This window comes from Roseibium sp. TrichSKD4, assembly GCF_000148725.1.
GTDB lineage: Bacteria > Pseudomonadota > Alphaproteobacteria > Rhizobiales > Stappiaceae > Roseibium.
The window spans coordinates 808,332-858,680 of record NZ_GL476319.1; the positions used below are offsets into that span (position 1 = coordinate 808,332).

Annotated in this window: 61 protein-coding genes and 1 other RNA gene (1 of these 62 cut by a window edge); 18 read left to right on the forward strand and 44 right to left on the reverse strand. The window is 53.4% G+C overall.

Annotated elements, in window-relative coordinates:
* The 19 genes from TRICHSKD4_RS20160 to TRICHSKD4_RS20250 form a co-directional block, all read right to left on the reverse strand.
* On the reverse strand, positions 1-1,092 hold the 5' portion of the coding sequence (locus tag TRICHSKD4_RS20160) for an N-acetylmuramidase domain-containing protein (protein WP_009468792.1). The gene continues 132 nt to the left of window position 1, outside the view; 1,092 of the gene's 1,224 nt are visible here — the first part of the coding sequence; its start codon is at positions 1,090-1,092; the stop codon falls past the left edge of the window.
* A gap of 132 nt (positions 1,093-1,224) precedes the next feature.
* Positions 1,225-1,650 carry a helix-turn-helix domain-containing protein gene (locus TRICHSKD4_RS20165; RefSeq protein ID WP_009468793.1) on the reverse strand — a complete coding sequence of 142 codons (426 nt, stop codon included), beginning with the start codon at positions 1,648-1,650 and terminating at the stop codon, positions 1,225-1,227.
* Positions 1,643-1,837, reverse strand: coding sequence for a hypothetical protein (locus TRICHSKD4_RS30905; protein WP_009468794.1), 195 nt, complete (start codon positions 1,835-1,837; stop codon positions 1,643-1,645). The genes TRICHSKD4_RS20165 and TRICHSKD4_RS30905 overlap by 8 nt, the downstream gene beginning before the upstream one ends.
* A complete protein-coding gene (locus tag TRICHSKD4_RS28460; protein ID WP_009468795.1) occupies positions 1,834-2,475 on the reverse strand; it encodes a regulatory protein GemA in 642 nt (213 codons plus the stop codon). The genes TRICHSKD4_RS30905 and TRICHSKD4_RS28460 overlap by 4 nt, the downstream gene beginning before the upstream one ends.
* Positions 2,472-2,732, reverse strand: coding sequence for a hypothetical protein (locus TRICHSKD4_RS20180; RefSeq protein ID WP_139052209.1), 261 nt, complete (start codon positions 2,730-2,732; stop codon positions 2,472-2,474). Before TRICHSKD4_RS20180 ends, TRICHSKD4_RS28460 begins: the two co-directional genes overlap by 4 nt.
* Positions 2,733-2,736: 4 nt before the next feature.
* Positions 2,737-2,991: a hypothetical protein gene (locus TRICHSKD4_RS20185; protein WP_009468797.1), complete on the reverse strand. Its 255-nt coding sequence runs from the start codon at positions 2,989-2,991 to the stop codon at positions 2,737-2,739.
* Between the two features lies 1 nt (position 2,992).
* A complete protein-coding gene (locus TRICHSKD4_RS20190) occupies positions 2,993-3,676 on the reverse strand; it encodes a DUF2786 domain-containing protein (RefSeq protein WP_009468798.1) in 684 nt (227 codons plus the stop codon).
* Positions 3,657-3,908: a hypothetical protein gene (locus TRICHSKD4_RS20195; protein WP_009468799.1), complete on the reverse strand. Its 252-nt coding sequence runs from the start codon at positions 3,906-3,908 to the stop codon at positions 3,657-3,659. Before TRICHSKD4_RS20195 ends, TRICHSKD4_RS20190 begins: the two co-directional genes overlap by 20 nt.
* A 3-nt stretch (positions 3,909-3,911) precedes the next feature.
* On the reverse strand, positions 3,912-4,658 hold the full coding sequence (locus tag TRICHSKD4_RS20200; protein ID WP_009468800.1) for a DUF3164 family protein: 747 nt from the start codon (positions 4,656-4,658) through the stop codon (positions 3,912-3,914).
* A complete protein-coding gene (locus TRICHSKD4_RS20205) occupies positions 4,655-5,053 on the reverse strand; it encodes a hypothetical protein (RefSeq protein ID WP_009468801.1) in 399 nt (132 codons plus the stop codon). The genes TRICHSKD4_RS20200 and TRICHSKD4_RS20205 overlap by 4 nt, the downstream gene beginning before the upstream one ends.
* Entirely contained in the window at positions 5,050-5,337 is a 288-nt protein-coding gene (locus TRICHSKD4_RS20210) for a hypothetical protein (RefSeq protein ID WP_009468802.1), read from the reverse strand. Before TRICHSKD4_RS20210 ends, TRICHSKD4_RS20205 begins: the two co-directional genes overlap by 4 nt.
* Positions 5,327-5,713 (reverse strand): hypothetical protein, encoded by a 387-nt coding sequence (locus TRICHSKD4_RS20215; RefSeq protein WP_009468803.1) that lies wholly within the window; start codon positions 5,711-5,713, stop codon positions 5,327-5,329. Before TRICHSKD4_RS20215 ends, TRICHSKD4_RS20210 begins: the two co-directional genes overlap by 11 nt.
* Complete coding sequence (locus tag TRICHSKD4_RS20220; protein ID WP_009468804.1) at positions 5,710-6,312, reverse strand: hypothetical protein; 603 nt, start codon at positions 6,310-6,312, stop codon at positions 5,710-5,712. The genes TRICHSKD4_RS20215 and TRICHSKD4_RS20220 overlap by 4 nt, the downstream gene beginning before the upstream one ends.
* The gene (locus tag TRICHSKD4_RS20225; protein WP_009468805.1) at positions 6,309-7,058 is read right to left on the reverse strand and encodes an AAA family ATPase; all 750 of its coding nucleotides are present in this window, start codon (positions 7,056-7,058) and stop codon (positions 6,309-6,311) included. The genes TRICHSKD4_RS20220 and TRICHSKD4_RS20225 overlap by 4 nt, the downstream gene beginning before the upstream one ends.
* 68 nt (positions 7,059-7,126) lie before the next feature.
* Positions 7,127-9,397, reverse strand: coding sequence for a DDE-type integrase/transposase/recombinase (locus tag TRICHSKD4_RS20230; protein ID WP_009468806.1), 2,271 nt, complete (start codon positions 9,395-9,397; stop codon positions 7,127-7,129).
* Positions 9,394-9,864: a hypothetical protein gene (locus TRICHSKD4_RS20235; RefSeq protein ID WP_009468807.1), complete on the reverse strand. Its 471-nt coding sequence runs from the start codon at positions 9,862-9,864 to the stop codon at positions 9,394-9,396. Before TRICHSKD4_RS20235 ends, TRICHSKD4_RS20230 begins: the two co-directional genes overlap by 4 nt.
* Complete coding sequence (locus tag TRICHSKD4_RS20240) at positions 9,854-10,693, reverse strand: ParB N-terminal domain-containing protein (protein WP_009468808.1); 840 nt, start codon at positions 10,691-10,693, stop codon at positions 9,854-9,856. Before TRICHSKD4_RS20240 ends, TRICHSKD4_RS20235 begins: the two co-directional genes overlap by 11 nt.
* A 174-nt stretch (positions 10,694-10,867) precedes the next feature.
* Entirely contained in the window at positions 10,868-11,161 is a 294-nt protein-coding gene (locus TRICHSKD4_RS20245) for a hypothetical protein (RefSeq protein WP_009468809.1), read from the reverse strand.
* The gene (locus TRICHSKD4_RS20250) at positions 11,161-11,472 is read right to left on the reverse strand and encodes a helix-turn-helix domain-containing protein (protein ID WP_040617133.1); all 312 of its coding nucleotides are present in this window, start codon (positions 11,470-11,472) and stop codon (positions 11,161-11,163) included. The genes TRICHSKD4_RS20245 and TRICHSKD4_RS20250 overlap by 1 nt, the downstream gene beginning before the upstream one ends.
* Positions 11,473-11,627: 155 nt before the next feature.
* On the opposite strand from TRICHSKD4_RS20250, the gene TRICHSKD4_RS32405 reads away from it, so the two are divergent.
* The gene (locus TRICHSKD4_RS32405; protein ID WP_050763482.1) at positions 11,628-12,110 is read left to right on the forward strand and encodes a helix-turn-helix transcriptional regulator; all 483 of its coding nucleotides are present in this window, start codon (positions 11,628-11,630) and stop codon (positions 12,108-12,110) included.
* Here TRICHSKD4_RS32405 and TRICHSKD4_RS29590 read toward each other — a convergent pair.
* The 3 genes from TRICHSKD4_RS29590 to TRICHSKD4_RS32045 form a co-directional block, all read right to left on the reverse strand.
* Entirely contained in the window at positions 12,016-12,627 is a 612-nt protein-coding gene (locus TRICHSKD4_RS29590; protein ID WP_083782845.1) for a GNAT family N-acetyltransferase, read from the reverse strand. The two genes, TRICHSKD4_RS32405 and TRICHSKD4_RS29590, sit on opposite strands and share 95 nt — an antisense overlap.
* 344 nt (positions 12,628-12,971) lie before the next feature.
* Positions 12,972-13,745, reverse strand: a complete 774-nt coding sequence (locus TRICHSKD4_RS20260; protein WP_040617134.1) for a hypothetical protein — start codon at positions 13,743-13,745, stop codon at positions 12,972-12,974.
* 199 nt (positions 13,746-13,944) lie between these two features.
* A complete protein-coding gene (locus TRICHSKD4_RS32045) occupies positions 13,945-14,070 on the reverse strand; it encodes a hypothetical protein (protein WP_009468813.1) in 126 nt (41 codons plus the stop codon).
* 629 nt (positions 14,071-14,699) lie between these two features.
* On the opposite strand from TRICHSKD4_RS32045, the gene TRICHSKD4_RS20265 reads away from it, so the two are divergent.
* Positions 14,700-15,344, forward strand: coding sequence for a hypothetical protein (locus tag TRICHSKD4_RS20265; protein WP_009468814.1), 645 nt, complete (start codon positions 14,700-14,702; stop codon positions 15,342-15,344).
* Between the two features lie 92 nt (positions 15,345-15,436).
* Here the strand turns inward: TRICHSKD4_RS20265 and TRICHSKD4_RS20270 are convergent, their stop codons facing one another.
* From TRICHSKD4_RS20270 to TRICHSKD4_RS20280, 3 genes are all read right to left on the reverse strand, one after another.
* On the reverse strand, positions 15,437-16,591 hold the full coding sequence (locus TRICHSKD4_RS20270) for a methyl-accepting chemotaxis protein (RefSeq protein WP_208993140.1): 1,155 nt from the start codon (positions 16,589-16,591) through the stop codon (positions 15,437-15,439).
* Positions 16,592-16,632: 41 nt separating this feature from the next.
* The gene (locus TRICHSKD4_RS20275) at positions 16,633-17,169 is read right to left on the reverse strand and encodes a PAS domain-containing protein (protein WP_009468816.1); all 537 of its coding nucleotides are present in this window, start codon (positions 17,167-17,169) and stop codon (positions 16,633-16,635) included.
* 326 nt (positions 17,170-17,495) lie between these two features.
* Complete coding sequence (locus TRICHSKD4_RS20280; protein ID WP_040617135.1) at positions 17,496-17,846, reverse strand: hypothetical protein; 351 nt, start codon at positions 17,844-17,846, stop codon at positions 17,496-17,498.
* 268 nt (positions 17,847-18,114) lie between these two features.
* Here TRICHSKD4_RS20280 and TRICHSKD4_RS20285 point away from each other — a divergent pair, with 268 nt between their 5' ends.
* Both TRICHSKD4_RS20285 and TRICHSKD4_RS20290 read left to right on the forward strand, forming a co-directional pair.
* A complete protein-coding gene (locus TRICHSKD4_RS20285; protein WP_009468819.1) occupies positions 18,115-18,864 on the forward strand; it encodes a pyridoxine 5'-phosphate synthase in 750 nt (249 codons plus the stop codon).
* Positions 18,865-18,883: 19 nt separating this feature from the next.
* Positions 18,884-19,462 (forward strand): HD family hydrolase, encoded by a 579-nt coding sequence (locus tag TRICHSKD4_RS20290; protein ID WP_009468820.1) that lies wholly within the window; start codon positions 18,884-18,886, stop codon positions 19,460-19,462.
* Between the two features lie 3 nt (positions 19,463-19,465).
* Here the strand turns inward: TRICHSKD4_RS20290 and TRICHSKD4_RS20295 are convergent, their stop codons facing one another.
* Positions 19,466-19,816 carry a ribbon-helix-helix domain-containing protein gene (locus TRICHSKD4_RS20295; RefSeq protein WP_009468821.1) on the reverse strand — a complete coding sequence of 117 codons (351 nt, stop codon included), beginning with the start codon at positions 19,814-19,816 and terminating at the stop codon, positions 19,466-19,468.
* Between the two features lie 104 nt (positions 19,817-19,920).
* A complete protein-coding gene (locus TRICHSKD4_RS20300) occupies positions 19,921-20,514 on the reverse strand; it encodes a DJ-1/PfpI family protein (protein WP_009468822.1) in 594 nt (197 codons plus the stop codon).
* A 231-nt stretch (positions 20,515-20,745) separates the two neighbouring features.
* On the opposite strand from TRICHSKD4_RS20300, the gene TRICHSKD4_RS20305 reads away from it, so the two are divergent.
* The gene (locus TRICHSKD4_RS20305) at positions 20,746-22,743 is read left to right on the forward strand and encodes a tyramine oxidase (protein WP_009468823.1); all 1,998 of its coding nucleotides are present in this window, start codon (positions 20,746-20,748) and stop codon (positions 22,741-22,743) included.
* A gap of 67 nt (positions 22,744-22,810) precedes the next feature.
* Here the strand turns inward: TRICHSKD4_RS20305 and serB are convergent, their stop codons facing one another.
* On the reverse strand, positions 22,811-23,701 hold the full coding sequence (serB, locus tag TRICHSKD4_RS20310) for a phosphoserine phosphatase SerB (protein WP_009468824.1): 891 nt from the start codon (positions 23,699-23,701) through the stop codon (positions 22,811-22,813).
* Between serB and miaA the strand changes: the two genes are divergently transcribed.
* The 5 genes from miaA to TRICHSKD4_RS20335 all read left to right on the forward strand — a co-directional run bounded on the left by miaA (position 23,700) and on the right by TRICHSKD4_RS20335 (position 27,291).
* Positions 23,700-24,668 (forward strand): tRNA (adenosine(37)-N6)-dimethylallyltransferase MiaA, encoded by a 969-nt coding sequence (gene miaA, locus TRICHSKD4_RS20315; RefSeq protein ID WP_009468825.1) that lies wholly within the window; start codon positions 23,700-23,702, stop codon positions 24,666-24,668. The two genes, serB and miaA, sit on opposite strands and share 2 nt — an antisense overlap.
* Positions 24,669-24,837: 169 nt before the next feature.
* On the forward strand, positions 24,838-25,380 hold the full coding sequence (locus TRICHSKD4_RS20320; protein WP_009468826.1) for a GNAT family N-acetyltransferase: 543 nt from the start codon (positions 24,838-24,840) through the stop codon (positions 25,378-25,380).
* A gap of 401 nt (positions 25,381-25,781) precedes the next feature.
* Positions 25,782-26,021: a glutathione S-transferase N-terminal domain-containing protein gene (locus TRICHSKD4_RS20325; RefSeq protein WP_009468827.1), complete on the forward strand. Its 240-nt coding sequence runs from the start codon at positions 25,782-25,784 to the stop codon at positions 26,019-26,021.
* 42 nt (positions 26,022-26,063) lie between these two features.
* Positions 26,064-26,639 (forward strand): thioredoxin domain-containing protein, encoded by a 576-nt coding sequence (locus tag TRICHSKD4_RS20330; RefSeq protein ID WP_009468828.1) that lies wholly within the window; start codon positions 26,064-26,066, stop codon positions 26,637-26,639.
* 76 nt (positions 26,640-26,715) lie between these two features.
* Positions 26,716-27,291: a GNAT family N-acetyltransferase gene (locus TRICHSKD4_RS20335; protein ID WP_009468829.1), complete on the forward strand. Its 576-nt coding sequence runs from the start codon at positions 26,716-26,718 to the stop codon at positions 27,289-27,291.
* Here TRICHSKD4_RS20335 and TRICHSKD4_RS20340 read toward each other — a convergent pair whose 3' ends face one another.
* The 3 genes from TRICHSKD4_RS20340 to TRICHSKD4_RS20350 form a co-directional block, all read right to left on the reverse strand.
* The gene (locus TRICHSKD4_RS20340; RefSeq protein ID WP_009468830.1) at positions 27,292-28,842 is read right to left on the reverse strand and encodes a 2-isopropylmalate synthase; all 1,551 of its coding nucleotides are present in this window, start codon (positions 28,840-28,842) and stop codon (positions 27,292-27,294) included.
* A gap of 406 nt (positions 28,843-29,248) precedes the next feature.
* Positions 29,249-30,160 carry a PhzF family phenazine biosynthesis protein gene (locus TRICHSKD4_RS20345; protein ID WP_009468832.1) on the reverse strand — a complete coding sequence of 304 codons (912 nt, stop codon included), beginning with the start codon at positions 30,158-30,160 and terminating at the stop codon, positions 29,249-29,251.
* A gap of 114 nt (positions 30,161-30,274) precedes the next feature.
* Positions 30,275-31,441, reverse strand: a complete 1,167-nt coding sequence (locus TRICHSKD4_RS20350; RefSeq protein ID WP_139052212.1) for a GNAT family N-acetyltransferase — start codon at positions 31,439-31,441, stop codon at positions 30,275-30,277.
* A gap of 233 nt (positions 31,442-31,674) precedes the next feature.
* Between TRICHSKD4_RS20350 and TRICHSKD4_RS20355 the strand changes: the two genes are divergently transcribed.
* On the forward strand, positions 31,675-32,712 hold the full coding sequence (locus TRICHSKD4_RS20355) for a DUF2336 domain-containing protein (protein WP_208993141.1): 1,038 nt from the start codon (positions 31,675-31,677) through the stop codon (positions 32,710-32,712).
* A 49-nt stretch (positions 32,713-32,761) separates the two neighbouring features.
* On the opposite strand, the gene TRICHSKD4_RS20360 is transcribed toward TRICHSKD4_RS20355, so the two are convergent.
* On the reverse strand, positions 32,762-33,664 hold the full coding sequence (locus TRICHSKD4_RS20360) for a pirin family protein (protein WP_009468835.1): 903 nt from the start codon (positions 33,662-33,664) through the stop codon (positions 32,762-32,764).
* A 248-nt stretch (positions 33,665-33,912) separates the two neighbouring features.
* Between TRICHSKD4_RS20360 and TRICHSKD4_RS20365 the strand changes: the two genes are divergently transcribed.
* The 3 genes from TRICHSKD4_RS20365 to TRICHSKD4_RS20375 are packed head-to-tail and all read left to right on the forward strand — an operon-like array spanning position 33,913 to position 36,532.
* Positions 33,913-34,833 (forward strand): ABC transporter ATP-binding protein, encoded by a 921-nt coding sequence (locus tag TRICHSKD4_RS20365; protein WP_009468837.1) that lies wholly within the window; start codon positions 33,913-33,915, stop codon positions 34,831-34,833.
* A 3-nt stretch (positions 34,834-34,836) separates the two neighbouring features.
* On the forward strand, positions 34,837-35,598 hold the full coding sequence (locus tag TRICHSKD4_RS20370) for an ABC transporter permease (protein ID WP_009468838.1): 762 nt from the start codon (positions 34,837-34,839) through the stop codon (positions 35,596-35,598).
* Between the two features lie 37 nt (positions 35,599-35,635).
* Entirely contained in the window at positions 35,636-36,532 is an 897-nt protein-coding gene (locus TRICHSKD4_RS20375; protein ID WP_139052213.1) for a D-alanyl-D-alanine carboxypeptidase family protein, read from the forward strand.
* 333 nt (positions 36,533-36,865) lie between these two features.
* Here TRICHSKD4_RS20375 and TRICHSKD4_RS20380 read toward each other — a convergent pair whose 3' ends face one another.
* The 3 genes from TRICHSKD4_RS20380 to TRICHSKD4_RS20390 all read right to left on the reverse strand — a co-directional run bounded on the left by TRICHSKD4_RS20380 (position 36,866) and on the right by TRICHSKD4_RS20390 (position 39,192).
* On the reverse strand, positions 36,866-38,392 hold the full coding sequence (locus tag TRICHSKD4_RS20380) for an IS66 family transposase (protein WP_009465942.1): 1,527 nt from the start codon (positions 38,390-38,392) through the stop codon (positions 36,866-36,868).
* Between the two features lie 69 nt (positions 38,393-38,461).
* The gene (tnpB, locus tag TRICHSKD4_RS20385) at positions 38,462-38,809 is read right to left on the reverse strand and encodes an IS66 family insertion sequence element accessory protein TnpB (protein ID WP_009465831.1); all 348 of its coding nucleotides are present in this window, start codon (positions 38,807-38,809) and stop codon (positions 38,462-38,464) included.
* Entirely contained in the window at positions 38,806-39,192 is a 387-nt protein-coding gene (locus TRICHSKD4_RS20390) for a transposase (protein ID WP_009465943.1), read from the reverse strand. The genes tnpB and TRICHSKD4_RS20390 overlap by 4 nt, the downstream gene beginning before the upstream one ends.
* Positions 39,193-39,205: 13 nt before the next feature.
* On the opposite strand from TRICHSKD4_RS20390, the gene TRICHSKD4_RS20395 reads away from it, so the two are divergent.
* Both TRICHSKD4_RS20395 and TRICHSKD4_RS28470 read left to right on the forward strand, forming a co-directional pair.
* A complete protein-coding gene (locus tag TRICHSKD4_RS20395; protein ID WP_168157053.1) occupies positions 39,206-40,351 on the forward strand; it encodes a pilus assembly protein in 1,146 nt (381 codons plus the stop codon).
* 173 nt (positions 40,352-40,524) lie between these two features.
* Positions 40,525-41,256 carry a hypothetical protein gene (locus tag TRICHSKD4_RS28470; protein ID WP_009468841.1) on the forward strand — a complete coding sequence of 244 codons (732 nt, stop codon included), beginning with the start codon at positions 40,525-40,527 and terminating at the stop codon, positions 41,254-41,256.
* Between the two features lie 66 nt (positions 41,257-41,322).
* Here the strand turns inward: TRICHSKD4_RS28470 and ilvC are convergent, their stop codons facing one another.
* The 9 genes from ilvC to TRICHSKD4_RS20445 all read right to left on the reverse strand — a co-directional run bounded on the left by ilvC (position 41,323) and on the right by TRICHSKD4_RS20445 (position 49,176).
* Positions 41,323-42,342, reverse strand: coding sequence for a ketol-acid reductoisomerase (gene ilvC / locus TRICHSKD4_RS20405; protein WP_009468842.1), 1,020 nt, complete (start codon positions 42,340-42,342; stop codon positions 41,323-41,325).
* Positions 42,343-42,416: 74 nt separating this feature from the next.
* Positions 42,417-43,070: a TetR/AcrR family transcriptional regulator gene (locus TRICHSKD4_RS20410; RefSeq protein ID WP_009468843.1), complete on the reverse strand. Its 654-nt coding sequence runs from the start codon at positions 43,068-43,070 to the stop codon at positions 42,417-42,419.
* 149 nt (positions 43,071-43,219) lie between these two features.
* Complete coding sequence (locus TRICHSKD4_RS20415; RefSeq protein ID WP_009468844.1) at positions 43,220-44,710, reverse strand: Do family serine endopeptidase; 1,491 nt, start codon at positions 44,708-44,710, stop codon at positions 43,220-43,222.
* Between the two features lie 118 nt (positions 44,711-44,828).
* Complete coding sequence (locus tag TRICHSKD4_RS20420) at positions 44,829-45,014, reverse strand: DUF2065 domain-containing protein (RefSeq protein ID WP_009468845.1); 186 nt, start codon at positions 45,012-45,014, stop codon at positions 44,829-44,831.
* A complete protein-coding gene (gene hflC / locus TRICHSKD4_RS20425) occupies positions 45,011-45,898 on the reverse strand; it encodes a protease modulator HflC (RefSeq protein WP_009468846.1) in 888 nt (295 codons plus the stop codon). The genes TRICHSKD4_RS20420 and hflC overlap by 4 nt, the downstream gene beginning before the upstream one ends.
* Positions 45,898-47,082, reverse strand: a complete 1,185-nt coding sequence (gene hflK / locus TRICHSKD4_RS20430; RefSeq protein WP_009468847.1) for an FtsH protease activity modulator HflK — start codon at positions 47,080-47,082, stop codon at positions 45,898-45,900. The genes hflC and hflK overlap by 1 nt, the downstream gene beginning before the upstream one ends.
* Before the next feature lie 288 nt (positions 47,083-47,370).
* Entirely contained in the window at positions 47,371-47,844 is a 474-nt protein-coding gene (locus TRICHSKD4_RS20435) for a GNAT family N-acetyltransferase (protein WP_009468848.1), read from the reverse strand.
* Complete coding sequence (locus TRICHSKD4_RS20440) at positions 47,841-48,356, reverse strand: dihydrofolate reductase (RefSeq protein WP_009468849.1); 516 nt, start codon at positions 48,354-48,356, stop codon at positions 47,841-47,843. Before TRICHSKD4_RS20440 ends, TRICHSKD4_RS20435 begins: the two co-directional genes overlap by 4 nt.
* A gap of 25 nt (positions 48,357-48,381) precedes the next feature.
* Positions 48,382-49,176 carry a thymidylate synthase gene (locus TRICHSKD4_RS20445; protein ID WP_009468850.1) on the reverse strand — a complete coding sequence of 265 codons (795 nt, stop codon included), beginning with the start codon at positions 49,174-49,176 and terminating at the stop codon, positions 48,382-48,384.
* A 199-nt stretch (positions 49,177-49,375) separates the two neighbouring features.
* Between TRICHSKD4_RS20445 and ssrA the strand changes: the two genes are divergently transcribed.
* Positions 49,376-49,744, forward strand: a transfer-messenger RNA (tmRNA) gene (gene ssrA, locus TRICHSKD4_RS29595).
* A gap of 155 nt (positions 49,745-49,899) precedes the next feature.
* A partial coding sequence (locus TRICHSKD4_RS20450; protein WP_050763484.1) for an SspB family protein occupies positions 49,900-50,349 on the forward strand: 450 nt, incomplete at its 3' end.

Consider the following 50,349-nt stretch of genomic DNA (forward strand, 5'->3'; position numbering starts at 1 on the left):
CATGGGCTCGATCGCAGCTATCGCATCCTGGAACGTTGCCGAGACCTCAGACAGGAGAACAAGCCCGCCAAGGCCGATGCCAGCTGCCCCGGTGCCGGTTCCTTTCACCGATGCATCGGCAATGCGTGAACCTTCTTTTTGCAAGGAAACAAGCGTCTCGGTGGTCCGCTTGGCCGGAACCGCCACAAGATCACCTTCCGGAGTATGTTCAACGGTTACATCGTCTTGAATGGGAACGGCGCTTATAAGCGCGTCCTGTGTCTGCTGCCCAACAATGCCGTCCGGCTTCAAGCCGTGATCAGCCTGGAAGGCAACCACCGCCCGTTTGGTCGCTGGCCCGAAGTCCCCATCGACACGAAGAACATAATTAAGGTTGGTCAGCCTTAACTGGAGCCGCTCAACTTTTTCACCTTCAGAGCCAAGGCGCAAACTGGCCGCTCGTGCCTTGTTGCGGACCGTCAGGGATTGCCGCGTCAAGCGGCTGTATTCCCTTTTGATAAGGCGGGTGTAATGGTCAATCTGACCAGGGCCATTGTAGCGGCGAACAATCGCCCGAACGTCTCTGTCCCGAAGCTCATCAAAGAGACCGGAGTTTTCCAGGAACGCAATGAAGGCCGTGTCATGGGCAGCCTCACTTACTCCCAATGCGCGAACAAAGCCCTGGACTGTCGCAAAACCGCATTTGCCGTGGTTGAAGCCCATGATCTGGGCCTTGCCATAAGAAGCCGACTTGAGGCCCGCGTCCTCATCAAGGTCCACCATCTTGCCAAGGCGATCCCAACGGGAATCGGATCCCGATTTCCCAAGGCCGGAATAGTTCTTGCGAGACCATTTGGGGGTGGAAAGCTTCAGTCGCCGCGCCCGAGCGCGCAAGGGTTTCGGCAATAGCCGGTCAAAGATGTGCTTTTCCGGCAGGATGATCAGCCGGTCTTTATCATCAAAAGCCCGGCCACCACTTTCAACGGCAAGGATCGCCCGAAGGAAATCAGCGTCACAGCCAATACGATTGGCAGCTTGCCCGATCGCCCTTTTATCGGCATTCCTTTGGCCGGGGCCATAAGCCAGATATTCGAAAGTGCTTGAATGGGTCACATCACTTGCCTCCTAAAACCGAAGAAGCCCCGGTCGGGGTGTGGTTCTTGAAAGCAAGGTTAGGTTGAGACGTGGGGAAGGTCTTTGGTGACAGATGTCACCATGGGGAGCAAATAACTGGTCAGTTATGGGCTAGAAAAGGCGGGCCTGACGATCGTCAATCAGATCATCCGAATTATCAGCCTTGTGCCGGAACACGGTGCGGCGGCTGATCTTGAGGGCCTTTGCAATCCTATCAGCGCTTTCGCCCTTTGCAAGCCGCTCCTCGATCGCCCGGTGAAGCTCAAATTGACGGGCATTAAACCCAAGAGGCAAATCAATGATTTGCTTGGCAAACGTGTCGCAGATCAGACGCGCGGTTTCAACGTCAAGGATCTGCGCAAGCCAGTGTCGTTCCGTGATCGCCTTTGGATCGGGAAAATAGACACGTGATCCACCGCGCGCCGTTGTCAGCTTGTGGGCAGCTTCCAGCCCGGCACATTCGACCAGGGCACGCATGACGGGCGAGAGTGCCCCCAGCGCCCGCAAAGTCTCCTGTGACGGGGTGGCATCAGTCACGGCGATCTCCCCATTTGGCAAGCTCGCCGTCAATGTGATCTGCAAGGTCTCCCGCGATCTTGCCGAGCTGGAACCGCATGCGGCCATCCATATCGGCGACAAGGCGTTTTTCTTCGATCTGCCGCCTGGTCGCAATCAGGATTCGCAATGTGTGCGGATGGGTGGTGCCCTGATTAAAGCCGCTCATTGCTTCACCTGCCGGACCAGCTTGCCCAGCCCGTTCATGACGGCAAACCAGTCATTGCGGGAGAACTCGGAGAACTCCCGATTGCCGACGGTGCCATTCACAAATTCTGCGAGGGTACCGTTCATTGCGACCGGATGATCACAGGCCAGCAGGATTGCCCACTGGCAGGCCACAATCTGGAACCGTTGGTCATTGAGCAGCTGCGGGCGGTTCTTGTCGAAGGTGAAAAGATCGATAGCACTATGGCCCAAACCCTTCGCCGTCATCTCCCGCAGGATCCAACCCTTCAATGCCTCGATGACCTTTCTGGCGTCGTCCCCATGATGCAGGAACCGGGAGTGATCAATTCCCGTCTGGCGCTTGAGGAAGGACATCATGGCCTTGTCCGTCTTTTGCCGAAACACACCAAGGTTCCAACCGGCTATCCAGAGCGCCTGAAGTTTGGGGGCATATTTGCCGGTGGCCCGATCCGAGCGAGGCTCCGCCTTGCCCATCTTGGTCAGGATTCGGCTATAGGTTTGCGGCGAATGTCCCTTGAGACTGGGAGATCCCGTTACCCCTTCCGCAACAACGCGGAGCTGGTCCTCGTTCATGCTGAGTTCGCGGGCGCGGCCAAATAGAGCGCGGATGCTGGTCATGACACATTGCCCTCCAGCAGCTGGCGTCGCTCTTCGACAATCTGGTTCACTTCCAAAATGGCAGCATCCGCAAGCCGCAAATACCCCTCCCGGTTGAACTCCCAATCAAGTGCCAGATTGCATTCCATCGTCACGCCATCGCCCATTGGCCGCTTGACGATCGGCAGGTTGTCGAGGCTCATTTCCTCACAAATATGCTGCGGGTAGTCATGCCGAAACATGGAAAAGGCAATTCGTTCCCTGTCTGTATGTGCCATTGTCTCAATCCTTGTAAGGAAGCCTTGGGCTGTTCTGCGCACCAACCGGTCCCGCATCACCGAGCGGTTCCGGCTGTGCTCTGGCTTCCAGTTCCAGTCTCAAAAGGTCTTTGGTGATTTCTTCGATCTGGTCATGCAGCTCGCGCTGCCGAGCCTTGCGAAATCTCAGCTTGTAAGCCCGCGCCAGAAGCTCGTCCCGGCGAAGGCGCAAGTTTGTCACCTCACTCAAACCATCTGCGGTGTTGGCGAGGCGGGACATGTCACGTTGTCCCGATCAGGTCCGGGGAATTACCCTGTCCGGCAACACCGTGGGAAAGGTTGACTCTCGCACCGGCTGCATATCCATGAGACGCAGCCTCGCCATATCGGAATTTCCGATTGCGCCGTTTCACATCCACAAGATTTGGAAACTGTTCGCACAACGCTTGAGCCGCCTGTGCCCGTTCTTCGTCATTGCGAATATCTTCGAAGAGTCCCAGCAGCCTGTTACCGAGACGAGCAACCATTCCCGTCTTGAAATCGGAAACCGCTTGCCGTTTGGTCGAAATCGACCGGCGACGGCGATAAAAGCTTGTTACCTTGAACACCTGAACTTCTTTTCGGATTGCCCGATCGCAGACAGTCCAAAGGTAAGTCGCAATCTCCGGGCCTGGTTCTTTACCGAGGAAACGCACGAACATTCCGTCCTCTTTGTCCAACAGGATTGAAGAGGTGTTGGTGCAGGCCGAAATAACTCTCCACAAATGGCACTCCACCGATTGGCCGCGCTTCTGTGTCTGGCTCTCACTTTCGCTCATCTCAAGATCGAGTTCAGAAAGGCCAGCCTTGCGCATAAGTTCCGCTGCTTTGGAAGCCGCTGCCATGGCTTCGGCTTCCGTGCATCCCTTGGACGTGGTTTTCTCACGCAAGGCGCGTATGCGGTCTCTAAGTTTGGCTTTGTCCATCTCCACCTCCATGTCTCTTCGGTTGGCGTGTGAAATCCCGAACCATCTGGCTCTGGTATTTGAGAGCCGATCTTCGAAGATCCCGGTTCATTGAGCCGAGCATTGGCGCAAGCAAGAGCATGAGCGCCGTAACCACCTCGCTGTCTGTCAGATGACGTTTCGCAAACACAGACTGGATATCTTCAGCCGCGTCTGAGATGCGGTGTTGTGATCGGCGGGGCAAGTCAGGCATGGCTCACGCCTTTCCCAAATCAATGGTGACGGTGACCCATTCATCTTCAGGACCATCGCGGAACTTGAAATACATGTGGGTCTTGGTGCCGATGACACGGATTGCTTCCTGAAGGGCCTGAATGCCTTGCGTCCAGAGCGGGTCATCGATGTTGCGGCGAAACAGACGGAACAATTCGCTCTTGTTGATGTTGCCTTCCTGATCCACACGGAAAGCATCGAAGATCAGGGTCTTGAGATTTTCATCATCGATGCCCCCGGATTTGCTGCGGACAAATTCGTCAAAGAACTGTTTTGCGATTTGTAGCTGTGGTCCGAACTCCTGAACGTTGGATTTCCGGATTTCGATCTTCTGGTTTCCATCGAAGGTCGAAAATGTCCGGTTGCCCTTCTTGCCGCCGCGCGGTGCCTTTTTCTTTTCCTCCAAAAGAGCATCGTGAATACCCAAATCCTCGTAGGTATGCCCTTTGAGGCGGGAGAGCTGTGCCGCCATGTCCTTTGCGAAAAACAGACCACGGCGCACGATCTCATCCTCAAGAAGATCTTCTTCGCGGATGGATTTCACAGGGACCAAAGCACCCCGGCTGTCCTTCAAGTAACGAGCGCCATCCCACTCAACCTGACCGGCTGTTTCTGCCTTGCGAACAGCTTCAGCGCGTTGTTCCGGCGTCATGTGAAAGAGGGATGTGGGAGCCTGTGGCAAGCTGTTTTCCATGTCTGTTTCAGGCTCAATCACGTCTGTGTTGCTCATGCTCTGTCTCCTGAATTGTCCGTGGTGGTTTGTTTGGCGGCCCTGATCGCAGCCGTATCGCCATAGTCTTTTCCAGTTACATCCCTCAAAATTCGCCGGGTCAGCTGAAGGTCTTTCAGCCTTGCGCTTTCGCTCATGGCTTCTTCGCGCTGCTGCTCTGCCGGATCGATCGGCATTTGCACCGGCTTTCCAAACCTTCTCAGCGGGGGACGTTTTTCCGCCTTGGGAGCCTCTTTGGGCTCGTTGATCAAGGCATGGGCCTTTTCAATCCCCTGAGCGACTTCAAGAGGCTGGCGACCCATTTCAAGTGCGATCTCCTGAGCGGTCTCGCCCATACGATCGAAACCGAGCAACATTGCCAGTTCTCGTCTTGTCCAATAACCGGTCGAAGTCATGCTGCACCTCCATTGTCAGGTGATGATGGTGTTGGTTTGGGCCGATCCTTTCCGGGAAACTGGATCACGACCGCGCCTTCAGTTTCCCGCTCCCATTGGGTTTCCAATTCACGAAGGCGTTCGGGAACCACTGAACGCTCCAGCTCCAGGCAATCTTCGCAATACTGTTGGAGCAGCTGGGAAAGCCGCATCAAGAAGCGATAAGCATCGCCGTCTTGAGTGGTGCGCCCGGCAACCATGTGGACATGGGCGCCAAGGTTGGCGAGGTTTTGACTAAGAGGCATTGCCACCTCCCTTGATCCGGGAGTGGGGGCAATTGGCCCGGCAGGCACGGTACATGCGCGCAGATAGTGAACTCGTTGCCCGGAACGGTCGGCCCTGCCAGTCAAGGCAGGCTTCGCGGCCAATTATTCCCTGTACGGGACATTGGACCGTCGCGCCCATCAACTTGGCCCGAACTCTGTCCTCGATATTGGTGCGGTTCGTGCCGTATTTGTTATGGATGATCTGGGAGAGCGCCGGATTAGTGTAGCCCAAAAGATTGGCAACATATGTGGTTCCATTCGCCTGGATGGCGTCAGCCAGAACCACGACCCATGCTGGCGGGGAGCCGTCATAGGCATCAAATGCCTTTTCCGGCATTGTGCGGGTGTCTTTCATGACTGGAGCTCCCGCGCTGATAACAGCCCCATAACCTGCTGTTTATTGGGGTCATAAATACCCTCTGAACGAATGACACGCGGGGCACGCGGGCCGGTATTCATGGAAGGTTTGAGGAAGTAGCGGGTCGGTTTTACTTTGCGCGGATCAGCCTGCACCGACAAATAGCCCGACAGTTTGAGCCGCGTGACGTAACTGGCGATCGACTGTTCCGTTGGCGGTGCATCCGAGTGCTGGGTGAAGATGAAAATATCCTGGACGGTGAACCATTGGCGCTGCATGCGTATGGCGGCCCAGATGTGATCCTGTTTGACCGGGGCAATCGTGCCGTCACGGCGAACGCGAGGAACAAAGGGTTCGTTCCGCGCGATCATGAACCGCTTCGGACTGTCAGCTGACACTTCTGCCAAATGGCCGGACTTCAACAGCCGGGATACCAGATCCCTAATGTTGCGGACCTGATCCTGATCAGATTTTGCAAGGATATCATCAACCGAAAAACTCTGTCCCTGGCGGTTGAATTCCTGCATGACCTTCCAAAAATGCTCAAAACCACGGCGGGTGTGGATGGCTTTCGCCTCAAGCTGAACGATCTTCATTTGCCAAGCGCCCTTCTTTGCGGAAGGGAACCGGTCATGATCGGACCTTCGTAGTTTGCCTTGGTCAGTTCCGTTTCGCCGTGGGTGTTGGCATATTCGCGCAGGGACAACATGGTCGTTGCGATCCGCCGTGCCCGACCATTCGTTTCCTTCATGATGTGCCCGGCAAGATCTTCACTGATATTCAGATCAGGGCAGAAATACCGGGCCAGCAACATCGTGTCCTCGATGTCGCAGGGAACCGCGCCAACACGCGCGCCGACCAGGTTGTCGACCTTCTCTTCCGGGTTGATCTTGTAGGGAAGGTTTTCCTCTCCGATCATGATGATCGTGCAGTCGGACTTCTTTTGAAGCGTGCGCGTCAGATCAAGAAGGTTCTTTTTGTAAAGATAGTCGGCCTCATCGATGAGGATCGGCAGGTGCCAATATTCGGTAAGCCGCTCGATCACCAGATCCTTCAGCTGAAAGATCGTGCCTTTCGCGTTCTGGTCTCCAAGCTCGAACAGGATGGCCTTCAGGAACTCCTTTCGGGTCCAGGTATCATCCAGTTCCAACACCGGTGCATCCGGGTATTTGGTTTTCACATAGCCGCAGGCTTCTGTTTTCCCGAAACCGGACGGGCCATAGAAAATGCCGATACCGGGTTGTTTTTCATGACGATGGACAAGGGTGTTTACAAGATTGAGGAGCAAACCCAGATTTTTCAGGGGTGCCCGGTCATTGACTTTCTCGTGAGTGCCTGTCACGTTCTATTCCTCGATTGCATGACTTTCGTCGTTGGTGGCGGTCGCGGGTGAGTGAACTAGTCCTTCGTTCACCCGCTCTTCTTTTCGGCACGCAAGAAACTTTCCCCGAAATCTTCTTCCATCGCCCGGTACGCGGAATACTCTCCACCCCGGCGATACATTTGCAGGAGACGCAAAGCCTCCTCTGCAACTTCTTCTCCAGCTTCAATTCGGGCCTCCAGATCACGGGCGCGGCGATACCGGTCCATTCCTGTGTCTGGCCCTGCTTCCCGGTCTTTCCCGGCTGGTCGAAGCTGGTGAATCTCTGCCATGGCCGGAACTGGTTCGGCGCTGGCCTTGGTATTGGCTTGTGCGGCGTTGCCTGAAACAGCGCCGGATTGATCGGCAAACTCGGCGCGGATCTCGGCCATCATGTCTTTGAGATCAGCTGAAGGCTCGCCTGGCTTGATCGGGGCCGACACCTGCGCTGCCGCATCAAGCGCAGGTGTCGTCCACCGCTCTTCCCGTTGAGGGAAGGCAAGAACCTTGTCCGCTCTGTCCTGTTCAAGGATGGCATTGACCGCATCGCGCGGCTTGATCCGTTTGGCTTCGGCCTTGATCGGCGCGCTTTGTTCGTCCAGATAGGCTTTTTGCATGGCCCGTGTTCTGGCGATCGTCTCGGCCCGGTCATAGCCTGCCAGTTCCGCGCAAACTGCCTGACCAAGATAGGTCTCGCCGGTTTTATCAAAGACCCAGAGCCGCCCGATATCATGCGGGTCCATGCGGCAGAACACGGTCTCTTCCGGCATCACCACGAAATCATCTGGAAGATAATGTTCGTTATTTGCCCGTATGCCTTTTTTGGTGACAATGCGGATGCCGTCGCCTTTCGGGATGGGGGCGAGCAGAACATCAAGAGCACGCTCGTTCACTGTCCGTATCGGGGCTGTGGACTGTGCGGCCTTTCCAGCGGGTGACTGCCGCTTCAAGCCCTCGTGGGGTTTATGGGCATAAACGTCCTCGGCCCACCTCGTCGTCATTTCCTGAAGCTCGACAGGGGATACTTCCACGGAAAACGCATTGTAATCAGAGACCCCAAGCCGCTGTGCAAAGGCGCGCCGCCCTTCGATAACAGACCGCTCAGCAACATTGTGTCCGACAAAGCCTGGAAGCAGCTCAATGAAGGAATGCTGGAACGTCCCGATAACCCGCTCAACATGGGGCTTTTGTTCCGGCGAGTAGGCGTCACAAGTGTGCTGCTCGATCTCAAGGGCTTGCAGAAGGCGCTTCGTTTGTCTGGCAACAAAATCGCTGCCGTTATCGGTTTTCACGGTTTCCGGCACACCCCATTTGAGGATCGCTTCCCGCAAAAGCAGGCCAACCGCTTCGGCGCGTGGCGTACAGGAGATCGTGAAGATGGTCCGGCGCGACCAGACATCAATGCAGGCATAAACGGTCCACCGGCCCTCGGTGGTCAGCATGTCCACCGGGGAGGCGTCGATTTCCCAGAGCTGGTTGAGGCGAACAATCCCGTCCGATGCTCCGCCCGCCATGACAAACCGATGGGTATCTTTCCAGCCATCTGGATCCGTGTGACGCTTGATGGTAGCTGCGTATTCTCCCTTCCATTGCTTGATGGAATTCTGGAAGGTTCTGAGCGACGGCATGTCGTAGCTGGAGCATTCACCCGTTTCCGGGTCGACAACATCAATGGAGTTGCTGAACCTTTTGACAGCCATGTCGCGCAGAGCCGATGCCGACAGGTGTGGTGCTTTGAATATGGCTGCCAGAATGTAGATTTTCAGCTGACCGTTTTCGGCAAGTTCCAAAACACCCTTGCCTTTGCGGCAGGCCGAGCGATCAAATCCAAGGGCTGCCGGTTCATCCCTTTGGGCAGCCTTGCGCCAACGGGCCAGTGTGCGCGTTGAAATCCTCTTGACCTGCTCCTTGATCCAGTCTGGTAGGGGAATGTCACCGGCATCAAACAGGCGAACAAAAAGGTCATCGGCGCTCAAGATGGTAAGACCAGTATCCTTCCGGAACCGGTCGGCAATCCTGAGAACACCCATCCGGGCGACATGGGCTGTCCGCTCCGCGTCCGAGCCACCCAATCCGTCTCCCAGTTCCAGATCCCTATGATCGATCGTCAGAAAACTGCGGACATAGGCGCGCCGTTGTGCGAGTGGCAAAAGATCAATGTGATATTCGTAGCCACCGCCTACGCGGCCTTCACGTTTCCGGCATAGCGGGGAGTTCTGCCAACCTTCGCGATTAATCATTTGCTGTAGGCTGGAGCGAGCATTCGGAAGCCCTTCCAACTTAAGTTCCGCAAGCTCATTGATTGTCAGATAGGTTTTCATCGGGTTCCCCCGATCTTCGCCCGCAGGAGTTTCTTGCGGGTTTCGAGTTCCACCTCATGATCTTCCAGAAGCGCCAGCTCGATTACACTTTCAAACCGGGCCGGGATCACCTTCATGTCGAAGTCTTCAGCCAGAAAGCCCAAAAGCCGGAGTTGTCCTGTGGCATGGATCAACGCGTGGAACCGTTCCACCGTAATGTTGTTGCCGGTCTTGCCTTCCGCCGCATAGGCATCAAGCATGGCAAGGGTCACCTTTTGATCCAGGCGCTCACTCATCAGGTGTGCGATCTCTGCCCGGCCCTTGCCGCAATCTTTCAATGCAAGCCCGAGTGCCCGGCTAATTCTTGATCCGACCCGATTGCCTGGAATGGCTCCGGTCTCATAACCGACCGAGACACGCGGCGGTGTCCAGTCGGAGAACATGTCGATCGTATAAAGATCACGGAGGGTTTTACGTCTACCGGCCATTGAACCAGCCCTCCTCGTCAGCAAGGGCCATGATTTCGGCCTTGTTGGAGCGATAGATCTCGCGGCGGTTGGTCAGCGGCAGGCGTGGAAGCTTGTCCAGAATGCTCTTGTAGATTTTCTCGGTTGGCCGTTCCGCCTTGCCGGTTCGGACCAGAGCAATGGCATCGCCAACCGTTCCAGCTTCCGGCTCTTCCGCAAATAGAATGTTTAAAATCTTGTCCTGTTCGTCAGGCTTACACTCACCCAGGAGCTTCAAGTCAGATTGTTTCTCTGCGAATTTGGTGTTCTTCAGGCGTTCGCGAGTGGCAGGAGAAAGGGCATTGTAGATCGTGATTGCAAGACGAATGGAACGATCACTCAAGCCCGTCTTTTCTGAAGCATTTTGGCAAAAGGAAAAAATTGCCACTTGCCTCTTTTGGCCGCCAATGTGCTGGTTACCGCGCTTGCCACCGTGTTTGGTGTCCGGGTGAAGCGTCTCATAAATCCGCTTTAAATCGAAAAGAGCTTCGCAGCGTTCCAGCGCATTAAAATCCAGCCTTGCAAGATTTTCCAAAATCTCGCGGCGGCGCAGCTCATGAGGGTTTTCGCCTAATTCAGGCGACAATACCCGCGCGTCTATTTCTTTCCATTTGCACAGTTTCGCAGCTGCCAGGCGGTGAGCGCCGGTCACAAGTTCAAATCGCTTGTCCCGCTGCACCACATCAATTGGTGTCAGTTGGCCGTGTTCTTTGAAAGAGACGCTAATGAACTCAGCCCAATCAGGGTCTACGTCACGAGACCGTCCGTCGAGCACATCAATCAATCTGAGTTCGATCTTTTTGTCAGTCATGTAAATGACCTCATTTGTTTCTGATGGGAGAAAAAGACCGGGCGGCAGGTAGCTAGCCTTGTAGGGCCGCCCGGCAAGTTGCTCAGGGAAACGCCAACCGCACTTCAAAAGGGGGAGAGGTTGACAAAAGACGGGTAGCCCCGCGACCGCACCACTAACGCAGGTGCCGCTATCTTAAAGAGGCTCAGTAAGGGGAAATGCCAGCCAGCAAGCACCGCCAATCCCAAGTGTGTTCAGATGAACGGCAATTGCCATGGCTGAGTGTTCATCTTGAAAAACAAAAGCGTCACCAGGCAGGTATCCAGTCTTTGCAAGGACCCGAAGTCCTTCGGCGGTTTCCGTATCGCTGGTTTCACCCGTAAAGAAATACCGTCGCCCTGACTTTGATATCTTGGTCAGGATGAATGCATCATTCGGACATTCAGTCGGTGTCAGATGCTCGCTCTTTTTTTGATCAAGCTGTGTCATCAGGCAGCCTTCCTGTCTGGGGGCTGCGTAGATTTCTGACTAGCGCGCCTGGTCATTTGTTTGGTAGAAACACGAAGAGAGGTTCGAACCGGATAGCGATCCGGCCAAAGCTCTTGGGCAGGGGTTTCGAGGAACTCTGAAATGACCGTCTCGGCAGCACGCACAGTGCGTGTCCAGACATGGGCAAAGGCGCGACGGGATATTCCGGCCCGTTCCGCAAGCTCCTTGGTGGTCATCCCTTGCCGAAGAATTTCGGCATAGATCGAGTGTCGATCCCAGCCATTAACTGGCGGGAACTCGGGCTTGGACATGAGAAGCCTCTTGGTTGGGAAAACGGCTTGCGGCAACAAGCCGTTTTTCTTGAACGTTATGTGTGGCAAATCGGCCCGACTATCGGCCCGACAAGAGAAGGATTAAGGGAAGATTCTCTTTTTGTAAAGGAGTATTTTCTTTTAATGAGAATTCTGTGGCTCGACCTGAAAGTGAACCGAAAACTCCGCTAGGCTCTAGATTGCGACAAGTTCGCCGCGAGCTCGGTGACAACCGTAGGGAAGAATTTGCCGAGCAACTAGAAATCAGCAAGGATTCCTTAGCTTTATATGAGCGCGGAGAAAACGTTCCCTCCGCGACTGTCCTAGCCGAATATCATCGGAAGTTTGGTATCAACTTGAATTGGCTAGCTACCGGTCAGGGTGGCATGTTCTTTGGAGATGACGTAAAAGTAGGTAATGTCACCCTCGCAGAAATTCGAGAATTCGTTTGGAACATTGCGGCAACCTTCTGGGAACGGCTACCGCGAAGAACAAAATCTGAAGCCTTCGCGGATCAATTTGTTGAGATGCTCGACTATCTTCTCAGCCGGGAAGACCTGCAAGAAGGCGCGGCCTCTGAAGTGATCCATTTCGCCGCTGAACAGCGGAAACGCGCATCCGGTCAAGACGAGACATGAGCTTGTCATAATCAGGCACGATGTACCCGACTTCAGGGATCGGAGCTTCCGCTATTACACGATCCCTGGACACGACGGCTTTACAGCCAAGCTGCGGGTAAATCCTGCGATATGGATTGTCTTTGAATGCCCATAAGCAGGCGGGCCATAAGCCGCTAGACTTCAGCGTAGACGCCAAAGTCATCAGGCCCAAAGGTCCGGCGTCCGTTCCTCGATACTCCGGCAGAATGTAACAGGCATGCATTTCACCTTTAGCAATGATTGCTTCATCCATATTACGGAGCGCTGCCGCAAAACCGGCAATCTCGCCATTAAATAAAATTACAAAAAAGAAACCGTATTCAGGAGGATCAATAACCCAATTCAACCATTGATTACGCCTATAGCGCAGACTTCTTGCTAGGTGTACTGCGTCTGGCATAAACGAATACACTTCTTTCCAGCAAGCTACATGTATTTTAGCAATTTCTTCAACATCGCACAGTTTAACTGTACGTACGGTAGCACCAATAGACATCGCACCTGTTCCTCAATAAGATGGAAAACAGGCGCGCGGGACATACGATGCGCAATCAAAGACTGAGTGGAATTATAGCAACCCGCGTGTCCGATATCGGCATTGGTAGGGCAATCATATGCTTTATCGGGCTGTCAGTCGGGTTTGCTATGATCCTTTCTGCGCTATTGTTGTATTTCGTTATCTTACCACTTTCCTATGATGAAATCTCTGAAGATGACCTGGCAAAAATTGCTGAGGTTGCAAGTTGCGCGACTGGTGAGCCTGCAGCGTCGCTTTGGATACTTGCGGAGCAAGATATTCCTTGGTTTAAGCTACGGCATAATTCTATTGCGGCCCGTTTGTTAGTTGATGTCGACCTCAACCGCTGCACTGTCCGTCAATCCTCTCACACTAATGTTGAGTAGGGGAAACTCCGCGCTCTTCGTCCAAACGACCGAGAAAACTGAGTGTTTGTATCTGACAACCAACGAGCCAGTGTCTTTATTTTTTAAATAGGGTTTTAATTGCAGAACCAAGCCTGGAACAAGATCGCCTTCCGGCGGAAACATAGTGATAATATTATTATCCGATTTACGCACCGCAGATGACCAACAGTCCCCACACTCGTTTTGAAGATCCACGAGCACATAGGGGGAAATTACGACAACAAACGTAAGCTCCCCAATTCGCTTTGCGATAGGCACAAATGGCGCACCTGAAGTCCGGCCAATAACCTGTTCTCCGATTACGATCCCTTCAGTGGAAAGAGCTTCTTTGAAGTAACTCCTGTCAGACAGATCAAGCGGCAATACGGGGTATTTGTAACTGTCATGCAGAAGCTTGCCCTTTTCGTCGATGACCAATAGAGCGCGCGCACCTGGTATGCCTTGAACAATGCGGTTTAGTTCAGTGTGTACAAGACGGTTAACTCTGAGGGACGAAGTAATGATCGCGGCAGCGTTAATCGCTTGGTCAGCAGCAAACAATGTTCTTTCCGCTAACAACATACTTGCCCGCGCCGTGGTAACATTACGCTCAATACGCAAGCCCACGCTTGCAGCGTGTGCTCCCCATGAGGTTACTGACATCAGGCACAAAACAGCGGACACAAATCCTAGTTTAAGAGCATTAAACATCGCAGACCAATCACAACGAATACATTAAACCAACTAGCTACTTTGAGCAGCTGACCTTACGTAATTTTGGGTCGTGAAATTATCGTGATATTTTGCAAGGCGTGAAAATAGCGAGATCATCGCAGGGTTAAACCGGCTACTTAAAATTATGTTTGATCAGACTTGGAGGTTCATATTACGCTGATTTCCGCCGTTTTTATTAAGTAGCCGCCATCCATGCTTTTTCCCAAATACCGGCTACTTGAATTTCTTCTTGTGTTGTTTTTCTTGATTTTTTCAGAATACTCAGCGCTACGAATTTCTCGAAAATGGCCGAAAGTGCCATTTGTTATTGCGCACCCTAATTTTATGGGTTTTTCAGTCACGTCGATTGGAGTTGATTTAACTCTATGAAAAGACGACAGATTTCTATCTGTAATCGTCTATTTCTATCCGTATCCAGATTTATCCATTCTGCCATTTGTTATTGCGCGTCACAATTCTTACGAGAAAAAGCGTACGGCTAAATTGTGAATTGGTCATAAGTTATTGAAATAATTAAACCCTGCAATACCTCTTAATCAGACGGTCCCGGGTTCGAATCCCTGTGCACCCACCATTTTTTCACATAACTTTCCAAATTATTCGGTGACGTAGCGCTGATCCTGCGAGTACCTTCCTAGACCAGCATTCCAAAATTACACCTACGGAAGTAGCTGGAGTCTCGAGCAATATTACTCACGACCAAAACTCTATATTAACCATGAATCTCCATATTCCATTTTCACAATAAATGGTTTTACTGGAGTAATTCAGTTGATTAACAAATCACTTACATTAGTCGGACTTACTTTTTTCCTATTTTCCAATTCCGCAGTTGCGTCAGAAGACAATTCGTTACCTCCTTATTCGAAGAGCACAATCTCCGGCACTCAGCTACGGGGTTCCTTTAGCATCCGAACTTGGTTCAGTGACGTGGATGCCGAATATGAACTTGCGGGCACACGCATCCTCAGCGCCAAGGACATTCGCAGTGTCGCAACCGAGGCTCATTACCGCCTAGAAAGCAGTGGGACGCGCTTCTTTTTTCAGGGAACAGCAGGCGTTGGCGCAAATTTCAATGGCGAGTTTGACCAACCCTACGGCACAAATAGAGATTTGGGCACAATAGGCTTTGGATATTTTAATGCCGACCTTGGCTTTCGAGCGCTCGATTTTGCATCTCAATCCCTCGGCGCTTTCGCCGGGTTTCAATTCATTCATGACCGGTTTCAAACGCCGACGGTAAACAACCGGCACTATTACCGAAATCCGGTATGGTCACTCGCCCGTGTAGGCGTGACAGGCCGCGGACAGTTTACTGATAAATTTGGTTGGCACGCTGAGTTCGCTTACATCCCGCTCGGGCAAATCGACACCGCAAGCGAGTTCGAAGACGAAAAAGACGCATCGGGTTATCAGGGCGAGGTTTTCCTCACATTCAATCCAACTGAAACTTGGTCCATCGGACTTGGGGCACGGCACTGGGACCTTGAAGGCAAAGTTGAGCGCTACGGAACTGAAATGACGATAGACTACACCCGAACAGGCGCACTTCTGGAGGCATCCTACAAGTTTTGACTGGTCGGAGTTCCCGGCACTTTCAAGTCCACCCCAAACAAAAAAAGGAGAGGCAATGCCCCTCCTCTTAATCTCTCGGTGCTGAAGTAAACTCAAACTACCTTGCGCACCTCGGTCAGGAAGGAGGAGACTTCCAGGCTCATCATTTCCCCCTTTTGCGCCAATTCACTGGACGCTTCCAGAATATGCCCAGCAGACTGTTGGGTGTCGGCAACAACTTCACTGATCTGACCCATATTCGCGCTAACCTCAGACGTACCTTGCGAGGCTTGCTCGATGTTGCGCGCGATCTCGTTGGTCGCCGAGCTCTGCTCTTCAACAGCCGCTGCAATCACGGACGCATACTCATACACATTCGAGATTGTCGTGCCGATGCTTTCAACAGAGGTGATTGCCTGCTGGCTTGCAGCCTGAACACCAGCAATCTGGGTCCGGATTTCTTCCGTTGCCCGGCCGGTCTGGTTCGCAAGTTCCTTCACTTCAGCAGCCACGACGGCGAAGCCTTTGCCAGCTTCACCAGCGCGAGCAGATTCAATCGTTGCGTTAAGAGCCAGAAGGTTGGTTTGATCGGCAATTTCAGCGATCAGATCAATAACCTTGCCGATCTTCTCAGACGCTTCGGCTAAGCCGGCAATGTCAGCTGTTGTTTTTTCAACTTCCTTCACAGCTCCAGCCACCACTTGCGAGGACTGAGTGACCTGCGCATTGATTTCCGAGACTGAATTGGTCATCTCCTCAGTCGCAGCAGCAACAGATCCGACATTGTTGGATGCCTGCTCTGCAGAGGCATTGACCGAAATGGCTTGCTGGCTAGCAGAAGAGGCATTTCCCTCCATGGTCTTTGCTGACGCTTCCAACTCTGTCGCGGCTGCGGCAACAGCGCCCACCACTTCACCCATCCGGCCTTCGAAGCTTCCGACAACTTCGCCAAACGCGACAACGCGGTCTTCCATGACTTGCATCGCACCATTGATCGTGGCAGCGGCTTCCCCAAAAGATCCCGTCATGCCGCGCTCTGAAATTCGGCGGTAGTACTTGTTCTGCGAAACATACTCGAGGGCTGCCCGGGTTTCGCGCACATAGGCATCCGTGCGATCGATCATGCGATTGATCGCATGCATCAATTGCTCGGTTTCACCTTTTTCGGTGATGTTGATAATCCGCGCTTCAAAGTCGCCCTCGGCAACCGCTTCGCAAACAGCCAGCGCCTTCTTGATCGCCGCCTTGTTGCCACCTGAAAACATCATCTATCGTCCTTAATTTTACAAAACTTGCTGTGATGATCCACTCAAGCGGCGTTTTTCAGCGTCGCCACGAACTTGTCATAGGGCATGCCATGCTCTTCCAGCATCCGATGAACCATGGCCATGGATTCCTGAAGCCCGAGCTTGCGGTCAGATTGCCGCTGCTCTTCTGCAAGCAGTTTTTGGTAGAGTGGCTGGATGGTGTTTTCCAAAATGCCACGATCAGGAACACGGCGGTTGGAGTGGTATCCAACAATTTGGCCATTCCGCGCTCGGCTCGGTGTGACGTGCGCGAGAACCCAGTAGTGATCGCCATTTTTGCAGCGGTTGACCACATAGGCGAAAATTTCATCACCAGCTTCAATATGCTCCCAAAGCAGCTTGAAAACACATCGTGGCATGTGCGGATGGCGGATCATGCTGTGCGGCTGGCCGACGCATTCCGCTTCCGTATAGCCGGCAATTCTCAGGAAGACATCGTTACAATACATCAGACGACCTTTCAGGTCGGTCTTGCTGACGATGATCTCGTCTTCTCCGAAAAACTGTTCAACACCGGTTACTGGCAAATCACGAGCCATGTCATACTTTCCTCTAGGCACAAACCTAACGGGACAACCAGCTCACACTATAAAATAGAAACAGAAGAAGCCCCTTTGAAAGTAGAGTTCCCTTGCGATCTTAATTTTCCCATAATTTTGGAAGATCGAAGGGCAATATGGCCTTCTTTTTACGAAAAAGTTCCGAAAAGTTTTCTTATCTTGCGCGAATTATACCAAGGTTGGATACAACCGACCTCTTAGAACTGCAGCAAAAATACGCACAAATGCACCGATACTGCGAAGCATCTCAGCGCAGCTAAAGCATCTTGAAGGCTTGAATGGGTGTCACAAGGCAAGCGATGAAATCAGAATAGATCGCCGTAAAGGACCCGGTGCCTTTGCAAGTCAGATAGGCGCTGCTTTCTCATCGCGTCGTTTGCTTTTTCCAGTGCACGATTGATTTCTCGAAACAAGGCCTGCTGCGTCATCAAAACCGAATATGAACGATCACCGGCTTCACGCAAAGTTCGGCGAACGCGGTACGAAGTCGCTGCTCGATACCAATCGTCAGCCCCGGTCGCAAGCCTTTCAGCATCGCGCTCAAAACGATCCGGAAGGGCTCGAACATGATGAGAGTTTGCGTCATAGGCAATTGCTGCCAAAAAGACCAAAACAGCGAGAGTTCCCCCCTCAAAAGCCAGTCTAGATATCTTCATCCCAAACACCCACAGTCAAAATTAACAAAGCCTTAAGATGAACAGAGAATTAACGACGCTACGGTAGTGCGGCAATCAGTTTTCACAACGCACCTACCTAAATCGGCTATTAGAGTTAATATCGACAGCCGCCATTGCACATTGTCACGGGGGACAATTTCCCGTTTGACTTCAAGCAGCTTTGCAACAATTTTCGCTTATCGGAGAGTGAGAGGCCCAGCCGCATAACTCACCTGTTACATTAAATTCTTCAAACGGAACTCAAAGAATGTCCGCCGTTTCTCGCCTTTCGGTCAATGTGAATGCCATCGCGATGCTGCGCAATCGTCGGGACCTACCTTGGCCCAGCGTGACCGGACTGGCCGCACTAGCGATGGAGGCTGGCGCTAAGGGCATCACCGTTCATCCCCGACCGGATGAGCGCCACATTCGCAAGAGTGATGTCTTCGAGCTGTCCGAACTGATCGAAGACCGGTTCCCGAACAAGGAACTGTGTCTGGAAGGCTACCCCTCCCCTGATTTCATGAAACTTGTAGAAGACGCCCGCCCCGATCAGGTTCTGTTCGTACCAGATGAGCCGGAGCAAACCACGTCTGATCACGGATGGGACTTTTCAAAGGACACCTCCCGACTTGCAGACGCCATCGCGATGTCGAAGGACTGTGCGGTTACTGTATCGCTCTTTTGTGATCCTGACCCCAGCGCCCCTGCTCATGCCGCCAAAATGGGGGCGGAAAGGATCGAAATCTACACCGGGCCCTATGGTGCCTGTTATGATGATCAGGATCGTGCACTGAAAGAGCTGGACAAGGTTGTTGCAACAGCGGAATCAGCGCAAGCTGTGGGATTAGGTGTAAATGCCGGGCATGACCTCACGGTCGAAAACATTCCACCGCTCCTGGCAAAAGCTCCCTTCATTCGGGAAATGTCCATTGGACACGGCTTTACTGCCGATGCGTTGATTCACGGTTTCGCGGCAAGCGTCAACCGCTTCCGCTGCGCGATGGGTGAGTTGTAGGCAGGAAGAAGCGATATCAATGCCCCTTGATACCCAAATTCAGTTTCTCCTCACTGCAGATCGCCTAAAATCCGTCGTCAGAAACAACAAGCTTGTCAGTGGAGAACGATATGAGAATTCTGCCGAACACTCCTGGCATGCCTTGCTGCAAACAATGGTCCTCGCAGATCACGCTCCCGGGGAAACAGATCTTGGTCACGTCCTGAAGCTTCTTATCGTCCATGATCTGGTTGAAATCGAAGCAGGGGATCACTGGGTTACGGAAGAAAACGCTGCCGAAGTTCACGCACTCGAGCAGGCTGCTGCTGAAAAGGTGTTTTCCCTCCTGCCCGAAGAACAGCGTCGCGAGTTCAAAGCGCTCTGGCATGAGTTTGAAGATGCGACTACGCCAGAAGCAAAATTCGCAAACGCGATGGATGCCCTCCACCCCATGTTGATGGTGTTTGGCCCCGGCAGTTCGGGCGAAAGTCACACTGACCTCAGCGCAGCATTCCTTCGAAAGAAAAAAGAACCGAAACTCTCCCCTTTCCCCACTCTTTGGGACTATGGGCAATCCTTACTGGAAGAGGCCGTCAAGAAGGGCTTTTTAAGCCCTTGAGTCTCAATGGACCCGGCCGCGTTCGGTTTCCAAAATGCTGTCTGCATCCAGTTCGGCAATTGGCAGACGCTTGTCACGCGGCACATCGCCTGACAGCTGCAAGGCCAGATACCTCCCACAACACACCCGCAGAAAGCTTGTGAAATTGCCAAGGTCATGCCCGGCATCAATGCTTTCATAATGCAGCTTGGTGATCAGCTGAACCACAGTCATGCGATCGCGTTCGGCGACTTCCTCCAGCGCTGTCCAGAAGAAATTCTCAAGCCGTACACTGGTGACCATGCCGTCGATCCGCATGGAGCGGGTCGTGCTTGCCCAAAGCGTGCTGTCAGCCTCGATAAACAGTTTGCACATGATCCAACTCCGCCTGCCCTGCCCGAGCCACCTCTCGGTCGACTATGGATAATGGACGGGGCTCGGGCAAGAGACCCCGTCCACCTCCCAACCTGACAGGTTGATCAGGCTGCGATATCTGCAGCCACACGGCCTTCGAGCACCGCAACAAACTGCTTGAGCCATGCCGGATGAGCTGGCCATGCGGGTGCAGTGACAAGATTGCCGTCCGTCACGGCTCCATCAATTGCAATATCGGCATAGGAGGCGCCAGCCAACTCAACTTCCGGACGGCAGGCCGGATAGGCGGAAACGGTCCGACCTTCGATCACGCGGGCTGCAGACAGCAGCTGTGCACCATGGCAAATCGCAGCAGCCGGCTTGTTCGCATCAAAGAAATGTCGAACGGCGGCAATCACTTTATCGTCGAGGCGTAGATATTCTGGCGCGCGACCTCCGGGGATCAAAAGCGCATCATATTCTTCAACGGAAACCTCGGCAAAGCTGGCATTCAAAGTGAAATTGTGGCCACGCTTTTCCGTGTAGGTCTGATCCCCCTCAAAGTCGTGGATCGAAGTTGCGACCGTTTCGCCTGCCTTCTTGCCCGGACACACCGCATCCACGTCGTACCCCATCGCCAGAAGCGCCTGGTACGGCACCATGGTCTCGTAATCCTCGGTGAAGTCACCAGTAATCATCAGAATTTTCTTCGCGCTCATCATGTCCTCCCGGGAGCGTTGCTGATGACCAACACGTAGCAAACCCGAACGATGAACGGGTATTAGCGCAGTACTACATGCAAAATCTCCTACGAACGAAATGAACGCCTTGTCGCGCCGCAGCGCAATTTTGCAACGCAAAATCCCTATTTGTATTTGCAATCCTGGCGCACCCTTCGCATTCTATCGTCCGAACGGTCGGTTAATTTTACAACGATAAAGGGACGCGAAATGAGTTTTATCAAGTCACTTGCCGCCAGCCTGCTGGCAGGTTCAGGGGCATTGTCCATGGGGCTTTCGTCTGCAAGTGCAGAAGGTCATCCGCTTGATGGTTTGACAGGAGACGAAGTCAAAGCCGTGACAAGCATCTTGAATGATGCTGGCACTGCAAACGCCGATACACTTTATCCATTGATAGAACTCCTGGAGCCGCCGAAGGCCATGGTCTTGTCTGGCGATAGCCCCGACCGCAAGGCGACCGTTCACATGTTCAAGGGCGGCACGTTTCATGAAGCTGTCGTCAACATCACAGATGGGTCGGTGGAAAGTGCGGCCCCGCTCGACGGTCAGCCGATGGTGATGTTTGCCGAGTTCATCACCGCCATGGAAACCGCGCTGGGTGACCCACGTATGGCCACCGGGCTGGAAAAACGGGGGCTGACGCCAGATGATGTCTTCTGCCTTCCTCTGACGGCTGGTAATTTCTTCACCGATGCAGAAGACGGCAAGCGCCTGATGAAGGTACCTTGTTACGTCAATCCAACCGGCTCGAACTTCTACGCCAAGCCAATTGAGGGGCTTTTTGCCGTGGTTGATCTGGCCGCGGGCGAAGTGCTGGACGTGATAGCCGAAGAGCCGGTTGCGACCCCAGAAGATGACTGGGGTTACACCGATGACGAAATCGCCCAGCGCGCTCCCCTGCGGGAGGACCGTGTCACAGCCGGTGTTCAAGGTGAGACAGGCTCCGGTGTGACCATCGACGGCACCCAGATTTCCTGGGACATCTGGCGCATGCGCTATCGCACGGACAAACGACCCGGCGTTGTCCTCTCCAACATCGATGTACGTGATGGCGACCGTTGGCGGTCCGTACTCTATCAGGCGCACCTGTCGGAAGTGTTCGTTCCATACATGGACCCGACCTCCGGCTGGTATTGGCGCACCTATATGGACAGCGGAGAGTATGGCTTTGGCCTGTTCCTGACCCCTCTGCGAAAGGGCGTTGACTGCCCGTCCTACGCCTCGTTCCTGCCAGCGATGATCCATGACGACAATGGCAATCCACTGGAGATACCCGATGCCATCTGCGTTTTTGAGCGCAACATTGGCGATCCCGCGTGGCGGCATTTTGAGGTCTTTGCCCAAACACCCGACAACTTTGTGCCGACAGAAGGCCGACCTGAGACTGAACTCGTCGTCCGCTCAGCTTCAGAAGTCGGCAATTACGACTATCTGATTGATTACCGGTTCAAGCAAAACGGCGAGTTTTATGTGAAGATCGGTGCCTCCGGCCTGGATGCGGTGAAGGGTGTGAACGCCAAGACCCTTGCGGATCCATCAGCAGCAGACGACACCAAATATGGCCGCTTGATTGCGCCAAATCTGGTCGCCCCCTATCACGATCACTACTTCAACTTCCGCCTCGATTTTGATATCGACAGCCCGAACAACACCATGATGGTTGCTAACATCGTGGAAGGACAGGCACCGGAAGGTTCACCGCGCAAATCGTTCTGGACAGTGCGCAATGATATGGTGAAGAGCGAAAAGGAAGGCACGTTCCAGATCAGCTCCTTCAAGCCGAGATACTTCCACATCATGAACCCGAACGAAGACGGGTATCTCGGATACAAGCCCGGCTACATGCTGCATCACGGATCAGTGGCCTATGGTCCGTTCGACTTTGAAAACGACCCGCCCTTCATGCGCAATCGCTATATCGAGAACAGCGTCTGGACGACGGAATACAAACCTGATGAACGCTATGCCGGCGGCAAGCTTGCCTTCGCTTCAGACGGCAGCGACGGTCTGGCGACATGGATCGAGGATGACGCGAACCTTGTGAACAAGGACATTGTCACCTGGTTCACCGCAGGTTTCCACCACATCCCGCGCATGGAAGACTGGCCTGTCATGTCCACCGAATGGAAGACCGTTCACATGATGCCGATGAACTTCTTCCCCATGAACCCGGCCATTACAATCCGAACGCCGAAGGACGGCGAATAACGCCACCTCCTTCTTGAATCCAGAAAGCCCGCCGATTTGGCGGGCTTGTTCATGACACCTAGTCTACTCAGCTGAGCACAAACTCGGCTTCGGAATAGCCTTGAATGTAAAGAAGCGCGGTCAGGTCGCCGTGGTCCACCCGGGCATCAGCGGCTTCTGCAACGGCGGGTTTTGCGCGGTAGGCAATGCCTAGCCCGGCTGTTTCCAGCATCGCCAGATCATTCGCGCCGTCCCCAACGGCCATTGTCTCGGAAGCCGTAAGACCTTTTTCAGCATTTAATTCGTTGAGCCGTTGGCGCTTGGCCTCACGTCCCAGAATTGGCATCTGAACTTCACCGTTCAGCTTGCCATCTTCTTCCAGAAGAACATTCGCCTGATTTTCGTCAAACCCGATCATGGCTGCCACAGGACCGGTAAACCGTGTGAAGCCACCGGACACCAGCGCGCAATAAGCACCATTCGCCTTCATGGTCTGAACCAATGTGCGACCGCCCGGCATCAACTGGATCCGGGTATTCAAAACCGATTCAACCTGACCAACATCCAGCCCCTTTAAAAGGCCGACCCGCTCTTTCAGTGCCGGTTCAAAATCAATCTCGCCGCGCATGGCCCGTTCGGTAATCTCTGAAATCTTCTCTTTCAGACCCAATTCAGCTGCCAATTCGTCAATACACTCCTGCCGGATCATGGTGGAATCCATATCTGCGATCAGCAGTCTCTTGCGCCGCCCCTCTGTCGGTTGCACAAAGACATCGACAGGCAAGCCATCCAGAGCCGATACGATTTGCGCGCGTGCAGTGGCGGCCGAGTCTCCCGCCACTGTGAGGTCTGCCGCAACACCCTTGCTCAAGATGCGCGCTGGATCTTCGGTGCCCAGCGCCGCAGAAACGGTTGCAAGGACATCGGCGTCCAGTTTAGGTGCAGTCGGTCGACAGACGAGAGTGGCAACGAGAGACATGAAGCAAACCTTGGGCGAAGTGGTTTCAGCAAACGGCATGGAGCACCGCGTCATCCTGATAGCGGGACCGACCGCGAGCGGCAAGTCGGCTTTGGCCCTTGAACTGGCCCGAGAACTTGGACGAACCATCATTAATGCCGATTCCATGCAGATTTATGATGGCCTTCGCCTTGTCACCGCGCGCCCCGACGAAGCGGATGAAGCCATCGCCCCACACAGGCTGTATGGAACGGTTGATCCGGCGACCGCCTTTTCCACCGGCGACTGGCTGCGCATCGTCGCCCCGCTTATTGAGGAAGCGAAATCTGAGGGCCCTGCCCCCATTCTCGTCGGCGGAACCGGGCTCTACTACAAGGCACTCACCGAAGGCTTCGCCCAGATACCGGAGATTGATGCGGCAATCAGAGCCGAATGCCGCGACCTTGCGGACACAGGCGGTATCGAGGCTGTCAGGTCTGCGCTCGCGCCTTTGGATGCGGCAGCCGCCGCTGAACTGGATGATCTGCAGCGTCTGACACGCGCCCTTGAAGTGATCAAGGCGACTGGCAAATCTCTGTCACATTGGCAAAGCGAATCGCATGCCGCCCCGCTCCTTCCCCTCTCCAACACGCTGCCCATTGTATTGGCACCGCCGCGCCCCTGGCTGCACGACCGCATTGCACAACGCTCTGCACTTATGACGGGCAGCGCGGGGCAGAACGAGGTTGCCAGCTTTCTTGAACGCCGGTTAGACCCAACCCTGCCAGCCATGCGGGCCATTGGTGTGAAAGAGATCAGCTCTCTGCTGAAAGACGAATGCGATGAGGCAGAAGCACGGGAACGACTGGTCACTGCCACAAGGCAATATGCCAAGCGTCAGGAAACCTGGTTTCGAAATCAAATGTCACATTGGCGTCGCATTGATCCGGCACACTTTAATACACGCATAAGTTTGAGTAATGTATTTATTGATGCTGCAACGCACTAGACTAAAGTCGCACTGCACAGCAAGAAAAGCAGGCATTTTCGGTTGATATGTGCTAGAAAGCGAACGCTGGGACAGTTTTCTTAAATTAATCAATAAAACCAGCGCAAAAACGGAAGCTCCGTGCAATCGCGTACGCAATTTTAACTGGCATTACGCTTAGGAGGCCATTGTGCAGGATCTTGTCTTGAAAACCGGCGAATTTGAACTGCAGCCGTTTACAAGCACAGACATCGCCCTCATCGAGGATCTGTGGAAGGACCCGCGTGTCGTTCGCTTCATTTCTCCATGTCCAACAGAATTACCGGCAAAGTCGGCCCGCGCCTTTGTGGAAGCAGCAATTGATCATCAGGAGAAACACGGTTTCTCCCGCTGGAAGGTTGTTGGCAAGGATGGCACCTTCTTGGGCTGGGCCGGATTTGCAGCTTTGGAAGAGACATCCGAGATCGAACTGGATTACTGCCTGTCGATCGATGCTTTGGAACAGTTCCCCCAGATCGGGGAGAACCTGTGCCAGGACCTGATCACATGGTTCTTTGAAAACACTTACTTCTCACATCTGGTTGCCATCGTTCGAACGGACAACAAGCTTGTTCGTGACACCATCATCGACGCAGGCTTTTATTACCGCGAGAGCCAACAAATCAATGGCATGCCCTGTGATGTCTTTCAGGTTCTCAGCCCCTCCATGCAGACCTACGTTCTGTCTGCCTGATCCATTTTTGTGACACTGCATTGCACCTTGCATCGGGCGCCTTCTGGCTCCAGAAAAATGCGGTCGATGCAAGTTCTGGCCGGAAGGCTTTATTCCCCCTCCCCGCCTGCAATTATCTCAGCTTATTAAAAGCATCCGAAAAAACGATTTTTCTTTCCTCACACCCGGTGACAATGTCCGCCTTGAATTGGCGTGAATTGGCGGGCGTGCCTTTATCGAGAAGGCGAGCGCCTCAATCCCGCCTTCCCTTTATCAGTGTTGGAAAGCCGAAGTTCACCAGAACTGTTTGCGAATAGCTGAGCCGCGCGCAGCCCGAATTTAAGGGAGATCACTGCGAAACGGCATCAGAGAAAAAACGCAAACCAGCCCTTCAGCACCATTAAAAAACCCGAGGAAACAACATGTATATTCTATACATCGAACAGGGCTGCCCCTTCGGTGAGCGCGTCATGGCGTTCATGAAGAAGAACAACATCAGCGCAGAATTGCGCGACCGCGACACCAAAAACTACGAGCAAGAACTGATTGCGCGCGGCGGCAAGCGCCAGACCCCTTACCTGGTTGATGAAGAAACCGGCGTTGAAATGTACGAATCTGCGGACATCATCGCGTATCTAAAGAAGAAGCTGGATATCGCCTGATCCTCCGCCCCTCAATTTAATCCAGATAACTGAGCTCCCGGCATGCCTATTCCAATTCCCAGAAAGCCAAGCGGCTATTTCTACGGATTACGTGACGCCAACGTTCAAGTCGAGGCGTTTATCGACATTCAATGTCCGCATTCCAAACTCGCATGGCCCTCTCTGGTCGCACTTAAAGAACACTACGCTAAGGGCGAAATCGGACTGGCCGTACATTTGATCACCCTGAGCAATCACCGTCAGGCATGGGACGTCAGCAAAGGCATCTTCGCGCTGGCGGGAGATGACACCGAAAAGTTCTTCGGGTTTGCAAGCTACCTCTATGCGCGTCAAAGCGACTATTACAACGGCCCTTTCCTGCACAAGACCCATCAGGATTTGCTCAACCTGATTGCGGACTTTGCGCATGATTTTGCCGGGTTCAACAAGGATGAAATGTTGAAGCTGATCGGCACGAACGAAGTCTACACCGACGCTCGCACGCCAATCCGCTTTGCCTCCACAAAAGGGGTCTGGGCCACGCCAACCTTCTTTCTCAATTCATCTGATCTGGTTGGAAAATTCTCCGAAGAACCCAGTCTGGAAGAATGGCGTGCAGTGATCGATCCACGGCTCTGAGTTGAAAAACGCACTGATTTCCCGAACTTCAAGAACTCTGCTATGGCAGGGTTCTTTTTTAATTTGGGGATTTGAAGTGTCTGACATCATTTTGCAAACGGATCGGCTGCAGGTCCGTCCGTTGACTGAAGGCGACTTCGACAATCTGCTCGATCTTCACTCAGACCCTGAGGTCAATCGATATCTGTCCTGCGGACCGGTTCCCATGTCGGCCGAAGAAGTCCGCACTCGGTTGGATCGTTATCTCCTGACGAACAAAACCGACGGTCTTGGCAAATGGAAAGTCGAAACCCGCGAAGGCGAATTTCTTGGGAGAGCAGGATTTGATTGGCAGGACGACCCGGCAGGGTGGGAGTTGGGATATTCTTTCAAACAAACAGCCTGGGGCAAAGGTTATGCAACAGAGATCGCCCGTGGCCTGATCGCATGGTTCTTTAAACACACCCAACACAACTACCTGATCGCCTACGCGGTTTCAGAGCACCATAAGTCTTTGAACATCATGAAGAAAGCTGGGCTCACCTTCTGGCAAGACAGACACGTTGACGGCGAAGACCTGACCTTCTACCGACTTGAACGAGCTGATTTCGAAGCACCTAAAAAGAAAGGGAGCCACTTGGGCTCCCTTCATGATCATCACGTGAAGGCTTGATCAGCCAGCCTTCAAAGCGCCCGGGTTGCTGCCTTGTTGGCGTTGGGCCAGTTTGTTCATGGCAGATACATAGGCGCGGGCTGAGGCGACCAGTGTGTCCGTGTCCGCCCCCTTGCCTGTTGCAATGCGGCCATTGGCTTCCAGACGAACAGACACTTCCGCCTGCGCATCGGTTCCCTCGGTCACCGCGTGCACCTGATAAAGCGACAAGGTTGCCTCGTGTGGGCAGATCATCTTGATGGCGTTGAAGGTCGCATCCACCGGACCATCGCCCTGCGCTTCGCGGGTCTCATGCTGGCCGTTCACATCCATGGTTAAGATCGCTTTTTGCGGACCACCCGTACCAGCTATAACCGTCAACGCAATCACTTTGATGTTTTCACCTGCAACAGCGATCTCATCTTCGACCAAGGCTTCAATGTCTTCGTCATAGACATGTTTTTTACGGTCAGCCAAATCCTTGAAGCGGCGGAAGGCTTCCTGCACGGCGTTGTCACCCAACTCGTAGCCCAACTCGGCCAGCTTGTCCTTGAAGGCATGACGCCCGGAGTGCTTGCCCATCACCAGAGAAGTGGCTTTGACACCAACATCTTCCGGACGCATGATTTCATAGGTTTCAGCATTCTTCAGCATGCCGTCCTGGTGAATACCGCTTTCATGAGCAAAGGCATTTTTGCCGACAATGGCCTTGTTGTATTGAACCGCAAAGCCAGAGGCCGCTGCTACCAGTTTGGAGGCGCGGGTCATGAAATGCGGCTCGACCTGACAGGTGTAAGGCAGCGCATCTCCACGGGTGCGAATGGCCATGACGATTTCTTCCAGCGCCGCATTACCGGCCCGCTCGCCCAGACCGTTGATCGTGCACTCCACCTGACGCGCACCGCCAGCAACACCGGCCAGCGAGTTGGCAACGGCCAATCCCAGATCGTCATGACAGTGAACAGAGAAGATCGCCTTATCACTGTCCGGTACCCGCGCAATGATGTCCGCGAACATCTGCTTGTATTCATCGGGCGTGGCATAACCAACCGTGTCCGGCAGGTTGATGGTTGTGGCACCGGCCTTGATGGCAGCTTCCACACACCGGCACAGATACTCAATCGGCGTTCGGGTCGCATCCATTGCAGACCATTCCACATCATCGATCAAATTGCGGGACCGGGTCACCGTGTCGGTGATAATCTCCAGAACCTCTTCCTGACTCTTGTTCATTTGATATTTCAGATGAATCGGAGATGTGGAAACGAAGGTGTGGATCCGCCCTTTTTCAGCGTGCTGCACAGCATCACCACAACGGTCGATATCAGCATGAATGGCGCGGGCAAGACCTGCGATCACAGAATTCTTTGAGTTCTTGGCGATTTCAGACACCGCCTCAAAGTCACCATTGGAGGCAATCGGAAAACCCGCCTCAATGATATCAACGCCCATTTCGTCTAGAATTTCCGCAATTTGCAGCTTTTCTTCCAAGGTCATGGACGCGCCGGGAGATTGCTCTCCATCGCGCAAGGTCGTGTCGAAAATGCGAACCTGATCGGTGGTGGTGGTCATTTTGTTTTCCTCGTGGCGATCGGCTCTGAAATGGCAGTGTCGTTTGGGCCTCAGGCGCGATCTTTATCTCAAGATATCTGGTAAAGCGCTTTATCTCCCCTGAGTGCCCGTCCGTTTTTCAAAACACGATTCAGCCGACGCTCAGGGGCATCTAAGGAGGAGAAGGTCACCAAGGAGAATGAGGCCGCCGCGCTGCAATTGCGCGTCGCTCTGATATCCAACGATGTCGCGTGTCGCGATCATGTCTTGTCGGGTCTCGGCCTATTCAGATCACACTTTAACTCAGGCTCGCGCCGAAATGTGACCGTTGTGTTAACATGCCTTGTTCATAAGGTAGGAATTTTTTCGATGCAACAAGGTTTCTTCACCTGCACCCGAACTATTCCCTTTCGCACTGTTTAGCGCTTTAGATGTAAAGCTCACCACGTGCGACGAGCTTGGCTTGCCCACCGATCCGAACTGCATGCATTTTGCCGTGTTCGATATCGATTTCCAAATCGATCAAGGAAGGCCGACCCATCACAAATCCCTGCTCAATGCGGATGTGATGAGTGCCCTCGGTCAAACCATCATAAAAATTGACCACCCCGGCAAAGGCGGCAGCAGCTGAGCCGGTTGCCGGATCTTCCGCGATGCCCATTTCCGGAGCAAACATGCGCGCTTGAAACGCGCTGTCATGTGAGCGGGTTTCCCGGCAATAGACATAGGCGTCGTTATGCGTGTCATGGCCGAAGGCAGCCTTCCAGCGCGCCATGTCCGGCTTGGCCCGGGACAGGGCATCCAGATTGCGCACCGGCACGAAATTGAACGGCGAGCCGACCTTAAAGCGGCACGGATCGTGGTTTTCAAAGCCAATATCAGTCGGATCAAGGCTAAGTGCTTCAGCAATCAGCTCGTTGTTGTGGGTTGGGCCCGCCGGTTCAGGCAATTTCGGCACATCAAACTCTGAGAACGCAGCTGCGTTCGCGCGGAGCACAACAGCACAGCGCACAACGCCAATCTGCTGCTTCAGAACGACCATCGCATCCTGCTCGCCCTCAACATCACCGAACCGCTCGGTTGCCAGCAAAATGGAGGTACCAACAGTCGGATGTCCGGCAAAGGGAAGTTCGACGCTGGGCGTAAAAATCCGAACATTGGCAGAGTGTCCCGGATTTTCCGGTGGAAACACAAAAACCGTCTCGGACAAATTGAATTCTTTTGCAATTGCTTGCATTTGAGCGTCGTCGAGACCCTCCGATTCCAGCACCACTGCAAGCGGATTTCCCGCAAGCGCCTTATTCGTGAACACATCAAGAATGGCGTAACGGCGGCCCATCGGCATAGTCTCCCTTCAAACAACGCACCAAAAACATGATCGCGAGTGGCGCGACTGTTGCACGGACTGAACCGGATCGCCAGCCTCTTCACACTCATGTTGGTCAACAAAGATTTAATCGGCGCGTTGGTCGAACCAATGCATTCCAATTTCCCGAGCATACGAAACAATCATCGGATCATGAAGATCGGCTTTTTCACGGATGATGCGAACACCGGAAAGCTCCTGCTCTTCTGAGCCAAGGGAATGTTGCATGATTTTCTGGCTGAGTGGCTCAGCCTCAAGCGGCACTTCAAAAATCTGTGCAACACTGATCCGCGGCCCATCGAAAGCGATTAATAGCGCGCCCTCATTCACATCGTTCCGCTGCAAACCTGTTTCTTCCAAAAGCTCCCTGTAAATGGCCGCCTTTAGGTCAACACTGCCATCTGACCGCACATCATCAGGATCAACATTTCCGCCCGGAGGATAGATTTTACCCGCATTGGCCGTGTGGCCGGACATGACACCATAAAGCAATGCGCCGTCAGCACTTACCAGAACGGCAGAACCAATAAGATTGTGAGACGTGATGTCCACCGCTCCCCAATCTCGCCAAGCCAGAAAGCTGGAAAAGGAGGTTTCCCGGCAAGTGCCAGTCAGCGCGCCATTTTCGAATTGATGCTCAACCAGCATCAGGTTGCGACCGTTCCACAGCTGGTTTTTGGCGGACATGACCTTTTTCCAATGGCGATCAATCGCCGCTGCATTGAGCGTTTCGAAGTCCCAAGACTGCTCCCTGTCGACCTTCACATCAAAAGAATGGAGAGCATGAACTGATGGCGGAAGCTGCTTTTCCATAAGCGGCAGCTCCTTTCCCAGAACCATTTCACTGGGTTTGTGAGAAAATGTCTTAAAGCCGTGCGCCTGATAAAAACCCTCGGCATGAAGATCACTTTCCAGATAAAGCCGTGTCAGGCGATGAGACCGAGCGATATCTTCTGCACGGGCCAACAACAAAGCGCCGTTTCCCTGCCGCTGAACTGAAGGGTCGACGAAAAGGTCGTCAACAAGCAGTGTTTCACCATCCTTGGGCGTCGCACTCAGAAATGCGCAAGGCACATCAGCCTTTTCCGCAACAAGCACGGTCATACTGGCAATCTTGTTCTCCGACACATGCCAGTGTTTTCGGAATTCCGCCATTTTGTCAGCAGGATACCCCCAAGACGCCTTACTGCGATGGAGAATATCCGTGAGAACCGGGGCATCCTGCAGTACGGCGGGGCGCAGTTTTAAGGTCATGAGCTTTTCGAGAAACAATAGACATGAAATGAGCAGCACTCATGCCTATACCATTCCAGATGCTACCACAAATAATTTACTGAACAACACCTTAAGAAGAAACCTGAATAACTATTCAACAAATTAACAAATAAAAAACAATACTAAGAGATATAAACTGATATAACTTTACGTAAATTTTGAAACGAAATAAATAATATTTGAGAATGACAGCAAATTCGGGCTTTCGAACCATGTCTCAAAAAGAATTATTGATCGAACTCGCGAAGAGCGACAGCACAGCGGCCCGTGCGAGCCTGCTCAAAAAACTTGTTCGCGAGTTTATCGAACAAACTGAGATATCTACCTCAGAGACCGAAATAGAATCCTTCTCCTTTATTGTTTTAAAGTTCATCGAAGATTTGTCATTCCAAGACCAGATTTGGCTTGCTTCTCGTCTGTGCAGAACGAACCGCATCACTCAGCAGCTCTTGGAGAGACTGCTTGAGATTAATCACGAAATCAAAGAAGCGCTGGTGGAGTTTTCACCGGTTCTGAACGAAAAACGGCTTAGGGCACTCGCATTCGGCACTCACGAAAAAACTTTGGAAGCTTTGGCACGCCGATCACACCTGCCAGAGCCAGTGACTGAAAGGCTCATTCGAACTGGCCACCGGATTGTAGTCCTTACATTGCTGAACAATATGGACAGCAGCTTCTCAGAGAGCGCAGTGCTCGGAGTGCTGCTGATGGCAAATGTGGAAGAACCGGTCCTTGGCGCAATCGCAAACCGCGCGCTGAATGACAAACAGTTTCGAGCGACACTTGCGGGGTTGATGAACACGGGATGCCCCTTGATCTCAGCCGATTTACGGGCAGCCCTTCAAAGAAACGATTTGAACTCGTTACGCGCTTTTGCAACCGAAAAAACCTATCCAGTGAGTTTTGAGTTTGAGGGGCGCATCTTGTCATTTCAGGAAGCACATGTGCTTTCCTCAGATGAAGACCTCTCCTTTGACGCTCTGCTTCTGGCCCTTTTTGAACAAAAGAAAATGATGGCTGCCATCTGGTTGATCAGCCGACGGGCCTGCCTTCCGGAAAAAACAGTCGAAAATGTTCTGCGTTCCCCAGCAGAATCTGCTGTGGTCAATCTGATGAAAAGCACCGGAATATCCGCAAAAACATTCCAGACCTTTTTGAATGAACGGGGACAGTGGCTGAAACGCAGGCCAAAATTCTATTACATGGAGCTACAAAAATTTCGAAACACGCCTCAGGCTTTAGCTTCTTGAAGAAAAAGGCCGCGCATGAAAGCGCGGCCAAAATGTCCTCCTGAGGCCACTATTTGATGAATGTGCCGTTCCTTAGCTCGGTAACGGCCTGCATCAGCTCCTCACGCGTGTTCATCACAATCGGGCCATGCCATGCAACGGGCTCCTTGATTGGAGCTCCCGATACGAGCAGGAACCGAATGCCTTGATCTCCGGCCTGCACGACAACTTCGTCGCCAGATCCAAAAATCACCAGAGAGCGGTCGCCGGTCTGATCACGAATATGTAGCTCTTCACCGCCATATTCTTTTTCGGTCAATACTCCGAACGGGTCCGATGCATAGTCAAACCGCCCTGCCCCTTCGAAGATGTAAGCGAAGGTTTGCTTATGGGTATCGACCTTGAACCGCTTTTTCACACCCGCAGGAACATGAATGTCCAAATATTGCGCCTCAGCTGCAATGCCATCCACCGGGCCACGCTTGCCCCAGAACTCGCCGCAAATGATGCGGGCAGATGTGCCATCATCATCCGTAACCACCGGAATATCCTTAGATTGGACATCCTGATAGCGCGGCGCGGTCATTTTCAGGTCTGATGGCAAATTGGCCCAAAGCTGAAACCCATGCATCCGGCCTTTTGCGTCTCCTTTTGGCATTTCCTGATGCATGATCCCGCGTCCGGCGGTCATCCACTGGACATCACCAGCCCCGAGATTTCCGTTGTTTCCGAGACTATCGCCATGCTCGACCGTTCCGGCCAAAACATAGGTGATCGTCTCAATGCCTCGATGCGGATGCCAGGGAAACCCCGCTTCATAATCTTCCGGTCGATCATTGCGGAAATCATCCAACAATAGGAACGGATCAACCAGCGAAGGATCCTGAAAACCGAAAACCCGGTCGAGGCGCACACCCACACCTTCCATGGTTGGTTGCGTCTGGCCAATATGCGTAACGGGTCGTATGGACATCGTGTCTCTCCCGATTTGAGTTATGACTTACCGCTATACTTATGGTGCCACACGCACACTACCATCCCTCAAACAGCCGACGCTCTGTTTCCTATGACTGAACAATAGCGAGTAGCAACACGAACCCTTTTCAATCCACGGCAGTTCTGGCAGGGTGCGCGCTCATTTGAACCGCTTCCCTTCCTGATTCAGCTACAGCCATCGTCTCATTGATATTTGGCGCTGACGGGACCAAACGACAGGCCATCATGTCCGCGATCATTTCTGTCAAGGATCTCACCAAAACCTATGACAGCGGTTTTTCCGCTTTGAAGTCTGTGTCACTCGACATCAATGAGGGCGAGGTCTTCGCTCTTCTTGGTCCAAATGGAGCGGGCAAAACCACTTTGATCAGCACGGTGTGTGGGCTGGTGCGCCCAACATCCGGATCGATAACTATAGGCGGCCACAATGCGATCAAAGATTTCCGCGCCGCTCGCCAACTGGTCGGCCTTGTACCTCAGGAAATGCCGACTTCACCGTTCGAACCAGTCCTCAATACCGTTCAATTCACCCGCGGTCTGTTTGGTCTTCCACCCAAACCAGAATTGATAGAATCCATCCTGAAAGACCTCACACTGTGGGACAAGCGGGACAATCAGATCATGTCCCTTTCAGGCGGCATGAAACGGCGGCTATTGGTTGCAAAAGCACTCTCCCATGAGCCGAAAGTTCTCTTCCTTGATGAGCCAACCGCCGGTGTGGACGTGGAATTGCGCCATGATATGTGGCGGCTCGTTGGCCAACTGAAAGACAAGGGCGTCACGATCATCTTGACGACCCACTACATTGAAGAAGCCGAGGAAATGGCCGACCGTGTCGGCGTCATCAACAAGGGGGAAATCATCCTTGTTGAGGAAAAGGCTGAGTTGATGCGTAAGTTGGGGCGCAAGGAACTGACGCTCATCCTGCACGAAAAGATGGAAGCCGTTCCCGATGCCTTGTCAGCGTTTGATTTGGTTCTCGGGCCAGATGGAAAGACCCTCACCTATACATATGACACCCAGAGCGAACGAACCGGCATTACGACCCTGCTCACAGAGCTTTCTAACACCGGTATCCGTTTCCACGATCTCCAGACAAAGCAAAGCTCTCTGGAAGACATCTTCGTTGATCTGGTGAAAGGTTAAGCCATGAATTTTCATGCGATCAAATCCATCTACTTCTTTGAGATGGCCCGCACCGGGCGCACATTGATGCAGAGCATCGTCTCGCCGGTCATTTCCACCACGCTCTATTTTGTGGTGTTTGGAGCTGCAATCGGATCACGCATTTCCGAAGTCGATGGGGTCAGCTACGGCGCGTTTATCGTTCCAGGTCTCATTATGCTGTCCCTCATGACACAAAGCTTGTCGAATGCTGCGTTCGCCATCTACTTCCCGCGATTCACCGGAACAATCTACGAGGTTCTGTCAGCACCGATCTCCTTTCTGGAGATTACCATTGCCTATGTCGCGGCAGCGGCCACCAAGTCTGCCCTTGTCGGCATTATCATCTTCATCACAGCCACCTTTTTTGTCCCCATTGAAGTGCAGCACCCTTTCTGGATGATTGTGTTCTTCACGCTAACGTCCGTGACATTTGCACTTCTGGGTTTCATTATTGGCATCTGGGCAGACAATTTTGAGAAGCTGCAGTTTGTACCGCTCCTGATCGTCACCCCGCTGGCATTTTTGGGCGGCAGCTTCTACTCCATCAACATGCTGCCGGAAATCTGGCAGAAGGTTACCTTGCTCAATCCGGTTGTGTATCTGATCTCTGGTTTCCGTTGGAGCTTTTATGGTCAGGCAGATGTGAGCCTCGCTCTCTCCCTTGCGATGACCTTCCTCTTCCTCGCCGCCAGCGTTTTTGTAATTCATCGGATCTTCAAGACCGGGTATAAGCTGAAGCCGTAAGGCGGGTGACGAGGCAAGGCAGAATAGGGTGACACGCGTGCTCCGTAAGTTTTCAAACGGCGTTGCGGTTTTGGGTGTGACAGCTCTATTGGCCGTTTGCCAAAGCACCGCACCCTCCCCTTCAACCTCTGGCTCGGGACAGCCAAAGCCTCAGGCGACCAGCCAGACAGCACCGGTGACCCCTGCTGCTTATGCCGCTCCAACCGCTGTGCCTCGAGGACGCTCGGTGTTGGTGCTCAACGGCTATACCGGAAGAGAACTGCTTTCTGAAAATGCGGATGCCCCGCGGTTTCCAGCGTCTCTAACCAAGATGATGACGCTCTATCTTCTCTTCGAAGAAGTCAGCAAAGGCCGTTACACACTTTCCACACCGCTGAATGTCTCAGCAAATGCGGCCTCCCAGCCGCCTTCCAAAATCGGCCTCAAACCGGGATCGACAATAACCGTCGAGCAGGCCGCGCGAGCTCTTGCCATCAAGTCTGCCAACGATGTTGCAATTGCTGTTGCTGAGAACATTTCCGGAAGCGAAGCCGCATTCGCACGTAAGATGACACAAAAAGCCAAGAGCCTCGGGTTGACGCGCACCCGTTTTGTCAACGCAAGCGGATTGCCAAATCCCCGGCAAGTCACAACCGCGCGCGACATGGCAAAGCTTGGTATGGCGCTCAAAAGGCGTTTCCCGCAATACGCAAGCTACTACAAAGCCCGGTCCGTCACGTACAACGGCCGAAGGTTCAAGGCGACCAACAACCTGATAGGCAAAGTCGCGGGGGTAGACGGGCTCAAGACAGGCTATGTCCGCCTCTCCGGCTACAACCTTGTGGCCACGTCAAGACGCAATGGCCGAAAGCTGGTCGTTGTTGTCATGGGCGGTGCCAGCGAAAGCGCACGCGACACGGAAGTGACGCAGTTGATCGAGAGATTCTCCTACTGAACCCCAACCGAATACTAAACCATAGATCGCAAGCACGAAGAGATACACCCGTCATAAACGGTGGTTTTCTGCATAAAACAACATTTAATTACAATTTTACCTAATTCTCTAACCTGACCTTAAATCGTTTTTCCTAAAACTTTACGTAACGCAACTTGAGCATTTCAGGCGGCGCGCAAACTAATAAGACGAATAATTACAGAGCGTCTTACAGGCTTACGTAAAATTAGCTAGGCAGCATTCGAGGACAGAGCCATGTCTTTATTTCGCAAATTTGCCAAGGAACGGTGACCGTCCGGCGAAGGCGCTCTGGCGCGACACCGATGCGGCCTGTTACGCTGCCTGAGCAGCGTAACGCCAGGGCAGAAGTTCGTCGAGGCGTGTGATTTTGTGGTCGGCGACTTGACCGAGGACCCAGGTCAGCCAGGCCTGAGGGTCAACACCGTTGAGCTTGGCCGTTTCGATCAGGGTATAAGCGATAGCCATGGCTTTGCCGCCGCCTTGGGAGCCTGAGAACATCCAATTTTTGCGTCCGATGGCGACGGGTTTAACGGCGCGCTCGGCGGTGTTGTTATCCAATTCCAGATGGCCGAGCTCAAGGTATGGGCGTGCTTTCGGCATTCGGCCCAAGGCATAGCGGATGGCCTGCGCGAGTGGTGACTTTCCCGAGATTTTGGGCAATTGCGTCTGCAACCATTCTTCCAAGGCGTCAAAGATCGGTTTTGCCCTAGCCTGCCGGATGGTAGCGCGGTCTTCGGGGGGCATGCCCCTGATCTCTTTCTCGATAGCGTAAAGCTCAGCAATCCGGCGGATGACTTCTTCGGCAATGGCGCTGCCCTGCGAGGAGAAGACATCCACGAACTTGCGTCGTACATGCGCCATGCAGGCCATCTCATCGGCTTTGTCGTCACCGAACACACCGTTGAACCCGGAATATCCATCCGCATGGACCCAGCCCTTGTATCCCGACAAATGAGCAACGGGATGCTCTCCTTTGCGATCCACCGTGAACTGATACCATGCACAGGGTGGCGATTGGCCAGACCAGGCACGCTCATCCCGCACATAGGTCCAGACCCGCGCCGTTTTGGTCTTCTTGTTGCCGGGGGCCAGCATTTTGATGGGCGTATCGTCGGCAAAAAGCGCAGGTCCTTGCCGCACCATCCGTCCGATGGCATCGGCAAGAGGTTCCAGCAGGGCCGTCGAGCGACCAACCCAGTCGGCCATGGTCGAGCGGTCCAGATCGACGCCTTCACGGGCAAAGATCTGGCTCAGGCGATAGAGGGGTAAATGATCGGCATATTTGCTTACCAGAACATGGGCCAACAATCCCGGTCCGGGCCGCCCACGCTCAATGGGGCGCGATGGCAGCGGCGCTTGCACAATCGCCTCGCACCATGAACAGGCTTTGCGGGGCCGGATGATCCGCTTCACCTTGAAGCGTCCCGGCACGTATTCCAACTCTTCGGTGACATCCTCACCCAGGGTGCGCAAGTTGCCACCACAACGACCGCATTCATCACCGGGAGAGAGCTCCTCGTCTTCCCGATCCAGATGATCCGGCAAGGGCTTGCGGCTGTGTTTGCGCTTCGGCTTTGGATCAACTCCCTCCTGCGACGGGGCGGGCTGTTTTGCCTGGTCTTCAGCGGCCTCAACAATCTCGGCGTCCTCGAGCAGATCGAGATTGAGCTGATCCAGACCCTCAGACTTGGAGCCGAACCGATGCCGATTGGCCCCGTGCAACTGGTGTTGAAGCTGCTCGACCTTGAGGCTCAGAGCCTTGACCTCGTCGGCCAGAAGGCGGTTCACCGCCCTCAATTCGGCGGGGTCCTCCGGGGTGATATCAAGGTCCTTCAGCATCTTCGATCTTATATCAGATCAAGGGCGTAAGTTGAATCCCGAGAGGCGCGCAAACGCCAATATATTGGCCTATCCGACGCTCAGGGGCCGCCATGTTTTTTGCGGCATCCGCCAGTCTATGCCTTCAAGCAACATCGACAATTGCGCGGGCGTCACGCTGACCTTACCGTCCTTCGCAGCAGGCCAAACAAACCGGCCCTTCTCAAGGCGCTTGCTGAACAGGCATGCGCCCTGTCGATCCCACCAGATGATCTTCAGCAGATCACCGCGCCGTCCCCGGAACACAAACAGATGTCCAGAATAGGGATCAAGCTCCAGAACCTTCTCCGCCTGAGCCGCCAAAGTGTTGAACCCGCGCCGCATGTCCGTCACCCCGGCAGCCAGCCAAACCCGCGCGTTGGACGGCACGGGGATCACGGCATTAGACCTTCAACCAAAGCCAGCACCGTCGGCAGCGCCGTCGTCCCTTCCACCAATACCCGCCGCCCGTCCGACAGCGTGATATCAACCCGCTGAGCCGACAACGGCATATCCGAGGCAAGCGCCGCGATCTGGTGGCCTGGTGCGGCCTGCGGGCCCTCTATCTCCACTGGTAGAAACGCCGCTCCATCAAGGACGCAATCGCTGTCTTCTGGCGCAAACCGCTCATCACGCAGCCAGTTGTGGATCAGGTTCGCATTCATCGCAGAGCGGCGCGCAACCTGCGCAACCGAAACCCCCGGCACTCTGGCCTGCAAACAGATCGACCGCTTCTCGTCATCCGACCAAAACCGCTTCTTGCTGCCCTTCTTCGTACCCAAAATGTGCCTCACAATGTCCATTAACGAAAATGGACATTATCACCCCACTGCGCTCCCCGTCAGAGCGGGAATACCGAACGCTCACAAGGAACGCGACGGGTCCATACTTCCGTTATTCGGCATTCTAATCATGCTACTGCTCGCAGTAGTTACGATTGGCATCGATATGAGCCAAACTTTTGGCGAGAGAACACGACTGCAAACAGCCGCTGACATGGCAGCTGTGCAGACAGGACGTGCACTTTTGGCCGAAGAAATCACAATCGCCCAAGCCAATGCTTATGCAAAAGATGCCTTTAACCGGATCGCATCCGGGTTGAGCGCGAGTGGCGACGGCAGCTCCGGTACGTCGATTTTCGGTACAATGACCGTCAAACCGGCAGTCCAGATCACTGAAACAGTGGACGGAAACACCACCAACTATGTGGTTAAGGTCAACGGAACAGCAAAAATTCCTGCCAGTCCCTTGAGCTTTATGTTTTTTGACGGGGAGACCGGCAAGAACACGATCTCACTGGGCTTTGAATCAGAAACAACAGCAAAAGCTGAAGCTGGGGCTTCTTTGTCCATGGCATTGGTGCTTGACCGATCTGGATCCATGGGTTGGGAACGTCCGTCACGCATGTCAGAACTCAAGAAGGCAGTTCGCTCTCTCATCAAGGAACTACAAACTGTTGACCCGGACGATCAGTTCACCCGTCTAGGCGCTTATGCATACCATTGGTATTATGCTGGGAAGAAAGAACTGACTTGGAACAAAAACTCTGTTCGAAGCTGGGTCAATAGTCTGCCAGCAAGTGGTGGCACACGGGCAGCACCAGCGATTCAAAAAGCCAAAAACGACTTGCTAACTAACTCTGAATTAAATGCGCATATAAATAAGAATGAACAAGAACCGGATCTCTTCATTCTGTACATGACCGATGGAATTGACGGCGATCCAAACTGGGCCAAGCGGGAGTGCACGTCGGCCAAAAATGCAGGAATCACGATTTACACGGTCGCATTCAAAGCCCCAGCAAGCGGTCGAAACCTGCTGAAAGCCTGCGCAACGTCTGATGCACATTATTACGATGCAAAGAACGCAAATGAACTGAACAAGGTGTTCAAGGACATTGCGCGGGAAACCACAAAATCCATCCCGTTCGTTTCGGGGTAACAAGCAACATCAGCAACTGAAAAAACCCGCCGTTTGGCGGGTTTTTTTGTGCCGTTCAGCCTGTTCTAAGTTCAAGATGGAAATTGGATGCCCTTAGCTGATAAAACAACTATAAATAATTATGAAATTTAACTACCACCGTATTTTTGACGGTAATGAATGGGAGCCTGTGTGTGAACATCCAACACCGGAATTTAGCAGAATCGGAAACGTCGCAGGATACGATCGTTGAAATGTCACTCTCCACAGCGCAGCGCATCCTTCCCTGGCTCTCGGTGATTGTTGTTGGTCTTGGTGTGTTTCGAGAGGTCTATGTCGCCGCGTTCGGAATGGACACAATGCTGCAGGGCATCCGGCATTTCGCCCTCGATGCAGAAAACACAGTCGCGGCCTGGTACTCATCCCATTTGATGTCAGCTAGCGCCCTCGCTCTTTTGGGCTGCGGGTTGCTCGCCAGAAAATCAGCAAACAAAATGGCAGGAAACTGGTTCCTACTGGCCGCGATATTCATCTGCCTGTCTCTGGATGAATCGGCCTCCTTCCATGAAGAAGTCAGCTCCCGCCTTCAGGGCCTTCTAGATACAGGAGGGATTTTCTACTTTGCTTGGGTAATCCCCGGCTCAATCTTCGTCGCAGCTGTCGGCCTTTACTTCTTGCCCTTCCTGTTCAAACTCCAACGCTCAACAGCACTCTCCTTCGTCTTGGCTGGGGGCATGTTCGTTGGCGGAGCCATCGGAATGGAGCTGATCGGCGGAGCCTTGGCAGAAGGGACAGAGATACGCGGCTGGCAATATTATCTGGCAGCCACAATTGAGGAAACGCTGGAAATTGCAGGCCTCACTCTCTTCCTTTGGGCGCTGTTGGACTATCTGAAGAACCAAACAGCACTCTGGGCCTTCCGGTAGATCAAACAAAAAAGAGGCTGCGAAATTCGCAGCCTCCTCAACAGCACTGTAACGAGACAGAAAACCTTAGTTCTTGGTCTTGTCGACAAGAGCGTTAGATTTAATCCAGGGCATCATGCCACGGAGCTTTTCGCCTACTTCTTCGATCTGGTGCGCGTCGTTCAGGCGGCGGGTTGCCTTGAACTTGGCAGCGCCAGCGCGGTATTCTTGCATCCAGTCAGAGGTGAACTTGCCGTTTTGGATGTCTTCCAAAACGCGCTTCATCTCAGTCTTGGTCTCAGAAGTTACGATGCGCGGACCAGTGACATACTCACCCCACTCAGCAGTGTTGGAGATGGAGTAGTTCATGTTGGCGATACCGCCTTCGTAGATCAGATCCACGATCAGCTTCACTTCGTGCAAGCACTCGAAATATGCCATTTCCGGCGCATAACCAGCTTCAACCAGCGTTTCGAAACCAGCGCGGATCAGTTCAACGAGGCCACCGCAGAGAACCGCCTGCTCACCGAAGAGATCGGTTTCACACTCTTCCTTGAAGCTGGTCTCAATAATTCCGGAACGACCTCCGCCAACGCCGCAAGCGTAGGACAGACCGAGGTCGTGTGCGTTGCCGGTTGCGTCTTGGTGAACAGCGATCAGGCACGGAACGCCGCCGCCCTTGACGTATTCGCCGCGCACGGTGTGGCCTGGGCCCTTAGGGGCAACCATCAGAACGTCGATCGTGTCTTTCGGCTCGATCAGGCCGAAATGAACGTTGAGGCCATGTGCGAAGGCTATCGCAGCACCGTCACGGATGTTTGCGGCAATGTGGTCCTTGTAGATGTCAGCCTGCAGCTCATCCGGAGTGGCCATCATCATCAGGTCGGCCCATGCAGCTGCTTCAGCAACGGTCATGACCTTGAAGCCATCTGCTTCAGCCTTGAGAGCAGTCGTCGACCCTGCACGAAGCGCAACGGCAATGTCCGTTTGGCCACTGTCTTTCAGGTTCATGGCGTGCGCGCGGCCCTGAGACCCATAGCCAATAATGGCAACTTTCTTGGATTTGATCAGGTTGATATCTGCATCGCGGTCGTAATAAACGCGCATTGGTAGTCCCTTTCCCGTTTGATCCTGTGCCCGCTCCGGGCCGGTATTTCTTTGGTTGACTGGATGAGTGAGTTTCAGGCGCCGTAGAGCTGGTAAAACTGTTCAACGGCGGTTTGTGCCTGGGATTTCAGGTCCTGCTCGGCAGGCGTGGCAGCATCTCCCAGAAGGAGCCGGATATGAACGTCGCGCACTGCCAGCCCATAAAGAACCTGGTAAGCTGTGTTCGCGTCATCAAATCTCAGAAAATTCTTGTGACGCCCAGCTTCAAGCAAGGAGCGCGCACGTGTCGAAATCATGTGTTTACCTCGCACCAGCAAAAGCTGGCCTAACCTGTTGCCCTCCCGGTTCGACTGGCCGATTGACAGGCGGTTAAGCGCGACAGAGGTTTCGCCGAACAGAACCTCCAGCAAAGCCTCCACGAACGCGTTGACGTGGGTTCGGTAAGTCTCAGCGTCTGATGTTGCGCCGGCTTCAGATGGGAAGCGAACCTTGCTGGCCTGATAGGCCACAACAGCTGCGAGCAGCCCATCGCGGTCGCCAAACCACTTGTAGAGGCTTTCCTTGGAGCAATTGGCTGTCCGCGCCAACCCGGCAGTAGTCAACGCCTTCTCCCCGCCCTCAACAAGCAGCGTCAAAGCGTGCTCAAGAACAGCTTCCTGTCTCGGTGTAAACGTGACGGGCGTACTGGAGGTGGCGTCTGAAAACTCTACGGAAGCGGCAAAGGACATGGACTGACTGCTAACTGACAACGGATGCGAACCGTACCGTACGGTTCGCGTCTTATTAATCAGAGGTGAGTAACTTGGTCAAGCAGCTTTTTTCACAAATTAAAAAAGGGCGCCCGAAGCGCCCTTTCATTGATCATGTGCAAAGAGCCTTAGTCTTCAATGCGAACTGGCACAAACCGAAGTTCACCGGTTTGATTAGAAAGAAGCAAGAGAGCTGATCGGCGATCTGCCTCTTTCAGCTTTTTGACTTCTGCCTTTACATCCTCTGGCGTGTTTACCGGCTCTTGAGCCACTTCCTTGATGACATCACCGGCCTGAACCCGCTTTTCTTCTGCAGAAGATCCCGGAATCACTTCCTTCACCAGAACCCCATCCACATCCGCTTCGATATTGAATTCTTCGCGAAGTGCATCATCAAGTTCGACCAGCATCATACCAAGGATTTCGCTCGGCTCATCTGCAGGGAGTGGATCAACGCTGTCGTCTTCACCCTCGTCTGTGCGCGCATCAGCTTCTTCCAGACGTCCAAGTGTGACAGGAACCGTTACGCGCTCGGCTTTGCGGAACACAACAACGGCCACTTCCTTACCAATCGCGGTCTCGGCCACGATGCGAGGCAATTCACGCATGGAATCAATCGGCTTGCCATCAAACTCAACGATCACGTCACCCGGCTGGATATCTGCACCAGCGGCAGGGCCATCATCACTGACACCAGCGACAAGCGCGCCCATTGCCTCATCCATTCCGAGGCTTTCCGCGATTTCATCAGTCACTTCCTGAATGCGAACTCCAAGCCAGCCGCGGCGGGTTTCACCGAACTCGCGAAGCTGAGAAATCACCCGCGTTGCTGTTTTCGCCGGGATCGCAAAGCCAATGCCGATTGACCCACCGGACGGGGAAATGATCGCCGTGTTAATCCCGATCACGTTGCCTTCCATATCGAACAGCGGACCACCGGAGTTCCCCCGGTTGATGGAGGCATCCGTTTGAATGAAGTTGTCGTATGGACCTGAATTGATGTCCCGGTTTTGAGCGGACACGATGCCGACCGTCACCGTGCCCCCAAGGCCGAACGGGTTACCAATGGCCATCACCCAGTCGCCGACGCGAATGGCATCGGAATCGCCAAAATCGACAGCCTTCAGCGGTGTTTCCGGCTCGACTTTCAAAACGGCAATATCCGTTTTCTCATCCGTTCCGATCAACTCGGCTTTGAGCTTGGTGCCGTCGTTAAAGTTGGCGGTGATCTCATCTGCACCCTCAATCACGTGATTGTTAGTGATGATGATGCCTTCTTCGCCGTCAATCACAAACCCGGAGCCAAGTGACTGCACACGGCGCGGCTGGCGATCTTCATCACCACGATTCTGTCGATTGAAGAACTCCTCGAAAAACTCCTGGAAAGGAGACCCTTCTGGCACTTGAGGCATTGGAACAGAGCGCCGACCTTCCACCTTTTGCGATGTGGAAATATTGACCACGGCATCGCCAAGCTCTTCAGCAAGGTCTGCAACAGAAACAGGGCCTTGAGCGAAGGAAGGTTGAGCTGGATTGAGGACAACAAGCCCACCAATCATTGCTGCGGCTGTCAGGGAAACAACGGATTTAAACCTGCGGCGAAAGAAATCGCGTGCCATGAGGCATTCTCCTCCAAACGGATCGGATCGCTAATGAGCAAACCATAGCAGGTCACCCTAGCTTTTCGAATATAACAAAGGCGAGAGAATTGATGTTCTCCCGCCTTAAACAGTTTTGTTACCCGCGTACGAACCAGACGATCAGCACACCCAATGCCAGAACACCGAGCCCCGTGTATCTCAGGATATGGTCTGGTGTTTCCAGTGCGCTGCGCATCATGGCCTTCATCGCGCCCGGGCTGAGCGCATAGAGTGTTCCTTCAAACGCCAGCACCAGCCCGAGTGCAGTGATGAGTTCCCTCATTGAGCGGAAGCACCTGCGGTGTTTCCAGCCCCTTGAGGATCGTTGAAGAACCGAAAGAACGCAGAGTCCGGTGACAGCACAAGGTTCGTATCGCCTTGCTGTAGACCTTGCTCATAGGCCTGCATGGAGCGGTAGAACCCGAAGAACTCCGGATCAGCACCAAAGGCTTCCGCAAAGATGCGGTTCCGCTCCGCATCCCCGTCACCACGAATGATCTCTGAATCCCGCTTCGCTTCAGCGACGAGAACAGTTGCATCACGGTCTGCACGGGAGCGAATCCGGCGCGCCTGCTCTTCACCCTGTGCCCGCAGCTCGGTGGCTTCACGCTGACGCTCGGTTTGCATCCGCGCGTAAATGGCCTGAGAGTTTGCATCGGGAAGGTCCGCACGACGGATCTTCACATCTACAACTTCAATGCCAAGATCAGACGCGCTGGAGCTGACGTCACGACGGATGTTTTCCATCAGACCGGCACGATCATCGCGAACCACTGCCACAAACGATGCCTTTGCAAGCTCGGAACGAAGTGTGGACTGCAAGAATGTCGACAGACGCTGATTTGCTTCCGGGATGTTGTTCACACGCTGATAGAATTGGACCGGATCAGAAATCCGGTAGCGCGCAAACGCATCCACGACGAGACGCTTCTTGTCAGACGCGATCACTTCCTGCGGCGACATGTTCAGATCAAGGATACGCTTGTCCAGATAAATCACGTTCTGGATGAGCGGATACTTGAAGTTCAAGCCCGGCTCCTGAATGACCTTGTCGATTTGACCAAAGGTCAGAACCAGAGCCTGCTGGGTCGGATTGACGATAAACAACGACAGGTAAGCAACAAAACCGATTGCTGCGAGGAGAAAACCGAAGAAGGTGCTACGCATTATTGGTTACCTCCCGTGCGAGCGGACGTGCCGCGCGGTGCAAAGTCGTTCAGCGGAAGGAACGGCAGGACCCCCTGCTGGCCACCGGCCTGACTGTCGATGATGATCTTGTTATTGGCGCCGAGGACCTTTTCAAGCGTTTCGAGGTATAGACGCTCACGTGTCACTTCCGGGGCCTTTTCGTATTGCTCATAAATCTTTGTGAAACGCTGGGATTGACCCGTTGCTTCAGCAATCGTCTGTTCGCGATACGCATTGGCTGCTTCCAGAACTCGGGCAGCTTCACCACGAGCTTCAGGAACCCGGCGGTTGGCGTAGGCCTGTGCTTCGTTCTGAATACGCTCCTGGTCGGCACGCGCCGCCTGAACGTCACGGAACGCGTCAATAACCTGACTTGGCGGATCCACCTTCTGCATCTGAACTTCGGTGATCTCGATACCAGCCAGATAGGAATCGAGTGTTTCCTGCATCAACTGGTCAACGTCGTTCTGAATGGCAACGCGATTTTCAGTCAGAATGGAGTCAATGTTGGAGCTACCAACAACCTCACGCATGGCGCTTTCTGCAACAGCTTTCACTGTGCCTTCCGGATTCTGAATGTTGAACAGGAAGTTTGAAATACCTTCGCGGGTGTTCTTGATGCGCCACTGCACCTTAAAACCGACGTCAACGATGTTTTCATCGCCTGTCAGCATCAAGCTTTCCTGTGGGACGTCTCGTGTGCGAATGGCACCACCAGTCACAAACTCTTCAACACCAACAGTCAATTCGCGAAGGCGCTGAACTGTCGGCTTGTAAACTTCCCCGATCGGATAAGGCCAGTTGTAGTTCAGGCCCGGTGTGGTTTGATCCGTGACTTCGCCGAGCACAAGCTCAACACCAACTTCGCCTTCATCCACCCGGTAAAACCCAGATGCGAGCCACACAGCACCGACAACAGCAATAATCAGGAGGACACCGACTGCTCCGAGGCCGCCACCGCCGCCCGGCATGACGTTTTTCACCCGGTCCTGCGTGCGCTTCAACAGCTCCTCAAGGTCTGGCGGGTTGCCACCGCCGCCGCCACCGCCGCCCCAAGGGCCACCGTTATTGCCGCCGCCACCGTTGCCGCCGCCCCATGGGCCGCCATTGTTTCCGCCACCTTTCCAGGGGCCACCGCCGCCTGATTGATTGCTCCAAGGCATTCAATAATCCTTCTTGACGTCTTGATGCACCGGGAGCGGGCATCAAGGTGAGAATTGGCCTGTTCTAGTTACTCGTGGTTATAGGCAGGTTACCGTCTTGTTTCAACGCACCGCCTTCCCACGCTTGGGATACAGATGTCGCGGAATTGGGTAGTTCGCCTAGATTTTTCAAGCCTGTGGACAGAGAAAATTGCACCTATATTTCATGAATTTGTATTTCAAACTCAACTCCCCCACTCTTCAAGAAGTAATTCAAATGGAAGAGCAGACAAAAGAAATATAACTCGGTTAACCACCAAGCCTCATATCGATGTGAGGAATACCATCTTCAATATATTCTTCAGAGACAGTCAAAAAACCAAATTCGGAGTAGAATTCTTCTAAGTATGACTGTGCCGAAACTTCAATATCGCAACTGCCACACAGTTGGCGCGCCTTGTTTATGCCCTCAGACATCAAGATCTTTCCAAGGCCAAATCTTCGAAAATCCCGGTGGACAACAACCCGCCCGATCCGGGCAGACCGTCCCGTCCCGTCGGCTGGAAACAGCCGAATGGCCGCAACAAGCTGGTTGCCATCCCGCTCAAAAGCCAACAAATGAAGCGTTTCCAGATCTTTGCCATCAATATCCGCATAAGCGCTTTCCTGCTCGACGACAAAAATGTCCTGGCGCAGTTTCAAAAGGTCATGCACCTGCAAAGAGGTCAACTGGTCGAATGACAGCCACTCCAGACGAAACCGATTATCAAGTTCCGGCGTCATGAGGCGGCCCTGCGCTGATAAGTCACAAACTCAAACCCCGCGCTGTCTTTTTCGGTTTGTTCGCCAGATCTGCGCGCTGTTTCGTCCCAAATGGCCGGATCGATCTCCGGGAAAGTCGTATCACCTTCCGGCTCCGCATCGACTTCTGTGATTTCGAGACGGTCCGCCACCTCAAGAGCACTTTGATAAAGCTGCCCACCTCCGATAATCATAATCTCATCAACATTCAGTTCTGTAAGAAGGGTCTCACATCGAACAAGAGCGCCGCTGAGCGAAGAAAACACTTGAACATCATCGGCTGAAAACCGCTCGTCTCTTGTCAAAACCAGATTGGGTCGGCCCGGCAGGGGCTTTCCGAGCGATTGAAACGTCTTACGTCCCATAATGACCGGCTTTCCAACTGTAAGCGCCTTGAAGTGCTTCAAGTCGGTCGGAAGTCGCCAAGGCATATCCCCATCCGCACCAATCACACCGTTTTTTGCTACCGCGGCTACAAGGACGATTTCCGCCATTCAAACCTCTCCTGTTAGAAATTTTTCACACCGCAATTGGCGCTTTGATGTGCGGGTGCGGATTGTAATCCGTCAGCTCAAAATCTTCATACTTGAAGGCAAACAGGTCCGTCACATTTGGGTTCAAAGTCATCGTCGGCAAGGCACGCGGCGTCCGTATCAGCTGCTCACGCACCTGGTCAAAGTGATTGTGATAGATATGTGCATCACCAAATGAGTGAACGAAGTCGCCGGACTTCAGACCTGTTACTTGCGCAATCATCATGGTTAGCAAGGCGTAGGATGCGATGTTGAACGGAACACCCAGAAAGATATCAGCGGACCGTTGATACAGCTGACACGAGAGCTTTCCATCTGCGACGTAGAACTGAAACAGGGAATGGCATGGCGGCAGCGCCATCTCGTCGACCAGCGCCGGGTTCCAGGCAGATACGATCAAACGGCGACTTTCGGGATTGGCCTTGATCATGGTCAGGAGATTCTCGATCTGATCAATCGAGCGACCATCCGGGGCCGGCCACGACCGCCACTGATAGCCATAGACCGGCCCCAACTCGCCGTTCTCATCGGCCCAGTCATCCCAGATCTTGACGCCATTTTCCTGCAAGTAGCGGACGTTTGTATCGCCAGACAAAAACCAGAGAAGTTCGTGAATGATCGAACGTAGATGCAGCTTTTTGGTCGTTACCAGCGGAAATCCTTCCGACAAGTCAAAGCGCATCTGATGGCCAAAAATCGAACGGGTTCCCGTGCCGGTTCTGTCTCCACGGTCTACCCCCTCATCGAGGACTTTCTGCATGAGATCGAGATATTGCTGCATAACGGCCATTTCTGAAGTTCGTAAAATTCAGATCAAAGTCCTAAACCGACTCGAGCCATCGGTCACCGGTCTTCTTTCGTTTTCGGGCTGCTGACAGACATACCCATTTGAAAAGGGTAGGAAACCTATGGTTTTCCACCGATGACCGGCCGCGACCTGTGGAAGACCTAGTCGCCTAACCATCAGCAAGTCCAAACTCCCTCTTTCATTTGCCGCCATGAATGCCTATATCAGGGGTGCTGGTTCGCCAGCTATGGCAATAAACTGTCAGTGCAATAAACCTATCGGACCCGGGGGCGGTACCCGGCGCCTCCACCCAAGCCCACTGATTTTCCCTTTTCAAAACAGTGGGTTTCGGCGGGGGCGAAATAGGATCGACGAGGGCGTAAAGACTGTGCTTTTGCTCGGCATTGTACCACCGTTATCGGGCTTTCTTAATAGTTGCAAACGACAACTATGCTATGGACAACGCTGTCGCTGCGTAATGCAGTTCCGGTAGTCCACTAAGTCCCGTTGGTTAGCACCTTCAGGCGGGGTTCGGAGGCACCTGGCAACAGAAGCCTCCACTTTCCCGGTACATTTCGTTGAAACGGCTCGTGAAATTTGCCACGAGCGCTGTATAATGCGTGAGTTGAGCCAAAAGAGGTCTTTTCTTTTGATTTTCTTGCGGTCAATGTGCCTGAATAATTCTTGCAGACAATGACAGGGTACCACTTCGAGCAGATGGCTGAAGATCTCCTCCGATACGACATTCTCATCCAGGACGCTTTGCGCGGCGCGGTGAAGAAGATCCTCTCCGAAGTGGGCCGCACCGGCCTGCCCGGAGAACACCACTTCTATATCGCCTTTGAGACCACGGCGCCCGGCGTACGGATTTCCTCGCGTTTGAAAGAACGGTACCCGCAGGAAATGACAATTGTTCTGCAGCACCAGTTCTGGGATCTGGCAATCGGCGAACATGCCTTTGAAGTTGGCCTGTCCTTTGGCGGTGTGCCGGAAAAGCTTCTGGTTCCCTATTCTGCAATCAAGGGCTTCTTCGATCCATCCGTCCAGTTTGCACTTGAGTTTGATCCGGGCAAAACAGCTGAAGAGCTGCCGGAAGAACTGCTTGAGGCGGTCGAAGAACTGGCACAGGCTGAAATCGATGCCGAAAACCTGCCAGTCGGACAGCCG

Bases quoted from the DNA above. Each gene is read 5' to 3' on its own strand.
- TRICHSKD4_RS30905 (WP_009468794.1), bottom strand. From the start codon at position 1,837: ATGAGCGGCTTTAATCAGGGCACCACCCATCCGCACACATTGCGAATC.
- TRICHSKD4_RS28460 (WP_009468795.1), bottom strand. From the start codon at position 2,475: ATGACCAGCATCCGCGCTCTATTTGGCCGCGCCCGCGAACTCAGCATG.
- TRICHSKD4_RS20180 (WP_139052209.1), bottom strand. From the start codon at position 2,732: ATGGCACATACAGACAGGGAACGAATTGCCTTTTCCATGTTTCGGCAT.
- TRICHSKD4_RS20185 (WP_009468797.1), bottom strand. From the start codon at position 2,991: ATGTCCCGCCTCGCCAACACCGCAGATGGTTTGAGTGAGGTGACAAAC.
- TRICHSKD4_RS20190 (WP_009468798.1), bottom strand. From the start codon at position 3,676: ATGGACAAAGCCAAACTTAGAGACCGCATACGCGCCTTGCGTGAGAAA.
- TRICHSKD4_RS20195 (WP_009468799.1), bottom strand. From the start codon at position 3,908: ATGCCTGACTTGCCCCGCCGATCACAACACCGCATCTCAGACGCGGCT.
- TRICHSKD4_RS20200 (WP_009468800.1), bottom strand. From the start codon at position 4,658: ATGAGCAACACAGACGTGATTGAGCCTGAAACAGACATGGAAAACAGC.
- TRICHSKD4_RS20205 (WP_009468801.1), bottom strand. From the start codon at position 5,053: ATGACTTCGACCGGTTATTGGACAAGACGAGAACTGGCAATGTTGCTC.
- TRICHSKD4_RS20210 (WP_009468802.1), bottom strand. From the start codon at position 5,337: ATGCCTCTTAGTCAAAACCTCGCCAACCTTGGCGCCCATGTCCACATG.
- TRICHSKD4_RS20215 (WP_009468803.1), bottom strand. From the start codon at position 5,713: ATGAAAGACACCCGCACAATGCCGGAAAAGGCATTTGATGCCTATGAC.
- TRICHSKD4_RS20220 (WP_009468804.1), bottom strand. From the start codon at position 6,312: ATGAAGATCGTTCAGCTTGAGGCGAAAGCCATCCACACCCGCCGTGGT.
- TRICHSKD4_RS20230 (WP_009468806.1), bottom strand. From the start codon at position 9,397: ATGAAAACCTATCTGACAATCAATGAGCTTGCGGAACTTAAGTTGGAA.
- TRICHSKD4_RS20235 (WP_009468807.1), bottom strand. From the start codon at position 9,864: ATGGCCGGTAGACGTAAAACCCTCCGTGATCTTTATACGATCGACATG.
- TRICHSKD4_RS20240 (WP_009468808.1), bottom strand. From the start codon at position 10,693: ATGACTGACAAAAAGATCGAACTCAGATTGATTGATGTGCTCGACGGA.
- TRICHSKD4_RS20245 (WP_009468809.1), bottom strand. From the start codon at position 11,161: ATGACACAGCTTGATCAAAAAAAGAGCGAGCATCTGACACCGACTGAA.
- TRICHSKD4_RS20250 (WP_040617133.1), bottom strand. From the start codon at position 11,472: ATGTCCAAGCCCGAGTTCCCGCCAGTTAATGGCTGGGATCGACACTCG.
- TRICHSKD4_RS29590 (WP_083782845.1), bottom strand. From the start codon at position 12,627: ATGTCTATTGGTGCTACCGTACGTACAGTTAAACTGTGCGATGTTGAA.
- TRICHSKD4_RS20260 (WP_040617134.1), bottom strand. From the start codon at position 13,745: ATGTTTAATGCTCTTAAACTAGGATTTGTGTCCGCTGTTTTGTGCCTG.
- TRICHSKD4_RS32045 (WP_009468813.1), bottom strand. From the start codon at position 14,070: ATGGCACTTTCGGCCATTTTCGAGAAATTCGTAGCGCTGAGTATTCTG.
- TRICHSKD4_RS20270 (WP_208993140.1), bottom strand. From the start codon at position 16,591: ATGATGTTTTCAGGTGGCAACAAGGCGGCGATCAAGAAGGCGCTGGCT.
- TRICHSKD4_RS20275 (WP_009468816.1), bottom strand. From the start codon at position 17,169: ATGGCTCGTGATTTGCCAGTAACCGGTGTTGAACAGTTTTTCGGAGAA.
- TRICHSKD4_RS20280 (WP_040617135.1), bottom strand. From the start codon at position 17,846: ATGAAGATATCTAGACTGGCTTTTGAGGGGGGAACTCTCGCTGTTTTG.
- TRICHSKD4_RS20285 (WP_009468819.1), top strand. From the start codon at position 18,115: ATGTCCGCCGTTTCTCGCCTTTCGGTCAATGTGAATGCCATCGCGATG.
- TRICHSKD4_RS20290 (WP_009468820.1), top strand. From the start codon at position 18,884: ATGCCCCTTGATACCCAAATTCAGTTTCTCCTCACTGCAGATCGCCTA.
- TRICHSKD4_RS20295 (WP_009468821.1), bottom strand. From the start codon at position 19,816: ATGTGCAAACTGTTTATCGAGGCTGACAGCACGCTTTGGGCAAGCACG.
- TRICHSKD4_RS20300 (WP_009468822.1), bottom strand. From the start codon at position 20,514: ATGAGCGCGAAGAAAATTCTGATGATTACTGGTGACTTCACCGAGGAT.
- TRICHSKD4_RS20305 (WP_009468823.1), top strand. From the start codon at position 20,746: ATGAGTTTTATCAAGTCACTTGCCGCCAGCCTGCTGGCAGGTTCAGGG.
- miaA (WP_009468825.1), top strand. From the start codon at position 23,700: ATGAAGCAAACCTTGGGCGAAGTGGTTTCAGCAAACGGCATGGAGCAC.
- serB (WP_009468824.1), bottom strand. From the start codon at position 23,701: ATGTCTCTCGTTGCCACTCTCGTCTGTCGACCGACTGCACCTAAACTG.
- TRICHSKD4_RS20325 (WP_009468827.1), top strand. From the start codon at position 25,782: ATGTATATTCTATACATCGAACAGGGCTGCCCCTTCGGTGAGCGCGTC.
- TRICHSKD4_RS20330 (WP_009468828.1), top strand. From the start codon at position 26,064: ATGCCTATTCCAATTCCCAGAAAGCCAAGCGGCTATTTCTACGGATTA.
- TRICHSKD4_RS20340 (WP_009468830.1), bottom strand. From the start codon at position 28,842: ATGACCACCACCACCGATCAGGTTCGCATTTTCGACACGACCTTGCGC.
- TRICHSKD4_RS20345 (WP_009468832.1), bottom strand. From the start codon at position 30,160: ATGGGCCGCCGTTACGCCATTCTTGATGTGTTCACGAATAAGGCGCTT.
- TRICHSKD4_RS20350 (WP_139052212.1), bottom strand. From the start codon at position 31,441: ATGACCTTAAAACTGCGCCCCGCCGTACTGCAGGATGCCCCGGTTCTC.
- TRICHSKD4_RS20355 (WP_208993141.1), top strand. From the start codon at position 31,675: ATGTCTCAAAAAGAATTATTGATCGAACTCGCGAAGAGCGACAGCACA.
- TRICHSKD4_RS20360 (WP_009468835.1), bottom strand. From the start codon at position 33,664: ATGTCCATACGACCCGTTACGCATATTGGCCAGACGCAACCAACCATG.
- TRICHSKD4_RS20365 (WP_009468837.1), top strand. From the start codon at position 33,913: ATGTCCGCGATCATTTCTGTCAAGGATCTCACCAAAACCTATGACAGC.
- TRICHSKD4_RS20370 (WP_009468838.1), top strand. From the start codon at position 34,837: ATGAATTTTCATGCGATCAAATCCATCTACTTCTTTGAGATGGCCCGC.
- TRICHSKD4_RS20380 (WP_009465942.1), bottom strand. From the start codon at position 38,392: ATGCTGAAGGACCTTGATATCACCCCGGAGGACCCCGCCGAATTGAGG.
- TRICHSKD4_RS20395 (WP_168157053.1), top strand. From the start codon at position 39,206: ATGTCCATTAACGAAAATGGACATTATCACCCCACTGCGCTCCCCGTC.
- ilvC (WP_009468842.1), bottom strand. From the start codon at position 42,342: ATGCGCGTTTATTACGACCGCGATGCAGATATCAACCTGATCAAATCC.
- TRICHSKD4_RS20410 (WP_009468843.1), bottom strand. From the start codon at position 43,070: ATGTCCTTTGCCGCTTCCGTAGAGTTTTCAGACGCCACCTCCAGTACG.
- TRICHSKD4_RS20415 (WP_009468844.1), bottom strand. From the start codon at position 44,710: ATGGCACGCGATTTCTTTCGCCGCAGGTTTAAATCCGTTGTTTCCCTG.
- TRICHSKD4_RS20420 (WP_009468845.1), bottom strand. From the start codon at position 45,014: ATGAGGGAACTCATCACTGCACTCGGGCTGGTGCTGGCGTTTGAAGGA.
- hflC (WP_009468846.1), bottom strand. From the start codon at position 45,898: ATGCGTAGCACCTTCTTCGGTTTTCTCCTCGCAGCAATCGGTTTTGTT.
- hflK (WP_009468847.1), bottom strand. From the start codon at position 47,082: ATGCCTTGGAGCAATCAATCAGGCGGCGGTGGCCCCTGGAAAGGTGGC.
- TRICHSKD4_RS20435 (WP_009468848.1), bottom strand. From the start codon at position 47,844: ATGACGCCGGAACTTGATAATCGGTTTCGTCTGGAGTGGCTGTCATTC.
- TRICHSKD4_RS20440 (WP_009468849.1), bottom strand. From the start codon at position 48,356: ATGGCGGAAATCGTCCTTGTAGCCGCGGTAGCAAAAAACGGTGTGATT.
- TRICHSKD4_RS20445 (WP_009468850.1), bottom strand. From the start codon at position 49,176: ATGCAGCAATATCTCGATCTCATGCAGAAAGTCCTCGATGAGGGGGTA.